The 52,891-nt window shown below is 66.8% G+C and carries 45 protein-coding genes and 1 other RNA gene (1 of these 46 cut by a window edge); 20 read left to right on the top strand and 26 right to left on the bottom strand.

What is annotated here, in order from left to right; genetic code table 11:
- Positions 1 to 184: 184 nt before the first annotated feature.
- Positions 185 to 1,981 (top strand): glycogen debranching protein GlgX, encoded by a 1,797-nt coding sequence (glgX, locus tag NZL82_RS06970; RefSeq protein ID WP_261269043.1) that lies wholly within the window; start codon positions 185 to 187, stop codon positions 1,979 to 1,981.
- On the opposite strand, the gene cyoD is transcribed toward glgX, so the two are convergent.
- From cyoD to NZL82_RS06945, 5 genes are read right to left on the bottom strand one after another with little or no spacing between them, the layout of a single operon-like run.
- On the bottom strand, positions 1,978 to 2,361 hold the full coding sequence (cyoD, locus tag NZL82_RS06965) for a cytochrome o ubiquinol oxidase subunit IV (RefSeq protein ID WP_261269042.1): 384 nt from the start codon (positions 2,359 to 2,361) through the stop codon (positions 1,978 to 1,980). The genes glgX and cyoD overlap by 4 nt on opposite strands.
- A complete protein-coding gene (locus NZL82_RS06960) occupies positions 2,358 to 2,993 on the bottom strand; it encodes a cytochrome (ubi)quinol oxidase subunit III (RefSeq protein ID WP_261269041.1) in 636 nt (211 codons plus the stop codon). Before NZL82_RS06960 ends, cyoD begins: the two co-directional genes overlap by 4 nt.
- 13 nt (positions 2,994 to 3,006) lie before the next feature.
- On the bottom strand, positions 3,007 to 5,019 hold the full coding sequence (gene cyoB, locus NZL82_RS06955; protein ID WP_261269040.1) for a cytochrome o ubiquinol oxidase subunit I: 2,013 nt from the start codon (positions 5,017 to 5,019) through the stop codon (positions 3,007 to 3,009).
- Complete coding sequence (gene cyoA / locus NZL82_RS06950; RefSeq protein WP_261269039.1) at positions 5,016 to 5,903, bottom strand: ubiquinol oxidase subunit II; 888 nt, start codon at positions 5,901 to 5,903, stop codon at positions 5,016 to 5,018. Before cyoA ends, cyoB begins: the two co-directional genes overlap by 4 nt.
- Before the next feature lie 52 nt (positions 5,904 to 5,955).
- Positions 5,956 to 6,375, bottom strand: coding sequence for a hypothetical protein (locus NZL82_RS06945; RefSeq protein ID WP_261269038.1), 420 nt, complete (start codon positions 6,373 to 6,375; stop codon positions 5,956 to 5,958).
- A 170-nt stretch (positions 6,376 to 6,545) separates the two neighbouring features.
- On the opposite strand from NZL82_RS06945, the gene NZL82_RS06940 reads away from it, so the two are divergent.
- Positions 6,546 to 7,388, top strand: coding sequence for a CoA ester lyase (locus tag NZL82_RS06940; RefSeq protein WP_261269037.1), 843 nt, complete (start codon positions 6,546 to 6,548; stop codon positions 7,386 to 7,388).
- 104 nt (positions 7,389 to 7,492) lie between these two features.
- Here NZL82_RS06940 and NZL82_RS06935 read toward each other — a convergent pair whose 3' ends face one another.
- The 10 genes from NZL82_RS06935 to NZL82_RS06890 all read right to left on the bottom strand — a co-directional run bounded on the left by NZL82_RS06935 (position 7,493) and on the right by NZL82_RS06890 (position 19,252).
- On the bottom strand, positions 7,493 to 9,490 hold the full coding sequence (locus tag NZL82_RS06935; RefSeq protein ID WP_261269036.1) for an acetyl/propionyl/methylcrotonyl-CoA carboxylase subunit alpha: 1,998 nt from the start codon (positions 9,488 to 9,490) through the stop codon (positions 7,493 to 7,495).
- 183 nt (positions 9,491 to 9,673) lie between these two features.
- Positions 9,674 to 10,702 (bottom strand): biotin synthase BioB, encoded by a 1,029-nt coding sequence (bioB, locus tag NZL82_RS06930; protein ID WP_261269035.1) that lies wholly within the window; start codon positions 10,700 to 10,702, stop codon positions 9,674 to 9,676.
- 14 nt (positions 10,703 to 10,716) lie between these two features.
- Positions 10,717 to 12,870 (bottom strand): methylmalonyl-CoA mutase, encoded by a 2,154-nt coding sequence (scpA, locus tag NZL82_RS06925; protein WP_261269034.1) that lies wholly within the window; start codon positions 12,868 to 12,870, stop codon positions 10,717 to 10,719.
- A 72-nt stretch (positions 12,871 to 12,942) separates the two neighbouring features.
- Positions 12,943 to 13,701, bottom strand: a complete 759-nt coding sequence (locus NZL82_RS06920) for an enoyl-CoA hydratase-related protein (protein WP_261269055.1) — start codon at positions 13,699 to 13,701, stop codon at positions 12,943 to 12,945.
- A gap of 8 nt (positions 13,702 to 13,709) precedes the next feature.
- Positions 13,710 to 14,129, bottom strand: a complete 420-nt coding sequence (gene mce / locus NZL82_RS06915) for a methylmalonyl-CoA epimerase (protein WP_261269033.1) — start codon at positions 14,127 to 14,129, stop codon at positions 13,710 to 13,712.
- Positions 14,126 to 14,530 carry a hypothetical protein gene (locus NZL82_RS06910; protein WP_261269032.1) on the bottom strand — a complete coding sequence of 135 codons (405 nt, stop codon included), beginning with the start codon at positions 14,528 to 14,530 and terminating at the stop codon, positions 14,126 to 14,128. The genes mce and NZL82_RS06910 overlap by 4 nt, the downstream gene beginning before the upstream one ends.
- 10 nt (positions 14,531 to 14,540) lie before the next feature.
- The gene (locus tag NZL82_RS06905; protein WP_261269031.1) at positions 14,541 to 16,067 is read right to left on the bottom strand and encodes an acyl-CoA carboxylase subunit beta; all 1,527 of its coding nucleotides are present in this window, start codon (positions 16,065 to 16,067) and stop codon (positions 14,541 to 14,543) included.
- A gap of 51 nt (positions 16,068 to 16,118) precedes the next feature.
- A complete protein-coding gene (locus NZL82_RS06900; protein ID WP_261269030.1) occupies positions 16,119 to 17,051 on the bottom strand; it encodes a 50S ribosomal protein L11 methyltransferase in 933 nt (310 codons plus the stop codon).
- A complete protein-coding gene (locus NZL82_RS06895; protein ID WP_261269029.1) occupies positions 17,041 to 17,736 on the bottom strand; it encodes an SDR family NAD(P)-dependent oxidoreductase in 696 nt (231 codons plus the stop codon). Before NZL82_RS06895 ends, NZL82_RS06900 begins: the two co-directional genes overlap by 11 nt.
- A gap of 157 nt (positions 17,737 to 17,893) precedes the next feature.
- Positions 17,894 to 19,252: a methyl-accepting chemotaxis protein gene (locus NZL82_RS06890; RefSeq protein ID WP_261269028.1), complete on the bottom strand. Its 1,359-nt coding sequence runs from the start codon at positions 19,250 to 19,252 to the stop codon at positions 17,894 to 17,896.
- 269 nt (positions 19,253 to 19,521) lie between these two features.
- Between NZL82_RS06890 and sdhC the strand changes: the two genes are divergently transcribed.
- The 6 genes from sdhC to NZL82_RS06860 all read left to right on the top strand — a co-directional run bounded on the left by sdhC (position 19,522) and on the right by NZL82_RS06860 (position 26,349).
- Positions 19,522 to 19,932: a succinate dehydrogenase, cytochrome b556 subunit gene (sdhC, locus tag NZL82_RS06885; RefSeq protein WP_261269027.1), complete on the top strand. Its 411-nt coding sequence runs from the start codon at positions 19,522 to 19,524 to the stop codon at positions 19,930 to 19,932.
- Complete coding sequence (sdhD, locus tag NZL82_RS06880) at positions 19,932 to 20,315, top strand: succinate dehydrogenase, hydrophobic membrane anchor protein (RefSeq protein WP_261269026.1); 384 nt, start codon at positions 19,932 to 19,934, stop codon at positions 20,313 to 20,315. The genes sdhC and sdhD overlap by 1 nt, the downstream gene beginning before the upstream one ends.
- The gene (sdhA, locus tag NZL82_RS06875; protein ID WP_261269025.1) at positions 20,315 to 22,123 is read left to right on the top strand and encodes a succinate dehydrogenase flavoprotein subunit; all 1,809 of its coding nucleotides are present in this window, start codon (positions 20,315 to 20,317) and stop codon (positions 22,121 to 22,123) included. The genes sdhD and sdhA overlap by 1 nt, the downstream gene beginning before the upstream one ends.
- A gap of 262 nt (positions 22,124 to 22,385) precedes the next feature.
- Positions 22,386 to 23,159, top strand: a complete 774-nt coding sequence (gene otsB, locus NZL82_RS06870) for a trehalose-phosphatase (protein ID WP_261269024.1) — start codon at positions 22,386 to 22,388, stop codon at positions 23,157 to 23,159.
- An 11-nt stretch (positions 23,160 to 23,170) separates the two neighbouring features.
- Positions 23,171 to 24,937 (top strand): glycoside hydrolase family 15 protein, encoded by a 1,767-nt coding sequence (locus NZL82_RS06865; RefSeq protein WP_405051349.1) that lies wholly within the window; start codon positions 23,171 to 23,173, stop codon positions 24,935 to 24,937.
- Positions 24,934 to 26,349: a trehalose-6-phosphate synthase gene (locus tag NZL82_RS06860; protein WP_261269022.1), complete on the top strand. Its 1,416-nt coding sequence runs from the start codon at positions 24,934 to 24,936 to the stop codon at positions 26,347 to 26,349. Before NZL82_RS06865 ends, NZL82_RS06860 begins: the two co-directional genes overlap by 4 nt.
- Positions 26,350 to 26,405: 56 nt before the next feature.
- On the opposite strand, the gene NZL82_RS06855 is transcribed toward NZL82_RS06860, so the two are convergent.
- Positions 26,406 to 27,539, bottom strand: coding sequence for a mechanosensitive ion channel family protein (locus tag NZL82_RS06855; protein ID WP_261269021.1), 1,134 nt, complete (start codon positions 27,537 to 27,539; stop codon positions 26,406 to 26,408).
- 208 nt (positions 27,540 to 27,747) lie between these two features.
- Positions 27,748 to 28,431, bottom strand: a complete 684-nt coding sequence (locus tag NZL82_RS06850) for a hypothetical protein (RefSeq protein ID WP_261269020.1) — start codon at positions 28,429 to 28,431, stop codon at positions 27,748 to 27,750.
- Between the two features lie 133 nt (positions 28,432 to 28,564).
- Between NZL82_RS06850 and NZL82_RS06845 the strand changes: the two genes are divergently transcribed.
- The 4 genes from NZL82_RS06845 to NZL82_RS06830 are packed head-to-tail and all read left to right on the top strand — an operon-like array spanning position 28,565 to position 33,537.
- Entirely contained in the window at positions 28,565 to 29,233 is a 669-nt protein-coding gene (locus tag NZL82_RS06845; protein WP_261269019.1) for a response regulator transcription factor, read from the top strand.
- A gap of 38 nt (positions 29,234 to 29,271) precedes the next feature.
- Positions 29,272 to 30,606 carry an ATP-binding protein gene (locus tag NZL82_RS06840; protein WP_261269018.1) on the top strand — a complete coding sequence of 445 codons (1,335 nt, stop codon included), beginning with the start codon at positions 29,272 to 29,274 and terminating at the stop codon, positions 30,604 to 30,606.
- Between the two features lie 11 nt (positions 30,607 to 30,617).
- Positions 30,618 to 32,213, top strand: coding sequence for an alpha,alpha-trehalase TreF (gene treF, locus NZL82_RS06835; protein ID WP_261269017.1), 1,596 nt, complete (start codon positions 30,618 to 30,620; stop codon positions 32,211 to 32,213).
- A gap of 40 nt (positions 32,214 to 32,253) precedes the next feature.
- Positions 32,254 to 33,537, top strand: coding sequence for an Hsp70 family protein (locus NZL82_RS06830; protein WP_261269016.1), 1,284 nt, complete (start codon positions 32,254 to 32,256; stop codon positions 33,535 to 33,537).
- Between the two features lie 53 nt (positions 33,538 to 33,590).
- On the opposite strand, the gene NZL82_RS06825 is transcribed toward NZL82_RS06830, so the two are convergent.
- Together NZL82_RS06825 and NZL82_RS06820 are read right to left on the bottom strand one after the other, a co-directional pair.
- Positions 33,591 to 35,981 carry a TonB-dependent receptor gene (locus NZL82_RS06825; RefSeq protein WP_261269015.1) on the bottom strand — a complete coding sequence of 797 codons (2,391 nt, stop codon included), beginning with the start codon at positions 35,979 to 35,981 and terminating at the stop codon, positions 33,591 to 33,593.
- Between the two features lie 328 nt (positions 35,982 to 36,309).
- Positions 36,310 to 38,568: an NADP-dependent malic enzyme gene (locus NZL82_RS06820; protein ID WP_261269014.1), complete on the bottom strand. Its 2,259-nt coding sequence runs from the start codon at positions 38,566 to 38,568 to the stop codon at positions 36,310 to 36,312.
- A 333-nt stretch (positions 38,569 to 38,901) separates the two neighbouring features.
- Here NZL82_RS06820 and mutS point away from each other — a divergent pair, with 333 nt between their 5' ends.
- On the top strand, positions 38,902 to 41,472 hold the full coding sequence (gene mutS, locus NZL82_RS06815; protein WP_261269054.1) for a DNA mismatch repair protein MutS: 2,571 nt from the start codon (positions 38,902 to 38,904) through the stop codon (positions 41,470 to 41,472).
- A 292-nt stretch (positions 41,473 to 41,764) separates the two neighbouring features.
- On the opposite strand, the gene ssrA is transcribed toward mutS, so the two are convergent.
- Positions 41,765 to 42,152, bottom strand: a transfer-messenger RNA (tmRNA) gene (gene ssrA / locus NZL82_RS06810).
- A 36-nt stretch (positions 42,153 to 42,188) separates the two neighbouring features.
- Here ssrA and NZL82_RS06805 point away from each other — a divergent pair.
- The gene (locus tag NZL82_RS06805; RefSeq protein ID WP_261269013.1) at positions 42,189 to 42,620 is read left to right on the top strand and encodes an Rrf2 family transcriptional regulator; all 432 of its coding nucleotides are present in this window, start codon (positions 42,189 to 42,191) and stop codon (positions 42,618 to 42,620) included.
- A gap of 175 nt (positions 42,621 to 42,795) precedes the next feature.
- On the opposite strand, the gene mscL is transcribed toward NZL82_RS06805, so the two are convergent.
- Complete coding sequence (gene mscL / locus NZL82_RS06800; protein ID WP_261269012.1) at positions 42,796 to 43,248, bottom strand: large conductance mechanosensitive channel protein MscL; 453 nt, start codon at positions 43,246 to 43,248, stop codon at positions 42,796 to 42,798.
- Positions 43,249 to 43,355: 107 nt separating this feature from the next.
- On the opposite strand from mscL, the gene NZL82_RS06795 reads away from it, so the two are divergent.
- The 4 genes from NZL82_RS06795 to NZL82_RS06780 are packed head-to-tail and all read left to right on the top strand — an operon-like array spanning position 43,356 to position 46,053.
- Positions 43,356 to 43,949, top strand: coding sequence for a LemA family protein (locus NZL82_RS06795; protein ID WP_261269011.1), 594 nt, complete (start codon positions 43,356 to 43,358; stop codon positions 43,947 to 43,949).
- A gap of 10 nt (positions 43,950 to 43,959) precedes the next feature.
- Positions 43,960 to 44,856: a YgcG family protein gene (locus NZL82_RS06790; protein ID WP_261269010.1), complete on the top strand. Its 897-nt coding sequence runs from the start codon at positions 43,960 to 43,962 to the stop codon at positions 44,854 to 44,856.
- Entirely contained in the window at positions 44,795 to 45,523 is a 729-nt protein-coding gene (locus NZL82_RS06785; protein ID WP_261269009.1) for a TPM domain-containing protein, read from the top strand. Before NZL82_RS06790 ends, NZL82_RS06785 begins: the two co-directional genes overlap by 62 nt.
- Positions 45,520 to 46,053 (top strand): NUDIX hydrolase, encoded by a 534-nt coding sequence (locus NZL82_RS06780; RefSeq protein ID WP_405051348.1) that lies wholly within the window; start codon positions 45,520 to 45,522, stop codon positions 46,051 to 46,053. The genes NZL82_RS06785 and NZL82_RS06780 overlap by 4 nt, the downstream gene beginning before the upstream one ends.
- 449 nt (positions 46,054 to 46,502) lie before the next feature.
- Here NZL82_RS06780 and NZL82_RS06775 read toward each other — a convergent pair whose 3' ends face one another.
- The 3 genes from NZL82_RS06775 to NZL82_RS06765 form a co-directional block, all read right to left on the bottom strand.
- Positions 46,503 to 46,784: an ETC complex I subunit gene (locus tag NZL82_RS06775; RefSeq protein ID WP_261269007.1), complete on the bottom strand. Its 282-nt coding sequence runs from the start codon at positions 46,782 to 46,784 to the stop codon at positions 46,503 to 46,505.
- A 12-nt stretch (positions 46,785 to 46,796) separates the two neighbouring features.
- Positions 46,797 to 49,247: an ATP-dependent helicase HrpB gene (gene hrpB, locus NZL82_RS06770; protein ID WP_261269006.1), complete on the bottom strand. Its 2,451-nt coding sequence runs from the start codon at positions 49,245 to 49,247 to the stop codon at positions 46,797 to 46,799.
- 305 nt (positions 49,248 to 49,552) lie between these two features.
- Positions 49,553 to 50,563: a polyprenyl synthetase family protein gene (locus NZL82_RS06765; protein WP_261269005.1), complete on the bottom strand. Its 1,011-nt coding sequence runs from the start codon at positions 50,561 to 50,563 to the stop codon at positions 49,553 to 49,555.
- Positions 50,564 to 50,672: 109 nt separating this feature from the next.
- Between NZL82_RS06765 and NZL82_RS06760 the strand changes: the two genes are divergently transcribed.
- Complete coding sequence (locus NZL82_RS06760) at positions 50,673 to 50,951, top strand: chorismate mutase (RefSeq protein WP_261269004.1); 279 nt, start codon at positions 50,673 to 50,675, stop codon at positions 50,949 to 50,951.
- The gene (locus NZL82_RS06755; RefSeq protein ID WP_261269003.1) at positions 50,951 to 51,622 is read left to right on the top strand and encodes a thymidylate kinase; all 672 of its coding nucleotides are present in this window, start codon (positions 50,951 to 50,953) and stop codon (positions 51,620 to 51,622) included. Before NZL82_RS06760 ends, NZL82_RS06755 begins: the two co-directional genes overlap by 1 nt.
- 242 nt (positions 51,623 to 51,864) lie before the next feature.
- On the opposite strand, the gene NZL82_RS06750 is transcribed toward NZL82_RS06755, so the two are convergent.
- Both NZL82_RS06750 and NZL82_RS06745 read right to left on the bottom strand, forming a co-directional pair.
- Positions 51,865 to 52,458 (bottom strand): NADPH-dependent FMN reductase, encoded by a 594-nt coding sequence (locus NZL82_RS06750; RefSeq protein ID WP_261269002.1) that lies wholly within the window; start codon positions 52,456 to 52,458, stop codon positions 51,865 to 51,867.
- Between the two features lie 115 nt (positions 52,459 to 52,573).
- Positions 52,574 to 52,891 carry the end of a DUF4253 domain-containing protein gene (locus NZL82_RS06745; RefSeq protein ID WP_261269001.1) on the bottom strand. 627 nt of this gene lie beyond the right edge of the window, so only the last 318 of its 945 coding nucleotides appear in the window; its start codon lies off the right edge, out of view — the gene reads right to left on this strand; its stop codon occupies positions 52,574 to 52,576.

Here is a 52,891-nt window from a genome sequence, read left to right as displayed (position 1 = left end):
GGTGGGGTGACCGGCGCTGTTTGGGGGGGCGCGCGCCCCCCCCCCCCCCCCCCCCCCCCCCCCCCCGGCGAACGGCGAAGGCCGGGGCCCAGATGCCACCAAGCTGGTGGAAATCCCGATAGGTCGGCCCAACTGGACCCCGGCCTTCGCCGGGGTGGTCCGGTCGAGTTAGGGTGATCGCGCTATGACGAATCAGCCCACCCCGCTCCTTGGTGCGACGCCGGTCCCCGGCAGCACCCGCTTCGCCGTCCGCTCAACCGCCGAGCGGGTGGAACTATGCCTGTTCGACGGCGCGCAGGAAGGCCGCGTCGCCATGACCCGCGACGGCGATGTCTGGAGCGTTATCGTCCCCGGCGCCGACCACCTCTACGGCTACCGCACACACGGCGAGTACGACCCGGCGCGCAATCTATGGTTAGACCCCGCCAAGCTGCTGGTCGATCCTTATGCGCTCGAACTCGACCGTCCCTTTGCGCAATCCCCCCGCCTCACCCAGTTTGGCGAGGACACCGCCGACATCGTGCCGCGTGCCCGTGTCGTCGCCTCGCTGACCGCCACCCCCGCCCCGCCGCTGTTCCAGCCGGGCGGGCTGATCTACGAAGTCAATGTGCGCGGCTTCACGATGCGCCATCCCGCCATTCCGCCCGAACAACGCGGCACCTTGGCGGCGCTCGCGCATCCGGCGGTGCTCGACCATTTGCGCAAACTGGGAGTGGCGGCGGTCGAATTGATGCCGATCACCGCCGCGATCGACGAGCGCCATTTGCCGCCTCTGGGGCTGCGCAATGCCTGGGGCTATAATCCGGTCGTGCCGATGGCGCTTTGTCCGGAGCGGGTGCCGGGCGGCGTCACCGAGCTGGTCGCCACCATCGCGGCGCTGCGCGAAGCGGGGATCGGCGTCATCCTCGACCTCGTCTTCAACCATATGGGCGAAAGCGACGTTCACGGAGGCACCCTGTCCTTCCGGGGGCTCGATCCGGATGCCTATGCGCGGGCGGCGGACGGCACGCTCATCAACGATGCGGGGACTGGCAACACGCTCGACGCCAGCCGCCCGAACATCCGCGCGATGATCATCGACACGCTTCGTCATTTCGCACGCGCTGGAGTCGACGGCTTCCGCTTCGACCTGGCGCCAGTGCTGGCGCGCGGGCCAGGGTTCGATCCGCAAGCACCGATCTTTGCGGAAATCGCCGCCGATCCCATCCTATCGACCCGTGTGATGATCGCAGAGCCCTGGGACATCGGCCCCGGCGGCTATCAGCTTGGGAATTTCCCCGAGCATTGGCTGGAATGGAACGACCGCTATCGCGACCAGGTGCGGCACTTTTGGCGCGGCGACGGGCGTAGCGGCGATCTGGCGACGCGCGTGGCGGGATCGGCGGATGTGTTCACCGGATCGTCGAGCCGTTCGGTCAATTTCGTCGCGGCACATGACGGCTTCACCCTGGCCGATCTCGTCGCCTATGCCGGGCGGCACAACCAGGCCAATGGCGAGGATAATCGCGACGGGCATGGCGACGAGGTGTCGTGGAACCATGGTGTCGAGGGGCCAAGCGACGATCCCGCCATCCGCGAGGCGCGGGCGCGATCGGTCCGGTCGATGCTCGCCACGTTGTTCCTGTCGCGCGGCACCCCCATGCTGACCGCCGGGGACGAGTTCGGGCGCAGCCAGTTGGGGAACAACAACGGCTATGCGCAGGATAACGAGACGACCTGGCTCGACTGGGAGAACCGCGACGGAGCGCTGGAGGATTTCGTCGCGGCGCTGAGCGCCTTTCGTCGCGACACGCCGCTCGACTGGACGGGCTGGCTGGCGGATGCGCAGTGGCGCACCTTGTCTGGCGATCCGATGACGCCGGGGGATTGGAACGGCGACGGCTTCCTGCTGCATCTGGCCATTGGCGGGCAGAGCCTGATCCTCCGCTTCGACGCCAGGCGCGGCGTCACCGCCGTCCGGGGCGCCGCCATCGCAAGCTAGGGCGTCGCCATCGGCCCCATCAGATTGTGGTTCAGATGCCCCATGATCCAGATCGAGCCCAACAGCACCAGCGCGACGATCAGCACCCCGAACAGCAACGCCAGCACATTGTTGGTATTGTCCGGCCCGGTCGTGATGTGGAGGAAGAAGACGAGGTGAACCCCCATCTGTCCGATCGCCAGCGCGACCAGCGCGGCGGGCACGGCGGGCGCCCAGACGATGTCCATCTGCACCAGCGCGAAGGACGCCGCCGTCAGGATCGCCGCCGCGACCAGGCCCACGACATAGCTGCGGACGCCGCCGACGATCGAATCCCGTTCGGTCTGTTCGCCCGGCGCGGTTTCGTCGCGCGCCATTTCCTCGTCGGGCCGCTCGCTCATCCGCGCACTCCCATCAGATAGACCATGGTGAACAGCGCCACCCAGATGATGTCGAGCGCATGCCAGAACAGGCTGAAGCACAGGATACGGCGCAGCACGTCCTCACGAAATCCCTTGGCATAAGCCTGCGCCATCATCGTCGTCAGCCAGAGCAGGCCAAGCGTCACGTGAAGGCCATGCCACCCGACCAGGGCAAAAAAGGCCGAGAGAAAGCCGCTGCGCGCCGGTCCATGGCCTTCGCCGATCAGGTGGAGGAACTCATAGGCCTCCAGCGCCAGGAACCCCGCGCCGAGCAATCCCGTCGCCGCCATGGCGATCTGGAACCAGCGCATGTCGCGCGCCAGCGTCGCGATTCCCGCCATCCCGCACGCGAAACTGGACAGGAGGAGGAGCAACGTCTCCGTCTCGACCAGCTTCAGCTCGAATATGTCCTTGCCCGAAGGACCACCCGCCGTCGCGTCGACCAGCACCGCATAGGCGGCGAAGAAACAGGCGAACAGGATGAAGTCCGACAGCAGGAAGATCCAAAAACCATAGGAAACCACGACCCGCTTGGGCGCGGGTCCGTCCGGATTGGGCTCGCTTCCCCGACCCCATTTGTTGGGGTCATGCGTTTGCGCCGTCTGGCTCATGCCACCCCCTTGCTCATGACAGCGCCTCTTCCGGCAGATCGAGCAGGGTCGCCTTGCTGCGGCGGCGGGTCTGGTCCAGCCGTTCGACCTCCTCGACCGGGATCTCATACTCGGCCTTGTCGCGCCAGGCGAAGATGACGAACGTCCCCCAGGCGCCGAAGAAGCCCAGGATCACCAGCCACCAGATATGCCAGATCAGCGCGAAACCCATGACGGTGGCGAAGAAGGCGGTGACGATCCCGGTCGGCGAGTTGCGCGGCATCTCGATCGGCTCATAATCGGGGCGGTCGGACAGGCGGCGATTCTCGCGCGCCTTGGCCTTGATCCCCCAATAGGCCTCCTCGCCCTTCACATCGGGCAGAACCGCGAAGTTGAAGGCGGGCGGCGGCGAGGTGGTGATCCACTCCAGCGTGCGCCCGTCCCACGGGTCGCCGCTCTCATCGACCCGGTCTTTCCGGGTCTTGATCGAGACATAGAGCATCATGACCTGGCAGGCGATACCGCCCAGGATCAGCAGCGCCCCGACGCCCGCCGCGATCAGCCAGGGATGCCAGCCGGGCACGTCATAATGCTGCATCCGCCGCGTCATGCCCATCAGGCCGAGGACATAGAGCGGCATGAAGGCGAGGTAGAAACCGCTCAGCCACAACCAGAAGGCGCGTTTCCCCCAAGTCTCGTCCAGCGTGAAACCGAACATCTTGGGAAACCAGAAGGTGAAGCCCGCAAAGGCCCCGAACAGCACGCCGCCGATGATGACATTGTGGAAATGCGCGACCAGGAACAGCGAGTTGTGCAGCACGAAATCGGCGGGCGGCACCGCCAGCATCACCCCCGTCATGCCGCCGATCACGAAGGTCACGATGAACCCGATCGACCACAGCATCATCGACGTATAGCGGATGCGTCCGCCATACATGGTGAACAGCCAGTTGAAGACCTTCACCCCCGTCGGTACCGCGATGATCATCGTGGTGATGCCGAAAAAGCCGTTCACATCGGCCCCGGCTCCCATGGTGAAGAAATGGTGCAGCCACACCATGAAGGACAGGATGCAGATGACCATGGTCGCGATGACCATCGATCGGTAACCGAACAGCGGCTTGGACGAGAAGGTCGAGATCACTTCGGAAAAGATGCCGAAGGCGGGCAGGATCAGGATATAAACCTCCGGGTGCCCCCAGGCCCAGATGAGGTTGACGAACATCATCTGGTTGCCGCCCGCTTCCGGCGTGAAGAAGTGGAAGCCCAGATAGCGGTCGAGGATCAGCATGCCGAGGCAGGCGGTCAGCACCGGAAAGGCTGCAACGATCAGCAGGTTGGACGCCAGCGACGTCCAGGTGAACATCGGCATCCGGCTATAGCCCATGCCCGGCGCGCGCATCTTCAGGATGGTGGTGACCATGTTGACGCCCGCCAGTAGCGTCCCCATTCCCGATATTTGCAGCGCCCAGAGATAATAATCGACGCCGACGCCGGGCGAAAAGCGCAGTTCCGATAGCGGCGGATAGACCAGCCAGCCTGTCTTGGCGAACTCGCCGATGACCAGGCTCATATTGATGAGCAGCGCGCCGCTGCACGTCAGCCAGAAGCTCACCGAATTGAGCGTCGGGAACGCCACGTCGCGCACGCCGAGTTGCAGCGGGACGACGAAATTCATCAGCCCGATCATGAATGGCATCGCCACGAAGAAGATCATGATCGTGCCATGCGCCGAGAAGATCTGGTCGTAATGGTCGGGCGGCAGATAGCCCTCATTGCCATAGGCGAGCGCCTGTTGCGACCGCATCAGCAGCGCGTCGGAAAAGCCGCGCAACAGCATCACGCCCGCCAGCAGGCAATACATCACGCCGATCCGCTTATGGTCGACGCTGGTGATCCACTCGCTCCACAGATAGGGGATATGGCCACGCCGCCATACCCAGAAGAGGACGCCCAGCAGGACCGCACCGATCACCCCCGCCGACACCAGCGGCAGCGGTTCGTGGAACGGGATCGAGTCCCAGCCGAGCTTGCCAGTGAAGCTCATTGCTCGCGCCCGTCCTTGGCTTGTTCGCCCTCTGGCGCGCCGTTGCGCATCACGATCTGGTCGTAGAGGCCGGGCTGGAGCCGGGGATAGCTGGCGGGGCGGACATTGCGGCTGGGATGCGCCATGGCGACGAACTCGGGCCAGTCGAGCGTCTTGCCCTTCCCGGCTTTGGCGGTCGCCACGAAGCGGTCGAAATCGCCCTGCGGCACCGCATCGACGAAGAAGTCCATATCGGCAAAGCCCTCCCCGCTATAATGCGCCGACAGCCCGCGATAGCGGCCCGCCTTGTCCGCGCGCAGATGGAGTGTCGAGTCCATCCCCGACATGGCATAGATCTGGCTGCCCAATTGCGGCACGAAGAAGCTGTTCATCACGCCCGCCGAGGTGATGCGGAACTTCACCGGCGTACCGACCGGCACGACCAGCCGATTGATGGTCGCGATCCCCTGCTCGGGATAGAGGAACAGCCATTTCCAGTCGGTCGCGACGACCTCCACGGTCATTGCCTTGGCCTTTGACGCGATGGGTTTCGGCGGGTCGAGATCATGGCTGCCGATCCAGGCGATGCCACCCAGGAACATGATGGCAAGTGCGGGCACCGACCAGACCAGCAGTTCCAGCCGCCCCGAATAGGCCCATTCGGGCAGATGCTTGGCCCGCGTGTTGCTGGCGCGGAACCACCAGCCGAACACGAAGGCCAGCACGATCACCGGCACCACGATTGCCAGCATCACCGCCAGCGCATTGAAGAATATGCTTCGCTCGCCCGCCGCGATCGGCCCGGCTGGGTTCAGGATGCCGGGCTCGCACGCCGACAGAAGAGTGCATAGCGCAACGCACGCGAAACGCGCGGGAAAATGGGCTAGGCGCGGCTCACATGGCATTCAGCCGGTGAACGGCGGGGCCCCGCTTTCGTTCCGCACCGGAAACGGGAGGTCAGGCGGCGAGGCGTCGCCCATCGCTGTCGCCGGAGTCATTGGCCGGGCGGTGCGACCCGACGGCACGCCGCGCGGAACGCCGCACGATCAGGCGCTGCACCATTGGCCAACGCGCCAGCATCGAGGAGGACAGGACCGCCGCCATGGCCAGTTCGGCCACACCGCCCCATTCGATCGCAGAGGCGAGCATCACCAGATCGCCCATCGGCCCGGCCGCCGCGGCGAGCATGCGAATCTCGTCCATCTCGAACCAGACTGCAAACCCGAGCAGCGCCACCCCTAGCGCCATTATCGCCCAATGCCCCAGCCGAATGCGATTCAGCAGCCGCGCCGGTGCCTCGACCAGACACTCCGCCAGCCAGCGGCTCACCGGCAAGGTCGGACAATAGCGGAGCAGTATCGTCAGACCCAGAAGCATCATCGCAGCCGCCATTGCGATCCCCCCGTTTTGATGCCCATGCCTCCCCGCCGGATCCCGGCCATTCGCCGGAACGGAGGAGTCGGCTTGCGATCCTTACACTATGGGTACGAAACGCCCATGCCACCAGAGGCGTGACGGGGGCACTCCCTCGCGTCTATGGTCCTGCCATGACCATGCGCAGCGCCCTGTTCCTCCCAGCCTCCAACTCCCGCGCCCTCGCCAAGGCCCGCACGCTGCCCACCGATGCGGTCATTCTAGACCTGGAGGATGCGGTCGCCCCCGACGCCAAGTCGGGCGCGCGCGAGGCGGCAGTGGCGGCGGTGCGCGAAGGCGGCTTTGGTGAGCGGGTGCTGGTCGTACGGACGAACGGCCTCGACACTCCCCATGCGACGGACGATTTGGCCGCGCTGGCCAAGGCGCGTCCGGCGGCGGTGCTGATTCCGAAGGTCGACGACGTCGCAACGCTGGCCGCCGCACGGGCGGCGCTGGGGGCGGACGTGCCGCTATGGGCGATGATCGAAACATGTCGCGGTATCCTGTCGCTGGGCACGATTGCGCAGGCAGCGAAGGAGTTGGGGCTGACCGCCCTGATTGCGGGGACGAACGATCTGGCGAAGGAGATGCGCCTGCCCTCCCCCCCCGCGCCCGAGGCTTTGCTGCCCTTGCGTGTCCAGATCGTCGTCGCCGCCCGGAGCACCGGGCTGATCGTGCTGGACGGCGTCTGCAATGCCCTCGACGCACCCGATCGGCTGGCGGCGGAATGTGCCGAAGGGCGGCGTCTGGGCTTCGACGGCAAGACGCTGATCCATCCCAACCAGATTGCCGCGGCGAATGCGGGCTTCGGCCCGGACGCGGCCGAGATCGCCTGGGCGCGGAGGGTGGTGGAGGCCTTCGCCGATCCCGAGCAAGCGGTGCTGGGCGCGATCCGGCTGGATGGGCAAATGGTCGAACGCCTGCACTTGGCCGAAGCCGAGCGAATCTTAGCGCTTGTCCAGCGATCGGCCGAATAATCTGCCCTCACCCTTCCCACCCGCTATCGCGGGCGGGCCCCTTCCCTCTCCCGCCGGGGGAGGGAGGGAGGCGCAAAGCGCCGGAAGGGTGAGGGTGTGTCGGCTTATTCCAGCTCCAAGATCACCGCATCGACGGCGAGGCTGTCGCCGGTTTTGGCGGTGATGGTCTTGACGATGCCGGTCTTGGCGGCGCGCAGGATGTTTTCCATCTTCATGGCCTCGACGACGGCGAGCGGCTGTCCCGCCTCGACCTTGTCGCCCTCGGCCACGTCGAGGCGGACGAGCAGGCCCGGCATCGGCGCGATCAGGAACTTCGACAGGTCGGGCGGGACCTTCTCGATCAAATGCTGCGCATAAGCCGCGGCGCGGGCGGGCAGGACGCGGATGGTGTGGCTGGCCCCGCGGGTGGTCAGGCGGAAGCCGGTGCGGGTCTTGGCGATGCGGACGTGAAGGGTTTCGCCCGCTTCGTCCTCGACCGCGATCATCCGGTCGCCGGGCGAATAGGCGATGGCGAGGTCGAGCTCCGCGCCGTCGACGCTGAGACTCTCGGTCGAGACGTGGACCGCATGGTCCTTGCCCCCGATCCGCACCGTCCAGTCGGCCGGCGGTTGCAGCCGGTGGCCGAGCTGGCCGTCGATCCGCCGGGCCCGGTCCGCCTCGGCGGTGGCGGCGAAGGCGGCGACGGCGGCGAGCATCCGGGTCAGGTCCGCGCTTGCGGGTGCGCCGTGGAAGCCTTCGGGATATTCCTCGGCGATGAAGCCGGTGGTGAGCGCGCCCGCACGGAAGCGCGGATGCTGCATCAGTGCGGAAACGAAGTCGATGTTCGTCCCCGGTCCGACGATCTCGAACGCGTCGAGGGCTGCGATCTGCGCGTCGATCGCGGCCTCGCGGGTCGGTGCCCAGGTGACGAGCTTGGCGATCATGGGATCGTAGAACATGCTGACCTCGCCGCCCTCGGCGACGCCGTCGTCGACGCGCACGCGGACGTCGTCATCGGCATGTTCGGCGGGCGGATTGTAGCGCACCAACCGCCCGGTCGAGGGCAGGAAGCCGCGATACGGGTCCTCGGCATAGACGCGGTTCTCGATCGCCCAGCCGGTCAGCGTCACATCGTCCTGGCCGAACGCCAGCGGCTCGCCTGCCGCGACGCGGATCATCTGCTCGACCAGATCGAGCCCGGTGATCTCTTCGGTGACGGGATGCTCGACCTGGAGCCGGGTGTTCATTTCGAGGAAGTAGAAGCTCTCGCCCGTCGGGTCCGCACCCGAGACGATCAGCTCGACGGTCCCGGCCGAATAATAGCCGACCGCGCGCGCCAGCGCGACCGCCTGCTCGCCCATGGCGCGGCGCATTGCGGGGGTGACGAAGGGCGAGGGCGCTTCCTCGACCACCTTCTGGTGGCGGCGCTGGACCGAGCATTCGCGCTCGCCGAGATAGACGATATTGCCATGCTGGTCGCCCAGCACCTGGATCTCGATATGGCGGGGGCTCTCGATGAACTTCTCGATGAAGACGCGGTCGTCGCCGAAGCTGGCGAGGCCTTCGCGCTTGGTCGCCTCGAAGCCTTCGCGCACGTCCGCTTCCGACCAGGCGAGCCGCATGCCCTTGCCGCCGCCACCGGCACTCGCCTTCATCATCACCGGAAAGCCGATGTCGGTCGCGATCCGCACCGCTTCCTCGGTATCGGCGATCTCGCCCAGATAGCCGGGAACGACATTGACCCCGGCCGCCTTGGCGAGCTTCTTCGACTCGATCTTGTCGCCCATCGCGGCGATGGCGTTCGGCGGCGGGCCGATAAAGGCGACACCCGCCTCGGCACAGGCGCGCGCGAAGCTCTCCCGCTCGGACAGGAAGCCGTAACCGGGGTGGATGGCATCCGCGCCGGTCGCGTGCGCGGCGGCGAGGATCAGTTCGGCTTTGAGATAGCTTTCGGCGGCGGGCGCTGGCCCCAGACGCACCGATTCATCGGCCAGCCGGACATGGGGTGCACCCGCATCGGCATCCGAATAGACCGCGACCGTGGCGATGCCCAGGCTGCGGGCGGTACGGATCACCCGGCACGCGATTTCCCCGCGATTGGCGATCAGGATTTTCTGGAACACGGGGATACCTCTCCTTTTATGTCGTTGGTCCGTGTCGCCTGTTCCCCGGCAAAGGCCGGGGTCCAGTTTCCGAGACGCTGATGACGCGCCGTGCCGCCTCGGGGGGAGGCCTCTGCCACGCGCCATCGATGGTTCACCGCCACTGGGCCCCGGCCTTCGCCGGGGAACAGGGCGGTGGAAGCCTCACTCCGCCGCTTCCAGTTCCACCTTGCACTCCGCCGCCATGGGGGTGAGCCCGAGCCGGGCGAAGAGTGCGGCATCCTTGTCGTCGCCCGCATTGCCCGCGGTCAGCAGCTTGTCGCCGGTGAAGATCGAATTGGCCCCCGCCAGGAAGCACAAAGCCTGGGTCGCATCCGACATGCTCTCGCGCCCCGCCGACAGGCGGACCATCGAATGCGGCATGGTGATGCGCGCGACCGCCACGGTGCGAACGAATTCGATATCGTCGATCTTGGCGAGCGGCGTGTCGGCCAGCATATCGCCCAGCACCGTGCCCTTGACCGGCACCAGCGCGTTCACCGGCACGCTGCCCGGATGCACCGGCAGGGTGGCGAGCGCATGGATGAAGCCGACCCGGTCGCCGCGCGTCTCGCCCATGCCGACGATGCCGCCGCAGCACACGTTGATGCCGGCATCGCGGACATGCTCCAGCGTCTCCAACCGCTCGCCGAAGCTGCGCGTGGTGATGACGTCGCCGTAACGCTCGGGCGAGGTGTCAATATTATGGTTGTAATAGTCGAGCCCCGCCTCGGCCAGCGTCTGCGCCTGTGCATCGGTGAGCATGCCCAGCGTCATGCAGGTTTCCATGCCCATGGCGCGCACGCCCTTCACCATCTCGACGATGGCGGGCATGTCGCGGTCCTTGGGGTTACGCCAGGCCGCGCCCATGCAAAAGCGCGTCGAGCCGTGATCCTTGGCCTGCGCCGCCGCCTGCAGCACCGCGCGCGGGTCCATCAGCTTGGTCGCCTTCAGCCCGGTATCAGCATGCGCCGACTGGCTGCAATAGCCGCAATCCTCGGGGCAGCCGCCGGTCTTGATCGACAGCAGCGTCGACAACTGAACCTGATCGGCGGCATGATGCGCGCGGTGCACCTCGGCGGCGCGGAACAGCAGCTCGGTGAAAGGCAGGTCGAACAGCGCGGCGATCTCGGCGCGGGTCCAGTCGGTGCGCGGGGTTGCCGTCTCGGCGCTCAGCGCGGTGGTCGTCGTCATCACGTGTCGTCCTGTCATTCGCCCGTTTCCGGCGGCATGTTATGGCCCAGCAGCCTCAGCACATCCTCGGCCGCTTTCACAAGATTGGTGCCGGGGCCGAAAATAGCCTGCACCCCGGCATCGTATAGCGCCTGATAATCCTGTGCCGGAATAACGCCACCCGCGATAACCTTGATATCGGCGCGACCCGCGTCGCGAATATGGCCGATCAGTTCGGGGATCAGCGTCTTGTGGCCCGCCGCAAGGCTGGACGCGCCAACCACATCGACATCGTGGGTGAGCGCGACCTGGGCGGCTTCCTCCGGCGTCTGGAAGAGCGCGCCCGGCACCACCTCGAACCCCAGGTCACCGAACATGGACGACACGAGATTGGCACCCCGGTCATGCCCATCCTGACCCATCTTGGCGACGAACAGCCGGGGCTTGCGCCCCAGACGCCGTTCGACCGCCTCGACCCCGCGCAGCAGGCGGGCCCAGCGTTCGTCCTCGCCATACGCGCCGCCGTACACGCCGGAGACCGGGGTCGGCTGCGTGCCATAGCGGCCGAACACATCCTCCAGCGCGGCGGAGATTTCGCCCAGCGTGGCCCGCGCCCGTGCCGCCTCGACGGCCAGCGCGAGGAGGTTCGACCCCATTCCTCCCCCGGCGGGGGAGGTGGCAGCGGCGTCGCGCAGTGCATCCAGCGCCGAGCGGCACGCCGCCTCGTCGCGCGCGGCCTTGACCGCCGCGATCCGCGCGACCTGGGCCCCGCGCACCGCATGATTGTCGATATCGAGGATCTCCACCGGCGCTTCGTCGGCCAGCCGGTACTTGTTCACCCCGACGATCACATCCTCGCCCCGGTCGACCTTGGCGGCGCGGGCGGCGGATGCCTCCTCGATCATCGCCTTGGGCCAGCCCGCCGCAACCGCCTTGGCCATGCCGCCTTCCGCCTCGATCCGCTCGATCAGCGCCCAGGCGCCGTCGACCAGCGACTGGGTCAGGCTCTCGACATAATAGCTGCCGCCGAGCGGATCGACGACGCGTGTCATCCCCGTCTCTTCCTGCAGCACGATCTGCGTGTTGCGCGCGATCCGGGCGGAGAAGTCGGTGGGCAGCGCGATCGCCTCGTCCAGCGCGTTGGTGTGGAGCGACTGGGTGCCGCCGAGCATCGCCGCCATGGCCTCGATCGTGGTGCGGATGACGTTGTTATACGGGTCCTGCTCGGTCAGCGACACGCCCGACGTCTGGCAGTGCGTCCGCAGCATCTTGGAGCGTTCGTCCTTCGCGCCCAGTTGCGTCATCGCCCGGTGCCACAGCACCCGCGCGGCGCGCAGCTTGGCGACCTCCATGAAGAAGTTCATGCCGATCGCAAAGAAGAAGGACAGGCGCCCGGCGAACTTATCGATGTCGAGGCCCGAGGCCACGCCATATTTCACATATTCCATGCCGTCGGCGATGGTGAAGGCCAGCTCCTGGAGCTGCGTCGCCCCGGCCTCCTGCATGTGATAGCCGCTGATCGAGATACTGTTGAACTTGGGCATCTCGGCGGATGTGTAGGCGAAGATGTCCGAGATGATCCGCATCGAGGGTTCGGGCGGGTAGATATAGGTGTTGCGGACCATGAACTCCTTGAGGATGTCGTTCTGGATGGTCCCTTCCAGTTTCGACCGGTGAACCCCCTGTTCCTCGGCCGCGACGATGAAGAAGGCCAGCACCGGGATCACCGCGCCGTTCATCGTCATGCTCACCGACATGGCATCCAAGGGAATGCCGTCGAACAGGATCTTCATATCCTCGACCGTGTCGATCGCGACCCCCGCCTTGCCGACATCGCCGGTCACGCGGGGATGGTCGCTGTCATAGCCCCGGTGGGTGGCCAGATCGAAGGCGACCGACAGCCCCTTCTGCCCCGCCGCCAGATTACGCCGGTAAAAGGCGTTGGACTCCTCAGCGGTCGAGAAGCCCGCATATTGCCGGATCGTCCAAGGGCGACCCGCATACATGCTCGCCCGCACCCCACGCGTGAACGGCGCGAAGCCCGGGAGGCCGGGGTCGGCCTTCACATCATCCGCGGTGTAGAGCGGCTTGACCGTGATCCCCTCCGGCGTCTCCCATGACAGGTCGCGGCCCTTCACCTCCTTGGCGGCAAGCGCTTCCCAGTCGGACCTGTCAGGGCGTTCGGCCATCGGCCACTCCTCATTTGCTCTTATTTTGTTTCACTAGAGCGAAATCATCGTGCGCGCGCAAGAGGTGGTGCCCTATCGCCCCAGGAAGCGCGGCGGACGCCTTTCGAAAAAGGCCCGGCCGCCTTCTTCGCCATCATGCGTGGCGCGGGCGCTGCGCTGGTCCTCGGCCTCACGGGTCAGCGCGGTGGCATAGTCGCTGTCAAATCCGGCATGAAGCGCGCGACGCATCAGACCCAAGGCAACGCTCGGCCCCGCCGCCAGCCGCTCGGCCAATGCGAAGGCTTCCGAATCGAGCGCATCGTCCGCGACGACTCTGTGGATCATCCCCCAGTCGAGCGCCTTGTCCGCCGGCACCCGCTCGCCCAGCATCATCATTTCGGCGGCTCGCGCCCGCCCGATCAGGCGCGGCAGCATCCAACTCGCTCCGCCATCGGGGACCATGCCGATATTGACGAAGGCGTGGAGGAAATAGGCGCTCTCGCTCGCGACGCAGAAATCGGCGGCCAGCGCCAGGCTGCATCCGATCCCTGCCGCCGCCCCGCGCACCGCGCTGACCAGCGGAATGGGCAGTTCGGCGAGCGTCAGGAACAGCGGATTGAAATGATCGACCAGTGCGCGGTGCACCGTCTCCGGGCCGATAGCGCCGCCCGAAATATCCGCTCCCGAGCAGAAAGCCTTGCCCGATCCCGTCAGCAGAACGGCGCGGGCATCGCCCCGCTCCGCCAATGCCTCGCCGATCCGATCGAACAGTTCGGGGGGTGCGGCATTGAGGCGGTCGGGACGATTGAGCGTCAGGACTAAGACGCCGCCCCGACGCTCGGCCAGCAGCATGGGCTCGGTCAATGCCCTTCCCCCGGCGTTTCCATAAATTCGACCAGCACCCCGCCCATGTCGCGCGGATGCAGGAACACGACCGGGGTGCCGTGCGCGCCGATGCGCGGCTGACCCAATAGGGTCGCACCCTTGGCCTGAAGATCGGCGACGGCGACGGCCATGTCAGCAACCTCGAAGCAGATATGATGCTGTCCCCCCGCCGGGTTCTTCCTGAGGAAGTTGGCGATGGGGGAGCTTTCGTCCAGCGGCTGGATCAGCTCGATCTGCGTGTTGGGCGCATCGATGAAGCACACCCGCACGCCCTGCGCTGGCAGGTCGAACGGCGCGCCGATCGCCTCCGCGCCGAGCAGGTCGCGATAGGTTTCAACTGTCTTCTCGATGGAAGGCGTGGCGATGCCGATATGGTTGAGGTAGCCGAGTGTCATCCTGCTCCAAAACTCCCGTCGGCGAGTTGCTTGAAAAACTCGATCCGCCCATCAAGCGCACCTTCATAACAGTCTAGCTCGCGATCACTAATTGACGAATTAGACCCGCCACCGAACGATGCGCGCAACTTACAGTCATTTAAAACGAATTTCTTCCAAGCATCTTGCGACCGCTGGAAATATATGGGGTCACTCCGGTTATCCTGGCGTCCAAATTTCATATAATTGCGCCGTACCGATGCCAAAGCTTTGGGATAAAGAGCGGTAAGTTGGAGTTCCTTTTTCTTCACACGCCTGTCAACGTACGTGCGCGCCATATCAGGATCAACATTGCTGCACGAAAGCCGGTTTGGTGTCGATGACACTGCTCCCGCCATTGGAACAACAGCAAAAAACGTCAAGATGAGCAGCTCACAGCGGCAGGTTGTCATGCTTCTTCCACGGATTGGCGAGGTCCTTGTTGCGCAGCTTGCGCAGGCCCAGCGCGATCCGCCTGCGGGTAGAATGTGGCTGGATCACCTCGTCGACAAAGCCCTTGGACGCCGCCACGAACGGGTTGGCGAAGCGCGCCTCATATTCGGCGGTGCGTTCGGCGATTTCTTCCGGCGTCTTGCCCCGGAAGATGATCTCGACCGCGCCCTTGGCCCCCATCACTGCGATCTCGGCGGTCGGCCAGGCATAGTTGAGGTCGCCGCGTAAGTGCTTGGACGCCATCACGTCGTATGCGCCGCCATAGGCCTTGCGCGTGATGACCGTGATCTTCGGCACCGTCGCCTCGGCATAGGCGAAGAGCAGCTTCGCGCCATGCTTGATGATGCCGTTATGCTCTTGGCTCGTACCGGGCAGGAAGCCGGGTACGTCGACAAAGGTCACGATCGGAATCTCAAACGCATCGCAGAAGCGCACGAAGCGCGCCGCCTTGCGGCTGGCATTGATGTCGAGCACCCCCGCCAGCACCATCGGCTGGTTGGCGACGAAGCCGACCGTCCGCCCCTCGATCCGGCCGAAGCCGGTGATGATGTTGGCGCCGTGGGCCGGCTGCACCTCGAAGAAATCGCCTTCGTCCACGACCTTGGCGATCAGCTCGTGCATGTCATAGGGCTGGTTGGCCGAAGCGGGGATCAGCGTGTCGAGGCTTTCCTCGATGCGGTCCCACGCATCCGCCGTCGGCCGCTCTGGCACGCCCTCGCGATTGTTGGCGGGCAGGAAGTCGATGAAGTCGCGCGCCGCCAGCAGCGCCTCGATATCGTCCTCGAACGCCACATCCGCGACGCCGGTCTTGGTCGTGTGGGTCACCGCACCGCCCAGCGCTTCCTGCGTCACCACCTCGTTGGTCACCGTCTTCACCACATCGGGGCCGGTGACGAACATGTAGCTCGAGTCCTTCACCATGAAGATGAAGTCGGTCATCGCCGGGCTATAGACCGCGCCGCCCGCGCACGGCCCCATGATGAGCGAAAGCTGCGGCACCACGCCGCTGGCCAGCACATTGCGCTGGAACACCTCGGCATAGCCCCCCAGCGACGCCACGCCCTCCTGGATGCGCGCGCCGCCCGAATCGTTCAGGCCGATGACCGGCGCGCCGACCTTCATCGCCATATCCATGATCTTGCAGATTTTCTGCGCATGGCGTTCGGACAGCGAGCCGCCGAACACGGTGAAGTCCTGGCTGAAGACGAACACCAGCCGCCCGTTGATCGTGCCCGAACCCGTCACCACGCCGTCGCCGGGGACGATCTGTTCGGTCATGCCGAAGTCGGTGCAGTTATGCTCGACGAACATGTCGAGCTCCTCGAAGCTCCCTTCGTCCAGCAGCACGTCGAGCCGCTCGCGCGCGGTCAGCTTGCCCTTGGCGTGCTGCGCGGCGACGCGCTTCTCGCCACCACCGGCCCGCGCGGCCGCGCGGCGGCGTTCCAGTTCGACCATCGTCGATGCCATGACCTCTCCTTGTGTCTTTGGGCGGGTTATGCCCGAGAGGCGGGACGACGGTCAAATATCGAGCGCCCAGCCGTCGCGCCCCTTGGGATCGAACGGAGCGTTGGGCACGAACCGCTCTTTGGCTGCCCGCAACCGCAACACACTCCAGTCGCCGCGCCGATCGACCGTCTCCAGCGCGCAACCGCATGCCTCATAGGCCGCAACCACATCGGCGCGCTGCGTCTCCAGCAGTCCGGCGAGCACCAGGGTCGCCCCGGGGCCGGCGATCGCCGCCAGTTCCGGCGCCATCGAGATCAACGGCCCGGCCAGGATATTGGCGATGACAAGGTCATAGGGCGATGCGGCCATGATCGGGTCGGCCAGCGCGCCGTCCGCGACGATCAGTTCCACCCCATCGACGCCGTTGATCGCGGCATTCTCGGCCGTCACGTCGATCGCGATGGGATCGATATCGGTCGCCACCACCTTCGCACTCGGCCAGAGATGCCGCACGGCGAAGGCGAGCAACCCGGTGCCGGTGCCGACATCGATCGCATTCGCCACCGGTTCCCCGGCCATGGCATCAAGCATGGCGAGGCAGCCGCTGGTCGTCTCGTGATGCCCGGTGCCGAAGGCGCGGCCCGCCGGGATGTGGAACCCGCGCTTCCCCTGGGGCACGGCCTCGTCACCGGTATGGACGAAGAAGCGCCCGACCGACAAAGGCTCCAGCCCCGCCTGGCTCATCGTGACCCAGTCCTGCGCCGCCAAATGCTCGACGGTGGCGGGATGGTCGCCCGCGCTGGGCACCAGGGCGCGAATCGCGTCGATGGTCGCCGAATCGGGTTCCGCCTCGAAATAGGCGTCGAGCCGCCAATGCTCGCGGTCGTCCTCCACCTCCTCGGTGGTCATGATGACGGCATCGATCGCCAGATCGTCGGCCGCGTCGATCGCCTCCGCCTCGTCGCGGGTGCAGGGCAGGGTCAGCTTCCAGCTGTCAGCGGACATAGCTGGCTCCATTGATGTCGAGGACCGCGCCGGTCATCGATGGCGGTGCATCGGTGCACAGGAAACGGACGGCGGCGGCGACCTCTTCTGGCGATGCCACCCGGCCGAGCGGAATATCGGCGAGCAGCTTGTCGCCGCCCCGGCTGGCCAGATAATCGTCGGCCATGCCCGTCATGGTGAAACCCGGGCATACGGCAAAGGCGAGAATCCCCTGCGCCGCATAGCCCCGCGCGATGGTCTTGGTCATCGCAACCATGCCGCCCTTGGACGCGGCATAATGCCAGTGCGACGGGGAATCGCCACGATAGGCGGCGCGGCTGGCAATGTTGACGATGCGTCCCCCGACGCCGCGTTCCTGCCAGTGGAGCACCGCCAGGCGGCAAAGCTCCGCCGACGCGGTCAGATTGACCTGCATGGTGCGGGCCCAGCTTTCGGACCAGTCGTCCGCGTCGAGCGGACTTGCCTCGAAGATACCGGCATTGTTGACCAATATGTCGATCGCCCCGCCCGCCTGCTGCAGCGCCGCCGCCCATAGCCTGGCGGGCGCGTCCGGTTGGGACAGGTCCTCGGCGATGCCGCTGCGCGTGCCATGGCCCAGCACGCGGACGCCGGGCAGTTCGCCCAGCGCCGTGGCGATCGCCGCGCCGATGCCGCGGCTGCTCCCCGTTACCAATATCGTCGTCATACCCCGCCCGTGCCGGGCGCGGGCGGATGCGTCAACCGGCATCCCGACTTCCTCACCCTGCGAGGGGAGATGTCAGGGCAACGCTCCAACGGAGGCATGTCGCGCTATCGCAAGCCCCCCAGCTCCCCCCCCACTTCGCGCCGGGAGAAAAGCGGAATTACGCGGCGACGCGGGCCACGAACTGGGTCGCGCTGGTCTTCAACTCGCCCAGTTGCGTGTCGAGATTGTCGAAGCCGCGCCCGACCCGGTCAATCTCCTGTGCGACATGCTCGGTATCCTGACGGATCGCGGCGATGGTGTGCGACATCGAGTCGGCGGCCAGCGCGGTTTCGTCGACGGCGGCGGTGATCGCGGTCACCGTCTGCGCCTGTGCCTCCATCGCATGGCGGATCCGCTCGGCAGAAGCCTGTACCTCATTGACCGTCGCCTTGATCGACGCATTGGTCTCGACCGTCGAGCGGGTCGCGGCCTGGATCGCGGCAATCTTGGTGGCGATGTCGTCGGTGGCGCGCGCGGTCTGGCTGGCGAGGCTCTTCACCTCCTGCGCGACCACGGCGAAGCCCCGGCCCGCATCGCCGGCGCGCGCGGCCTCGATCGTGGCGTTGAGCGCCAGCAAATTGGTCTGTCCGGCAATATCGCGGATCAGGCCCAGGATCGATTCGATCGACTTGGCGTGGTCGGACAGCATCTCGGACATGCCGACCGCCTGCCCCGCCTGGTCGGCGGCGCGGTTGGCGACATCGGCGGCCTGATCGACCTCGGTCCGCGCATCCTCGATCGCGCGGATCAGCCCGGCGGCAGTCTGCGCCGCTTCGCGCATCGCGACGGCGGACTGTTCGGCGGCGGCGGCCACCTCGCTCGACTTGCCCAGCATACCGCGGGTCGACAGCGAGGCGTCCTGCGCCTGGCGCCGCAAATCCTGTCCGCCGACCGACGCGGTTTCCACCACCGCGGCGATGCCGTTGCGGAAGTCGCCCGCCAGCCGCTCGCGCTGACGCTCGGCGCACCAGCTTGCAAAGCCCGCGAACAGCTCGACCGTCAGTTCGGTCTCCATGCCGTAAACCCGCAGCAGCGTATCGATCGCGATCAATCGACGTGGATCATCCTCGCCCATTTCCTCCAGCACGATCTTCAGCACCGCGCGGTCGCTGGCGCAGGACATGGCCAGCACCTCCATCGGCGCCACCCCGCCGGCATAGGCGGAGGCGATGGCCCGGCCCAGCGACTCGACCCATTCCCGCCCGGCGACATCGCAGAAGCGGTTGCGAAGATAGGCGCGGCCCGCGACCAGCTGGCGCTCGCGATCGAGCGGTGTCCATTCCGGGCGGCCCGGATTGGTCAGGCGCCAGTGATTCCAATAGGCGTCGGTCACCTCGTCGGCGCGCGGCTCGATCACCGGCCAGAGCTCGGCGGCGAGGCGAACGAGCGAGCGGTCGCCGCCGTCAAAGGCACGGACCCGCGCGTCGAGGTCGATATTCGCCGTGATGACCGTGGGCGGTGGCAGGTCGAAGTCCAAGACGTGGTTCCCCCATTCGAAATGCTTCGAATCTTTCCCGTCTATCCTGCGCGAAAAGGGTTAAGGGGGTGTTATCCGGTCGGATTGCTTCCTCGTCGCCACCAAAATGCGTTCGGAAGCGATTTCGAAGCCCGGGGAACGCCATTGTCGCCCAAAACTCGCTTACCGCGAATTTCCAAACGGAGTCTCACGGCTTGCATCCTGGCGGCGTCTTCACCATAGGCATATCCGCAAACCAGCCCGACTTTTGATTGTTCGAGGATCTGCCCTTGGCCGCCCGCAACACCGCACGCCCGCTTTCCCCGCATCTCCAGATCTGGAAATGGGGTCCCAACATGCTGGTCTCCATCCTGCACCGTGCCACCGGCACGGGCATGGCGACCGTGGGCACCCTGTTGCTTGTCTGGTTCCTGGCCGCCGTCGCCGCCGGGCCGGAAAGCTATGCGACCTTCCGCGACGTCTTCACCGTCGAGTCGGGCGGGCTCAACATCATCGGCTATGTCGTCGGCATCGGCCTGACCGCCTGCCTGTTCCAGCACATGGCCAACGGCATCCGCCACCTGTTCATGGATGTCGGCGCGGGCTTCGAACTGAAGTCGAACAAGCGTCAGGCGCAAGCCACCATCGTCTTCGCCGTCGTGATGACGGTGGCCTTCTGGCTCTATCTGGGGATCAAGTGATGCGTTCCGGAACCGCGATCGGCCGCGTGCGCGGCCTGGGCTCGGCCAAGTCGGGCACCCATCACTGGTTGAACCAGCGCCTGACGGCGGGCTCGAACTTCCTGCTGGTCGTCTGGCTGCTGATCTCGATCCTGCGCCAGCCCTCCTATGACTATGCCGCGATGCGGCTGTGGCTGGCCAATCCTTGGGCCGCCATTCCGATGGCGATGCTGGTCGCCTCGGTCTTCTATCACATGCGCCTCGGACTGCAGGTCGTGATCGAGGATTACGAGCAGGACCAGAACCGGGTCGCCATGCTCGTCGTCATGAACCTGTTCGTCTTCACGACCGCCGCCGTCGCCATCTTCTCGATCCTCAAGATCGCCTTCGGAGCCGCTGCATAATGTCCGCTGCCGCCTATAAGATCATCGACCATACCTATGACGCCGTCGTCGTGGGTGCGGGCGGCTCGGGCCTGCGCGCCACCATGGGCATCGCAGAAGCCGGTCTGAAGACCGCCTGCATCACCAAGGTGTTCCCGACTCGCAGCCACACCGTCGCCGCCCAGGGCGGCATCGCCGCTTCGCTCGGTAACATGGGTCCGGACCACTGGACCTGGCACATGTACGACACCGTCAAGGGATCGGACTGGTTGGGCGACCAGGACGCGATCGAATATCTGTGCCGCGAGGCGCCCGCCGCCGTGTACGAGCTGGAGCACGCCGGCGTGCCGTTCAGCCGTACCGAAGAAGGCAAGATCTATCAGCGCCCCTTCGGCGGCATGATGCAGAATATGGGCGAAGGTCCCCCTGCGCAGCGCACCTGCGCCGCCGCCGACCGGACCGGCCACGCCATGCTGCACGCGCTGTACCAGCAGTCGCTGAAGTATGACGCGGACTTCTTCATCGAATATTTCGCGCTCGACCTGATCATGGACGAGCAGGGCAATTGCCGCGGCGTGATCGCGCTGTGCATGGAAGACGGCTCGATCCACCGTTTCCGCGCGCACAATGTCGTGCTGGCGACCGGCGGCTATGGCCGCTGCTATTTCTCGGCCACCTCGGCACACACCTGCACGGGTGACGGCGGCGGCATGGTGCTGCGTGCGGGCCTGCCGCTCCAGGACATGGAGTTCGTGCAGTTCCACCCGACCGGCATCTACGGCGCGGGCGTCCTCATCACCGAGGGCGCGCGCGGTGAAGGCGGCTACCTCACCAACTCCGAGGGCGAGCGCTTCATGGAGCGCTATGCTCCGTCGGCCAAGGATCTCGCCAGCCGCGACGTCGTGTCGCGTTCGATGGCGATGGAAATCCGCGAAGGGCGCGGCGTCGGCAAGGAGGGGGATCATATCTACCTCCACCTCGACCATATCGACCCGAAGGTGCTGGCCGAGCGCCTGCCCGGCATTACCGAGACCGGCAAGATCTTCGCCGGTGTCGACCTGACCCGCCAGCCGCTGCCCGTTACGCCGACCGTCCACTATAACATGGGCGGCATTCCGACCAACTATCACGGCGAAGTCGTCCGTCTGAAAGACGGCAACCCGGATTCGGTCGTCCCCGGCCTGTTCGCGGTTGGCGAAGCGGCCTGCGTGTCGGTGCACGGCGCGAACCGCCTGGGCTCCAACTCGCTGATCGACCTTGTCGTGTTCGGCCGTGCGACCGGCCTGCGCATCAAGGACACGCTGAAGCCCGGCACGCCGCATGCGCCGCTGCCCAAGGGTTCGGAAGAGTTGGCGCTGGGTCGCCTGGATCACTTCCGCAACGCCGCTGGCGGCTCGACCACCGCGTCGGTACGCAGCGAGATGCAGAAGACGATGCAGCGCCACTGCGCCGTGTTCCGCACCGACGAGCTGCTGACCGAAGGCCGCCAGATGATCCGCGCGACCTATGACCGGATGAAGGACATCGGGATCAAGGATCGCTCGCTGATCTGGAACACCGATCTGGTCGAGACGCTGGAGCTGGACAACCTCATCAGCCAGGCGGTCGTGACGATGGAGTCGGCGCTGAACCGCAAGGAAAGCCGCGGCGCCCACGTGAACGAGGACTTCCCCGATCGCGACGACGCCAACTGGATGAAGCACACCGTCGCGACGTTCGACGGCTGGGGCGGCAAGGGCGGCGATGTCGCAATCGACTATCGCCCGGTCCATGATTACACGCTGACCGATGATATCGAGTATATCAAGCCGAAGAAGCGGGTCTACTAAGGCCCGGTTGTACGGTTCGAAAATGAGGGGCTGGCGAGCGATCGCCGGCCCTTTTTCTTGTTCCTCCCCTGCAAGGAGAGGGGACCAGCGAAGCTGGTGGAGGGGTATCCCCACTGATGACCGCGTCCCTCCTCGCAACCGGTGACACCCCTCCGTCAGGCCTGCGGCCTGCCACCTCCCCTTGCAGGGGAGGAAGGGACATCAACTGTAATCATTTCGCATGCGCAGCGGAACGTGAGCGGCGGGGATGGGTTCACTTGGCATGTCCGCATCCGCTATGCTCTCGCCCATGCTGGCCGACCTCGCCCCGCCCCCGCCCCGCCTGTCCGCCGAGGACAGCCTTTTCCTCGATTTCGACGGCACGCTCGTCGACCTCGCCGACAATCCCGAGGGGGTGCATGTCAGCACCGCGCTCGCCGATCGGCTGGACGCGCTGGCCGCGCATATGCCCGGCCGCCTCGCCATCGTCAGCGGCCGCTCGATCGCGCAACTCGATGCGCTGTTCGGCCCGCAGGCGCAGCATTTCACGCTGGCGGGCAGCCACGGCGCCGAGCGCCGCAGCCCCGAGCACGGCCATAGCCAACCCAAAAAGCCTGACCATCTCGCCACCGCGACCGAGGAGATGCGCGCGGTGGCCGAAGCGAACGACCTGTATTTCGAAACCAAGAGCTTCGGCGCTGGGCTGCATTACCGCCGCAACCCGGGCGCAGAGCCCCTCGCCCTGCGCGAAGCCACCGCGATCGCCGAACGCCATGGCCTGACCCTGCAACCCGGCAAGATGATGGTCGAGATCCGCCTGCCCGGCGACAAGGGCCAGGCGATCGAGACGCTGATGGAAAGTCCCACCATGCGCGGCACCATCCCCATCTTCTTCGGTGACGACGTGACCGACGAGGACGGCTTCGCCGCCGCCGCCGCGCTGGGCGGTGCCGGCGTGCTGGTCGGCCCGATGCGTCAGACCGCCGCCCGCTACCGCCTGCCCGATGTCGCCGCCGTCCACTCATGGCTCGCCCAAGCGCTGGAGAATGCCGAATAATGCAACAGGACATGAACCTCTGGCCGATCGGCAATTGCCAGGTCTCGGCGCTGATCGACGCGACCGGGCGTTTCGTCTGGGGCTGCGTGCCGCGGGTCGATGGCGACCCGGCTTTTTGCGCGCTGCTGGGCGATGGCGATCCGGAGACGGGCTATTGGTCGATCGAGCTGGAGGACCGGGTCTCGACCACGCAAGGCTATCTGCGCAACACCCCGATCCTGGTCACCACCCATATGGACGACAGGGGCAACGGCATCGAGATCACCGATTTCTGCCCGCGTTTCTCGCGCGAGGGCCGCGTCTATCGCCCGACCAGCTATGTGCGGATCGTGCGCCCCATCGGCTCGCCCCGCATCCGCATCGCGCTTCGCGTCGCGACCGACTGGGGTACCCCGACCGAGCGGACGCAGGGGTCCAACCATATCCGCTATCTGATGACGCAGCAGACGCTGCGCCTGACCACCGACGCGCCGGTCGGCCATATCGCCGCCGAACAATGGTTCCGGCTGGAACGCCCCATCCACATGTTCCTGGGCCCGGACGAGAGCTTCGCGGGTGTGCTGAGCGAGGCGAGCCGTGCCATGTTGGAGCGCACGACGCATGAATGGCATCACTGGGTGCGCGGGCTTGCGACCCCGGTCGAGTGGCAGGCCGTCGTCATCCGCGCGGCGATCACGCTGAAGCTGTGCCAGCATGAGGAAACCGGCGCGATCGTCGCCGCGCTAACCACCTCTTTGCCCGAACATGCCGATTCGGGGCGTAACTGGGATTATCGCTACTGCTGGATTCGTGACGCCTATTACACCGTGCAAGCGCTCAACCGGCTCGGCGCGCTCGACGTGCTGGAGGGGTATCTCGAATATCTCCGCAACATCGTAGACGCCGCACGCGGCGGGCATATCCAGCCGCTCTACGGCGTCGGCGGCGAGGCGACCCTGGTCGAGCGGATCGAGACCAAGCTCCCCGGCTACCGTGCCATGGGTCCGGTGCGGGTCGGCAACCAGGCCTATGAGCAGATTCAGCACGATGCTTACGGCCAGATCGTGCTGTCCGATGTGCAGGCCTTCTTCGACACGCGGCTGTTCCGCATGTCGGGGGTCGAGGATTTCCACTCGCTGGAACGCGTCGGCGAGCGCGCCTGGGCCAAGTACGACCAGCCCGATGCGGGGCTGTGGGAGTTGCGCACCAAGAGCCATGTCCACACCTATTCCGCCGCCATGTGCTGGGCCGCGTGCGACCGGTTGGCCAATGCCGCACAGGCGCTGGGGCTGGAGGAGCGGCGTGCCTTTTGGCAGGAGCGCGCCGACCTGATGCGCGAGACGATCGAGCAGGCGGCGTGGCGCCCCGAAACGCAGCGCATGTCGGCGACCTTCGGCGGCGACGATCTGGACGCCAGCATCATCCAGCTGCTCGACCTGCGCTTCCTGTCGCCCGACGATCCCCGTTTCCGCTCGACGCTCGACGCGGTGGAAAAGGGGCTGCGGCGGGGCAGCCATATGCTGCGCTATGCGACCGAGGATGATTTCGGCCTGCCCCATACCGCGTTCAACGTTTGCACCTTCTGGCTGATTGAAGCGTTATATGTGACCGGGCGTCATGCCGATGCCCGCGCGCTGTTCGAGGAGATGGTGGCGCGCTGCACCCCCGCCGGGCTTCTGTCCGAGGATATCGACCCGAATACGGGCGAGCTGTGGGGGAATTATCCGCAAACCTATTCGCTGGTCGGCCTGATCAACTGCGCCGTCCTGCTGAGTAAACCATGGAGTGCCGTGCGATGAGTCGCCTGATCGTCATCTCGAACCGGGTCCAGCCGCCCACCACCGGGCCGGGCGGAAATCAGGGCGGGCTGGCGGTCGCACTTCTTGCCGCCCTGCGCGAACAGGGCGGCATCTGGTTCGGCTGGTCGGGGGAGACCACCGAGGAATTCAGCGGCCATATCAACTTCCAGCAGGGCGGCGGCGTCACCACCGCGACCATCGACCTGGAAGAGCAGGATATCGACGAATATTATAACGGCTATGCCAACCGGACGCTGTGGCCGCTCTTCCATTATCGCATCGACCTGACCGAGTTCGAGCGCGACTTCGACTCCGGCTATGCGCGCGTCAACGAGCGTTTCGCCGATACGGTGCAGCCGCTGATCGAGCCCGACGATCTGGTCTGGGTGCATGACTATCACCTGATCCCGCTGGGCCGTGACCTGCGCAAGCGGGGGTTCAAGAACCGGATCGGCTTCTTCCTCCACATCCCCTGGCCGCCGGTGCGGCTGCTGATGTCGCTCCCCAGCCATCGCAAGCTGGTGGAATCGCTCTTCGCCTATGACGTGGTGGGTTTCCATACCGAGGACTGGCTGGACAGCTTCCGCGACTATGTGACCAAGGAGTTGGGCGGTACGCTGGGCGAGAATGGCGCGGTGACGTGGAACGGCCGCACCATCCAGGCGATCCGCGCGCCGATCGGCATCGAAACCAAGGAGTTCGAGGAAGCCGCCAGCGGCCACGACGCCCGTTTCGCGCGCGAACGCATGTATATGTCGGCGACCGGCCGCAGCCTGATCGTCGGGGTTGACCGGCTCGACTATTCCAAGGGGCTGGCCGAGCGCTTCCTGGGTTACGAACGCTTTCTCGCGCAGAATCCGGAACGGCGCGCGCTGGTCTATATGCTCCAGATCGCACCGCCCAGCCGCGAGAAGGTGAACACCTATCAGGAGATCCGCGCCAATCTCGATGCGCTGTCGGGGCGGATCAACGGCGAATATGCCGATATCGACTGGGTGCCGATCCGTTACGTCAACAAGGGGTTTCCGCGGCCGGTGCTGGCGGGCATCTATCGCGCGGCGCGGATCGGGCTGGTGACGCCGTTGCGCGACGGGATGAACTTGGTCGCCAAGGAATATGTCGCGGCGCAGGACCCCGAGGATCCCGGCGTGCTGATCCTGTCACGCTTTGCGGGCGCGGCCGAGCAGTTGAAGGACGCGGTCCTCATCAACCCCTATAGCGCCGAGGAAATGTCCGATGCGATCGTCCAGGCTCTGGCCATGCCGCGCGACGAACGCATCCGTCGCTGGGAAAGCCTGATCGACAATGTCCGGCGCGAAGACGTGTTCTGGTGGTGCGAACTGTTCCTGGCCGCGCTGCGCGGGGACGGGGCGAAGGACGAAGCCAAGGCGATCGAGGCGGCGGCGTCCTGATCCTCCCCGGGGGGGGGGGGCCCCGCCGGGGGGGGGGGGGGGGGGGCCATGGCCGTTTAGGACGTACCTAGAGGCACGCCCCCTCCACCAGCCTGCGGCTGGTCCCCCTCCCCGTGCCGGGGAGGAATATTGGATTGATGCTCCAACCGCCGCCGGGGCAGTGCCTCCGGCATTTCGCGCCGAATATATTCCAGCAGCCCCTCGCGAATCTCGCAGCGCAGATCGAACGCGATCGCCGCATCGCGCGCGGTCATCAGCCCGCGCACCTCGATCGAATCGGGCTTCACGTCGGTCACCTGCATGTTGAAGAAACGCCGGTCCCAGCGCGTGCTCGCCTCGACCAGTTCGCCCATCTTCTCACGCAACCGGGGAATGTCCGCCGACGGGTCGAGATACCAGAAGACCGATCCCAGCAACTGGCTGGTCTCGCGCGTCCAGTTCTGGAAGCTGTTCTCCAGGAACTTGGCGACCGGCACGACCAGCCGCCGCTCGTCCCAGATGCGCACCACGACGAAGGTCAGGTGAATCTGTTCGATCCGTCCCCATTCGTTATCGATGATGACCACGTCGTCGAGGCGGATCGGCTCGGTAAAAGCCATTTGCACGCCCGCGATCAGGTTCTTGAGCGCGGGCTGTGCCGCGGCACCGACGACCAGGCCCGCAATACCCGCCGAGGCCATCAGCGTGACGCCGATGGTGCGGATGCCCGGCACGCTCAACAGCATCAGGCAGACGGTCAGGAACACGATCAGGAAGATGCCGATCCGCCCCAATATCTGCGCGCGCGTCCGCTTTCGCCGGGCGCGCAGATTGTCCTCGACGCTGATGTCGGCGCGCAGGTAGACGACGCCCTGAAGCGCGCGCAGCCCCGCCACCGCCAGCCAGCCGAGAAGCGCCGGCACAGAGAAGCCCAGCACCTGCCGCCATATCTCCCGCCCGTCGCTGGACATGGGGACGAGGCGCATCGCGAAACTGACCGCTATGGCGATCGCCACCCAGCGCAAGGGCTGGCGGATATGGGCGAGGACGAGATCGTCGCTCTGGCTGGCGGTCCGCCGCGCGGCGTGCCCCGCGATCCGCATCGCGACGCTGTGGACCAGCACCGCGATCAGGATCGCGACCGCAATGATCGTCACGTGTTGAAGCCACAGCCATTCGGCCGGAATGTCGAGCGATCGAAGCCAGCGCATGGGGTGCTAAAGGGTCAAAGGGGCGAAGGTTCCTTTTGAGCCCCGGATTCCCTTGGCCTCCGACTTCGCTCAGGCTGAACGGAGCAAGTGCAGGGTCCAACTCCCAACCTCCGTTCTGCCTGAGCGAAGTCGAAGGCCACGCCCCACCCTCGCCCCAAACGAAAACGCCCCCCGACCAAGGCCGGAGGGCGTCTTCGTCAAACCCCGATCACCGCGCCGGGCGGACCGCGCCTGTGGGAGCAGGAGCCGGAGCCCCGGCGGGCGGCGGAGGCGGCGGTACGGGGGCGCCCTGCGGGGCCTGACCGTTCACCGGGGGCGGCGGCGGGGGCACCGCACCCGGTGCGCAACCACCCGGCGGCGGGGGCAGAGGAGCGCCGGGGCCACCCGGTGCGCCCGGACCACCGGGACCACCCGGACCACCGGGGGGCGGCGGCGGCGGGCCGTCACCACGCGGGCCACCGGGGCCGCCGGGACCGCGCGGACCACCCGGCGGGGGCGGCGGGGGGCCAACCGGGGTCACCGTCCCTTGCGGGTTGACCAGATACTGGGCGTGCATCACGCCGTCGTCATAGCGGCCCTGCACCATCACGTTGCTGCCGACGGCGGGCATCGCGTCACGGTTGCTGGCGACCATCGCGCGGCCGGTGGCGTCCTGCACCACGAAGCGGTCGCCAAAGACTTCGGCCACCCGCCCCTTGGCGGTGACAACGCCGCTGGTCGAGGCCAGCTTGGCGATCGGCGTCGGGTTGGACGGCGCCATGGTGACGGTCGGCCGGGTCATCGAGACGGCGGCAGCGCCACCGCCCGCGCCCAGTGCGATCAGCACGGCGGCCGCCGCAGCCAGCGGAGCCTTGCCCTGCAAACGGGGGGTCGGGATATGGAAACGAGACATTGTTCGATCTCCTTGGTTGATGCCCCCTTCTAGGTGATTCGGCCCGATGCCCGCTGAACCACGCGGTTCAGATTGGGTTTAAGCTGTGCGAGGATAGCGGCACGCGGGGCCATGAGGGGAAGACGAAAACGTCATGCGAATTCTGCTGGTCGAGGATGATCCCGCGCTGGGGCCCGCCATCGCGCGGGCGCTGCGCGCCGAACAATGCGCGGTCGATCTGTTCACCAGCGGCGTCGATGCGGGCCATGCGGGCGATACCGAACTCTATGACGCCGCCGTGCTCGACCTCGGCCTTCCCGACGGCGATGGCATGAGCGTGCTCAAGGCCTGGCGCGAGGCGGGGCGGGCGCTGCCGGTGCTGATCCTGACCGCGCGCGACGGCTGGTCGGACAAAGTGGCGGGGTTCAAGGCGGGCGCCGACGATTATCTGACCAAGCCCTTCCGCGTCGAGGAACTGGTCATGCGCCTGCGTGCGCTGGTTCGCCGCGCGGCGGGCCATGCCCAGCCGCGCCTGACCTGCGGCCCCCTCTCCTTCGACAGTCAGACCGGGCAGTTCGAGCTGGACGGCCTGCCACTGAAACTCACCGCCTTCGAATGGCGGGTGCTGTCGGCGCTGATGCTGCGCAAGGAGGCGGTGATTCCCCGGCTGGAACTGCTGGAGCGTGTCTATGAAGGCGACGCCGATGTCGATTCCAACAGCCTGGAAGTGATCGTCGGTCGGCTGCGCAAGAAGATTGGCGCGGACCTGATCGAAACGGTGCGCGGCATGGGCTATCGCCTGACCGCCGGGGATGCGGTGTGAGCGTCGCCCGGTTGATCCCCAAATCGATCCATGCCCGGATGGTCCTGATTTCCGGAGCCGCGATCCTCGTCGCGCTCCTGATCGCCGGATGGGGACTGGCGAGCGCGCTGGAAGGGATCGTCACGCGCGGGCTCGATCAGCGGCTCGATTCGGAAATCGCGGTTCTCGCCTCGGCGGTCGATGGCAGGGGGGCGGTCGACCGGGGCCGTATTGCCCAGCGGCGCGGGCTGCTGGAACCCGAACCCGGCTGGCGCTGGCGGATTGCGGGGCCAGACGGCATGATCGGATCGGGCGACTTTCCCCCGCTCCTCCCACCGCATCCACCGGGGCCGGATGGCGGACCACCCCCCGCCCTGCCACCGGGCCCCGCCCCGGTTCCCTCCCCCGTCGATCAACCCCATCCCGCCGATGGGCACACCGAACAGGGCGTGCGCGTTCATGCCCGTCAGATCACGATTCCCTCATTGCGTGGGCCGGTGACGATCACCGCCGCGGCCCCACGCGCCGTCGTCGCGCGACCGATCCGGGCGGCGCTGGTGCCGCTGCTCGCGATGCTGGCGGGGCTGGGCGCACTGCTTGCGGCGGCGAGCCTGATCCAGCTTCGCCTGGGCCTGCGCCCGCTGCGCCGTTTGCGCGAGGAGGTCGCCGCGATCCGCACCGGCGAACGCGCCCGCGTCGATGAAGATCAGCCCGCCGAACTCCGCCCGCTCGCCACCGAATTGAACGCACTGACTGCCGACAGCGAACGCGCGCTGGCGGCGGCGCGCGCCTCGGCGGCCAATCTGGCCCATGCGCTCAAGACCCCGGTGGCGACACTGGCGCTCGATCTGGCGGGCGATCCGCCCCGCGCCGAGCAGGTGGCGCGGATCGACGCCACCATCCGTCACCACCTCGCCCGCGCACGGGTGCAGCTTGGCGCGAGCAGGTCGTCCACCGCGCTCCGTCCCGCGATGGACGACCTGGCTCATGCGATTGCGCGCATCCATGCCGACCGGGGAATCACGATCTCCGCCGAGGCTGCCGAGGATGTCAGCGTCGCGATGGACGCGCATGATCTGGACGAGGTGGCGGGTAATCTGGTCGACAATGCCGCGCGCCACGCCCGGTCGAAGGTATCGATCGCGGCAACCGCCGAGGGACGACAGGTCCGCCTCTGCATCACCGATGACGGCCCCGGCATTCCGGAGGCCGACCGTATCCGCGCGACCCAGGCGGGCGCACGGCTGGACGAGCGCGGCGACGGGCACGGCTTCGGCCTGGCGATCGCGCGCGAACTGGCCGAACTGCACGGCGGCGAACTGATTCTGGACGAAGCGCCAGGCGGGGGGCTGGTCGCCTGCGTGCTGCTCCCCCGCGCCGCCGCAAAAGAATAGACAGGAGAGATATGATCGCCACCCGCTTCCGCCCGCTGGTCCTGATGCCCACCCTCGCCCTGCTGCTTCAGGGGCAGGCCATGCCCCCCTCGCCCGCCGATATTTACGGCCCGCTCTTCGGTGCGGTGCAGGAGGCGCAGGTGTTCCCCGACGGCAAGACCTTTGCCGACGCGGTTCCGCGCGAAAAGCCGGAGGCGATCCTTGCCGCCTATGCCCGCGAAAAGCCGCAGGGCAAGGCGGCGCTGACCGCGTTCGTCCGCCGTCATTTCTCGGTGCGCGGCGACGATCAGGCCCGGCCACCACTGCGCGACCGCATCCGCGAGCTTTGGCCCATTCTCGGTCGGGCGCCCTTCGCACCGGTACCGGGATCGTCCGCGCTGGGGCTGGATCATGGCTATGTCGTGCCGGGCGACCGGTTCCAGGAGATTTACTACTGGGACAGCTACTTCACCATGCTGGGGTTGAAGGCCGATGGCCAGACCCCGCTGATCGAGGCGATGCTTGCCGACTTCGTCGATCTGGTCGAGCGCTACGGCCATATCCCGAACGGCACGCGCAGCTATTATCTCAGCCGGTCGCAACCGCCCTTCCTTGCGATGATGCTGGACCTGTCGGACGATCGCGACCCCATACTGGCCGGGCGGCGGCTGAACGCGCTGATCCGCGAGCATGACTATTGGATGGCGGGCAGCCGCTGTCTGGATGCCAGCGGGGCGTGCGAACATGTGGTGAGGATGCCCGACGGCAGTCTGCTCAACCGCTATTGGGATGCGCGCGACACCCCGCGCGACGAAAGCTGGCGCGAAGACCGCGAAACGGCGCTCAAGGCCAAACCGCGCCCAGCCAGCGTGGTGCAACGCGATCTGCGCGCCGCGGCCGAATCGGGTTGGGACTTCAGCTCGCGCTGGCTGGCCGATCCGATGCGGCTGGAGACGATCCATACGACCGACATCGTGCCGGTCGATCTCAACAGCCTGTTATGTCTCAGCGAAACCCGGATCGCCGAGCGCGCCCAGGCGGCGGGGCGCGGCGAGATCGCGCAGCGCTTCCGGCGGCTGGCGGCGGCGCGCAAGGCGGCGATCGACCGTTATCTCTGGGTGGCGGCCGAGCGGCGCTTCGCCGACTGGGACCGGATCGCCCGGCGGCCCACCCCGGCGCGGACGGCGGTATCGCTCTTTCCGCTTTTCGTCGGCCATGCCAGCCCAGACCAGGCCAAGGCGGTCGCCGCCACGACCCGCGCGACCTTGCTTGGCGAGGGCGGCCTGCGCACCACCGGCATTCGCACCGGCCAGCAATGGGATTTGCCCAATGGCTGGGCCCCGCTGCAATGGGTCGCGGTCGAGGGGCTCGGTCGCTACGGCGAACAGGGACTGGCCAGGGACATCGCCCGCCGCTGGACCGCCACGGTCGCGCGCACCTATGCCGAAACGGGCAAGCTGTTGGAGAAATACGACGTCGAGGAGCGGCGGCCCGGCGGCGGCGGGGAATATCCGACGCAGGACGGGTTCGGCTGGACCAACGGCGTGACCGCGGCGATGCTCGACCGCTGGCCGGATTTGAAACCGGGGGAGGCAGGAGCGCAAAAAGACCCATCGGCCAAGCCATAAAAATCTCGCCTCCGTCCCTACATCGTGTAGCGGACGCGGCATGACCGACACTTCGCGCCCCGTCCTCGGTATCGACTTCGGCACCACCAACTCGGTCGTCGCACGGGCCGATGGAGGCGAGTCGCATCTGGTGCCGCTGAAAGGCCCCCAAGCCACCGACCCCGTCTTCCGCTCGGCGCTATGCTTCTGGGAGGATGACGGCATCGAGGTCGAGGCGGGGCCCTGGGCGATCGCCGAATATCTCGACTTTCCGGGTGGCAGCCGCTTCATCCAGTCGTTCAAGTCGGTCGCCGCCTCGCCCGTGTTCGAGCATGCCACCGTCTTCGACAAACGCTATCGGTTCGAGGAGCTGGGCCGCGTCTTTCTCGACCGTATGGCGGTGCGCAGCGGCGGGACGCTCGATGGGAAGGCGGCGCGGATCGTCGTCGGGCGGCCGGTCGAATATGCCGGGCACCGCCCCGACGAAGCGCTCGCCCGCCAGCGTTACGATGCGATGTTCGCGCGGCTGGGGGCGGAGATTCATTATGTCTACGAACCGCTGGGCGCGGCGTTCAGCTATGCCTCACGGATCACCGAGCCCGCGACCGTGCTGGTCGCCGATTTCGGTGGCGGTACCAGCGACTTTTCCGTTGTCCGCATCGCCGCCCCCGGCGCCGCGCGGCGTTGCGAGCCGCTGGGCCATGCCGGTGTCGGCATTGCCGGCGACCGGTTCGACCAGAGGCTGATCGATCACCTCGTCCTGCCGCTGCTGGGTGCGGGCGGCCGATATCGGTCGTTCGACAAGGTGCTGGAAATCCCGCGCGGCTATTTCGCCGATTTCGGCGACTGGTCGCGCCTTGCGCTGATGCGCAACCGCAAGACGCTGGCCGAACTGGAGAAGCTGCGCCGTTCCGCGCTCGACCCGGAGGCGATCGGACGGATGATCGCGATCATCGAGGAGGAACAGGGGTACCGGCTTTACGACGCGGTCGGACAGGTGAAGCGCGACCTGTCGGCGACGGAGGAGGCAAGGTTCCGGTTCGAAGGCGGCGGCCTGTCGATCGAGGCGGGTGTGAGCCGGAAGGATTTCGAAAGCTGGATTGCCCCCGATCTCGTGCGGATCGAACAGGCGGTCGACCGGGCGCTGACGGCAGCGGCGACCGGGCCGGAGCAGATCGATCAGGTGTTCCTGACCGGTGGCACCTCGTTGATGCCCGCGATCCGGCGGATGTTCGAGGCGCGCTTTGGGGGCGAAAAGATCGCGACCGGCGGCGAACTGACCTCGATCGCCCATGGCCTCGCGCTGATCGGCGAGCAGCCGGACATTACGGCCTGGGCGGTGTAAAAGCCTCAACAGGCCCCTCCGCTCGGTGGGAGGGGCCTGCCTGACGGCTGGGTTCAGAACCCCTTCTTCAGCGTCACGAACCACTGGCGCGGCGCGCCCGTGAGCAGCGTCTGGTTGTCGCCGCTGGCGGTGTAGCCACCGCTACCGACGGTTGCGATGTACCGCTTGTCGGTCAGATTGGTCACGCTGCCCTCGATCGAGAAGCCGCCCCATTCCGCCGGGAAACGATAGCCGATGCTGGCATCGACCAGCACGCGCCCATCGACCGACTGGTCGTTCAGATAGGTGAAGTAGCGCTTCGACATGTAATCCGCGCCGACACGGCCGAAGAAGCGGCTGTCGTCATAGACCAGCTCGCCCTTGATCATGTTCTGCGGCGTGTCGACGACATAGCGGCCCTTTTCGGCCAACAGATTGCCCGAACCGTCGCGGACCGTCTGCTGATAGGTCGCGTGGTTGTAGGAATAGCTGGCCAGTGCCGAGAAGGCCGAGGTCAGGCGGTAAAAGGCCGAGACCTCCGCGCCATAGCTTTCGACGCCGCCGACATTGTTCAGCGTCGGCGGAATGCCCTGGATCGCGGTGCCGATCGAATAGGTCAGCAGACGGTCGGAGAAGTCGATATAATAGCCCACCGCCGACAGCTGCAGGCCGCCGGTGCGATAGCGGACGCCGCCTTCGGCGGTCTTGGACTTTTCGGGGCGCACGGTGTTGGCGACCGCGTTGAACGCTGCCTGGCTGATCGAGAAGGGCGGCGCGGTCGCGGCGGCGATGAAGGCGCGCATATTCTCGGTATAGCTGGCGAAGACCTCCGCCTGGTTGCCTAGGTGCAGCACCGCGCCGATCTGCGGCAGGAACCAGTCTTGGCTCTTGATCCGGCCGCGCGCCAGCGTGCCCGCCAGCACATTGGCCTGGTTGCGCACGCGCATCCCCTTCCAACCGCCATTGATGGTCAGCTGGCCGATGTCGAGCGTGTCGCCGACCGAATATTGCAGCGTCTCGGTATCGTATTTGCCGTTCCACGTGGTCGACATCGGGTTACGCTGGTAATCCAGCGCATTGCGGTTCGGCGTCGCGGTGTCGGTCATGCCATAGAGGCGACGCGCCTGATGCAGCGTGTTGCTCTCATACCAGCCGGTCAGCTCCAGCTTGTTGGCGCCGGTGGTCAGCGCCAGCTTGGCGATCGTGCCGGCGCGGTCGAGGCTATACTCGGTCGTGCGGAACGACAGTGGCGCGGGGTTGGTGATCGGCGTGCCGTCCACATTGGGCGCACCCAGCTGGGTCGGGCTATAGGGCGTGATCCACGAACCCTGGCCCTTATTGTGATGGTAATAGCTGGTCGAGGTCAGCGACAGCGCCTCGGTCAGCTTGGCATCGAAGGTCACGCCACCCAGATAGTCGCGCCGCAGGCCCGCCGCGTCATAATAGCCGTCGTCTAGACCGATCCCGCTCGGCAGTCCGATGGCCACGCCCGCATAAGGCGCCGTGAATCCGGCCAGCGAACCGTTATTGGCCGCCGCATAGCGTGCCGCCGCCGCGCCGTTGGTCGCCTGCTTGGCATAGAGGATCGCAAGCGGATAATTGTTGGTGATGTTGTCGTTATAATAACCGCGACGCTTGATGATATCGAGGCTTAGGTCCTGATAGTCGTTCTCGCGACGGTCAGAGAAGTTGAAGAAGCCAGTGATCGAGCCGCGCGTGTCGAAATCCTTGACGATCTTGGCATTGGCCTGATGCTGACGCTGGCTGCCATAGCCCTTCCACTTGTCGGTGGTCAGATATGCGTAGCTCAGATAGCCCTTGAGCCCACCGCCCAGATCGCCGCTATCCGCACGGACAAAGGCGCGGACGGTGTCGTTGCTGCCATAGGTGCCCGATGCGGCGATCCCGGCGGTGTCCGACGGCGCGCGGCTGGTGAACTGGATGGTGCCGCCGAGGTTGCTGGTCGAGGCGGTGCCCAGCGCGCCCGCGCCCTGCGCGACGCTGGTCGAGGCGATGTTTTCCGAGATGATCGCGCGGCTGATGTGCAGGCCGTTGGTCGGGCCATAGCTCATATCGCCCAGCGGCACGCCGTCGAGGGTGAAGCCGAGCTGATTCTGGTTGAACCCGCGCAAGCTGATGCGGGTCGACCATTCATAAGCGCCGAACGGATCGGCGGACTGGAAATTGACGCCCGGCAGCTTCGAAATCGCCTTGAGCGGCGAGGTGCCCGGCGTCAGCCGGTCGAGATCGGCGGCGGTGATCGTCTGCACCTGACGACTCTGGCCGAAGCCGAGCACGACGACGTCACCCGACGCGCCCGCTTGATCGGCGTCGGTCGTGATGGGGTCGGCGACCACCGGGTCGCTCGCCGTGCCGGTAACAGCGGCCTGCGCGGGCAACCCCTGCGCCGCGACGCCGGGTGCGATCAGCGCGACCGTCGCGACACCGACCAGATACTTCACCATGATGTTTCGCCCCCAAATGGCTCGTTAACCCAATGAGGCGGGCGCATGGGGCCGGTGCGTGACATCATGGCGACAGCGTAATGACCGGTTTGTGACGGCCTACCGTTGTGGCTTCGCGGTCACGTACTTTTCCTCCCCTGCAAGGGGAGGGGGAGCAGCGAAGCTGGTGGAGGGGTGTCACCACTCGCGAGGATGGCGGAACCTCGCACAGTGGGACACCCCTCCGTCAGGGCTTCGCCCTGCCACCTCCCCTTGCAGGGGAGGAAAAAAAGGGGGCCGGACAGCCTATGCCGTCCAGCCCCCCTTTTGCTATCCTAAATGCCGAGGATCAGCGCGCGATGCCGCCCGCCGCCAGCACCGCCAGCGTGACCAGGTCACCGGCGGTCGAAGTCATCGGCGCGATCTGCACCGGCTTTTCCATACCGATCAGCATCGGGCCGATCATGCTGTCGCCGCCGAGTTCGCGCAGCAGCTTGGCCGAGATATTGGCCGACTGGAGACCCGGCATGATGAGGACGTTCGCCGGACCCGACAGGCGCGAGAAGGGGAAGTTCGCCATCTGCTTGGGGTTCAGCGCGACGTCGGGGGCCATGTCGCCTTCATATTCGAAACCGACCTGCCGCTTGTCGAGCACCGCCACGCCGTCGCGGATATTGTCGATCCACTGGCCCTCGGGATTGCCGAAGGTCGAATAGGACAGGAAGGCCACGCGCGGCTCATGCCCCATGCGGCGCGCCACCGCCGCGGTGCGCTCGGCGATGTCGGCCAGTTCCTCGGCGGAGGGGCGTTCGTTGACCGTGGTGTCGGCGATGAAGACGGTGTGGCTCTGCCCGACGAGCAGGTGGATGCCGAACGGCACCTTGCCGTCGACCGGATCGATGACCCGGCGAATCTCGCGGAAGCTCTGCGCATAGGTGCGGGTGATGCCGGTGATCATCGCATCCGCCATTCCCAGTTGCAGCATGACCGAACCGAAGATGTTGCGGTCCTGGTTGATCAGCCGCTCGGCATCGCGCTTCAGGTAACCGCGCCGCTGGAGCCGCTCATAGAGGAAGTCGACCATCTGCGGCACCATCTCCGAGGTGCGGCTGTTATGGACTTCATATTCCTTGGGGTTGGTGACGCCCAGCGCGGCCAGACGGTCATAAACGTCGTCGCGCCCGACCAGCACCGGAATGCCATAGCCACCCTCCTTGAAGGCGATGGCGGCGCGCAGCACCACCTCTTCCTCACCCTCGGCGAACAGCACACGCTTCGGGTGCGCCTTGGCGCCCTCATAGGCCAGCGTCAGGACCGAGGTGGTCGGGTTGAGACGCGCACGCAGCTTCTGGCGATAGGCGTCCATGTCGAGGATCGGCCGCGTCGCCACGCCCGAATCCATCGCCGCCTTCGCCACTGCCGAGGGGACCAGCTCCATCAGGCGCGGATCGAACGGCGCGGGGATGATATATTCGGGGCCGAAGCTGTGCTGCGTGCCATAGGCCAGCGCCACTTCCTCCGGCACCCGCTGCCGCGCCAGTTCGGCGATCGCGTTGGCGGCGGCGATCTTCATCTCGTCATTGATGCCGGTCGCGCGCACGTCGAGCGCACCGCGGAAGATGAAGGGGAAGCCGATGACGTTGTTGACCTGGTTCGGATAGTCCGACCGCCCGGTCGCGACGATCGCGTCGGGGCGCGCCGCCTTGGCGAGTTCGGGGCGGATTTCCGGTTCCGGGTTCGCCATCGCGAAGATGATCGGCGAGGGCGCCATGTCCTTGACCATTTCGGGCTTGAGCGCGCCCGCCGCCGAAAGCCCTAAGAACACGTCGGCGCCGTGCAGCGCTTCGGTCAGGGTGCGGCGGTCGGTGACGGCGGCGTGCGCCGACTGCCATTGGTTGATGTCGTCGCGGCCCTGATAGATGACGCCGGTGCGGTCGCACATGATGACATTGTCGTGGCGCACGCCCATCGCCTTCATCAGCTCGGTACAGGCGATCGCCGCTGCGCCCGCGCCGTTGACGACGACCTTGATCTCGTCCAGCCGCCGCTTGGTCAGCAGACAGGCGTTGATGAGACCCGCCGCGCAGATGATCGCGGTGCCGTGCTGGTCGTCATGGAAGACCGGGATGTTCATCCGCTCGCGCAGCGTCTGCTCGATGATGAAGCATTCGGGGGCCTTGATGTCTTCCAGGTTGATGCCGCCGAAGCTCGGCTCCATCAGCTCGATCGCGTCGATGATCCGGTCGACATCCTCGGTCTTCAGCTCGATATCGATCGAGTCGACATCGGCGAAGCGCTTGAAGAGCACCGCCTTGCCCTCCATCACCGGCTTGGAAGCGAGCGCGCCCAGATTGCCCAGCCCCAGGATCGCGGTGCCGTTCGAGATGACGGCGACCAGATTGCCCTTGGCCGTATAGTCATAGGCGGTGGCGGGATCGTCGGCGATCGCCTGAACCGGAACCGCGACGCCAGGCGAATAGGCCAGCGCCAGGTCGCGCTGCGTCGCCATCGGCTTGGACGCGATGATCTCGATCTTGCCGGGCCGTCCCTCGGAATGGAACAGCAGGGCCTCGCGCTCGGAGAACTGATCGGTGGGTTCGTCGGTCATGCGCGCGGCCTTCGATGCTGTGAATAGTGATGACGTTACGGCTCTTGAAGCTTTCGGACACGGCTGACAACCCTGTCACGTGCCACTTTTGCAGCCGAAGCCATCGGGTTTGCCGAAGCTAGAAGTTAAGCTGTTGCAGGTGCTTGCAATGCCGCACTGCACCATCGACGACAGGAAATACCGGCCAGGCCCGGGGGCCCCTCGCCAGCCCTTGGCCGCCCCGCTATAGCCCGACATCCATTCCACCAGTTCGGGTCGCCGCGATCGGCCTGGCCCTCTCGATCCTGCCGTTTTGATTCTGGAACAGACGCCTCGATGACCACCCCGACCCCGATGATGGCGCAATATCTGACGCTGAAGGCCGAGGCCGAGGATTGCCTGCTCTTCTATCGCATGGGCGATTTTTTCGAGCTGTTCTTCGACGATGCGCGGATCGCCTCGGGCGTGCTCGACATCGCGCTGACCTCGCGCGGGGAGCATGGGGGTGAGAAGATCCCGATGTGCGGCGTGCCGGTCCATGCCGCGACCGCCTATCTGCAACGGCTGATCAAGGCGGGTCACCGCGTCGCCATCGCCGAGCAGACCGAGACGCCCGCCGAGGCCAAGGCGCGCGGCGGGTCCAAGGCGCTGGTCGCGCGCGGCATCGTGCGCGTTGTGACCGCAGGCACGCTGACCGAGGAAGCGCTGCTCGACGCCAAGTGCGACAATTGGTGCGTCGCGATCGGCGAGGCGGGCGGCGCGGTGGCGCTGGCCGCCGCCGACATCTCGACCGGGCGGTTCGTGGTGATCGACGTGAAGGCGGATGCGCTGGGGGCCGAACTCGCGCGCCTGTCCGCCGCCGAAGTCGTCGCCGCCGAAAATGCCGCACACGCTGATGCCGCGACGAGCCTGCGCCCGTCCATGACCTTCGACAGCGGTCAAGGCGAGGATCGGCTCAAGCGGCTCTACGGCGTCGCGACACTGGACGGGTTCGGACAGTTCAGCCGAGCCGGACTGGCGGCAACGGGCGGTCTGGTCGCCTATCTCGACCATACGGCCAAGGGCGCCCTGCCCTTCCTGCGCCCACCGGTATTGATGCAGGCGGCTGGAGCCATGGCGATCGATGCGGCGACGCGCGAGAGCCTGGAGCTGACCCAGACCGCGAACGGCCAGCGCAAGGGCTCGTTGCTCGACGCGGTGGACCGGACGGTGACGGGCGCAGGCGCGCGCGCGCTGGCCGGTGATATCGGCGCGCCGTTGATGGACCGCGACGCGATCGAGGCCCGGCTCGACCTCGTGCAGCATTTCCATGACGATACCGCGCTTCGCGAGCGGCTTTGCGCGGCGCTGCGGGCGCTGCCCGATATCGGCCGGGCGATCGGGCGCATCGCAGCGGGGCGCGGCTCTCCCCGCGATCTGGGGCAGTTGCGCGACGGGCTCGACGGGGCCTGGGCATTGTCCGAACAGTTGAACGACGGTCCTCCCCTGTTGCGCGAGACGACGCCCCGCCTGCGCGGGCATGGCGAATTGATCGACCTGCTGCGCCGCGCGCTGGTCCCCTCCCCGCCGATCGAGGCAAGCGAGGGCGGCTATATCGCGGCGGGCTATGACGTCGCGCTCGACGATCTGCGCGACGCGGGCGCAGGCGGCCGCCGCGCCATCGCCGCGCTGGAGGCGGAGTTCCGCCAGAAGACCGGCATCACCGCGCTCAAGATCCGCCACAACGGCGTGCTCGGCTATCATGTCGAAGTGCCCGCACGCTCGGCCGATGCGCTGATGAAGCCGGACTCGGGCTTCACTCATCGCCAGACGCTGGCGGGCGTGGTTCGCTTCAACACGCCCGAGCTGCACGAGGTCGCCAGCAAGGTCGCACAGGCCGGTGCCCATGCGCTCGCCGCCGAGGCCGCGCATCTGGAGGAACTGACCGCCGCCGCGCTGGCCTCGCGCGAAGCCATCGCCGCGACGGCGGACGCGCTCGCCCGGCTCGACGTGGCGAGCGGCCTGGCCGAACGCGCGGTCGAGGGCGGCTGGGTGCGGCCCGAGTTGGTCGACCATAGCTGTTTCGAGGTGACGGGCGGCCGCCATCCGGTGGTCGAGGCGGCGGTGGCGCGCTCGGGCGAGCGGTTCGTCGCCAATGACTGTTCGCTGTCGGAGGCTTCGCGGCTCTGGCTGGTCACCGGCCCGAACATGGGCGGCAAGTCGACCTTCCTGCGCCAAAACGCATTGATCGCGGTGTTGGCGCAGGCCGGCTCCTATGTCCCGGCCACCCAGGCGAAGATCGGGCTGGTCGACCGGCTGTTCAGCCGGGTCGGCGCGTCGGACAATCTCGCGCGCGGGCGCTCCACCTTCATGGTCGAGATGGTCGAGACCGCCGCGATCCTGGCACAGGCGACCCCGCGCAGCTTCGTCATCCTGGACGAAGTGGGGCGCGGCACCTCCACCTATGACGGCCTCGCCATCGCCTGGGCGGTGGTCGAGGCGATCCACGAGGATAATCGCTGCCGCTGCCTGTTCGCGACCCATTATCACGAACTGACCCGGCTGGCGGAACGCTGCGAGGCGCTGTCGCTCCACCATGTCCGCGCGCGCGAGTGGAAGGGCGAGCTGGTCCTGCTGCACGAGGTGTCCGAAGGCCCGGCGGATCGCTCCTATGGCCTGGCCGTCGCACGCCTTGCGGGCATGCCGCCGATGACGGTCGCGCGTGCGAAGGCAGTGCTCGCCAAGCTGGAGGCGGGCCGGGCCAAGACCGGCGGGCTGGCGGCGGGGCTGGACGACCTCCCCCTCTTCGCCGCCGCCGCGCAGGCCGAGGAGGAACAGTGCGACGCGATCCGGGCCGAGGTGGAGAAGCTGGATGTCGACAGCCTGTCGCCGCGCGAGGCGCTGGATGCGCTGTACAAGTTGAAAGCACTGGCGCGGGAGGGGTAACCCGCTCCCGTCTTCCACCCCGGCGGAGGCCGGGGTCCAGTTGCGATGGACAATCGGGGTCGAAGCTTGCCTCCCCCGCACCGAATAGTGCGCCACCGGCCTAGTGAAGCCTGGGCCCCGGCCTTCGCCGGGGTCGAAGAAGATTGAGGAGCACACTCACTCACCGCCGTTCAGCCTGAGCGAAGTCGAAGGCCACGCCCCATCGCCTCGCCGCGAGCGTCGCCCGTGCCCTTCGACTTCGCTCCGTACGAACGGCCGTCAAGGCACCCCAAACATCACAAAATCTCAGGAAAGTGGGGAGCTTCTGTTGCCCGGTGCTCCCCGTACCGCTGGAATCCGATTCTGTTGCCCGGTTCGGTCCAACCGCGCTATTTTGGAGTAACTTCAGGCCGTGAGGCCCTCAATTACGCCGCAATCGCGAGTGCTTCGTTATCGTTGGCACTTGTGTGTATGGGCCGTTGCGGTGGTCCCATTCCGAACGAAAACAGCGCTTTTCAACACACGTCGATCCTGGTTCGGCCCCGTCAGAAACGGTGTCCAGATACACCACCTTTTATGGTGGAGCCGCCGGGTACTGCCCCCGGGTCCGCTGCGTCTATTACTCGCCGCAGTTTATCGTCATAGCCGGGTGAAACCCGGCAAGGAGCGATATAGGAAGCCGAACAAGATTACGCAAATGCCTTTCGCTCGCCGCATTTTAGGTCCATGGGGGACCCATGTTGACCCAGCGGTCCCGTTATGCGCTCCGCGCGATGCTGTTCCTGGCGGAAATGCCGCCCGCCGGTCCGCCGACCTCGATGACGCGCATCGCGACCGAGGCGAATGTGCCGCGCAAATTCCTGGAACTGATCCTCGCCGATCTGAAGGGCGCGCAGTTGCTCGACAGCCAGCGGGGCAAGATGGGCGGATACCGTCTGGCACGGCCCGCCCACTTGATCTCGCTGGGCGACATCATCCGCACGATCGAGGGACCGCTCGCGCTGGTCCCCTGTGTCAGCCGCACCGCATATCGTCCTTGCAACGACTGCAAGAGCGAGGCGGACTGCGCCATTCGCCACGCGATGATGCGGGTGCGGGACGAGACGGCGCGGATTCTCGACGGCACCAGCCTCGCGGATGCGACCGCCAAGAAGCTGGCGGCGGCGTAAACGTCTTCACCTCACCCAACCCCGCGCCACCCCGGCGAAGGCCGGGGTCCAGCTGGAATGAAGTGGCGGCAGCGGGACAAGTTCGCCTCCCACGCAAGGTTGTCACGTCCCACAGCCTTGATGGCAACTGGGCCCCGGCCTTCGCCGGGGAACACCAATCTTCTGATTTGAACGCTCAGGAACGCCGTGCGCGCAGTTCGTCGCGAATTTCACGAAGCAGCGCGATGTCGGTCGGCTCCGCCTTGGGCTCTGCGGCGGCCTGTGCCTTTTCCTTCTCGAAGAGCGCCGTCGCGCGATTCACCGTGCGGACCAGCAGGAAGATGATGAAGGCGACGATGACGAAATTGACCGCCTGAGTCACGAACGCGCCGTAACCCAGCAGCGGCACCCCCGCCTTCTTCAGCGCGGCATAGTCGCTCAGCGAGCCGGTATAATTGGCCGGAATCGGGCCCATGCGCAGGAAATAGCTGGAGAAATCCAGCCCGCCAAAGACCTTGCCGATGATCGGCATCAGCACGTCATCGGTCAGCGAGGTCACGATCTTGCTGAATGCCGCGCCGATGATGACGGCCACGGCCAGGTCCAGCACATTGCCTCGCGCGATGAAGGCACGAAATTCCTTGAGCATCGCCAACTCCCTCTGTTCGATGAAGTTTACGCTATCGTCGCTTTTGCCCTTCGCCAAGAGACACGCGCGTCTTATATGACCGAGACAGTTGACGGAGGAATATTCGAATGCGTCGTCCCGTTCTTGCCCTGACCCCGGTCGTGATGGCCGTCGCCCTGTCCGGCTGCGGCATGAACAGCGTGCCCACGGCAGAGGAAAATGCGAAGGCGAAATGGGCCGACGTCCAGGCCGCCTATCAGCGCCGCGCCAACCTGATCCCCAATCTGGAGGCGACGGTGAAGGGCGCCGCCGCGTCCGAAAAGGCGATCCTGACCGATGTGGTCAACGCCCGCGCCAAGGCGACCTCGGTCCAGGTCAGCGCCGACGACCTGTCGGACCCCGCCAAGATGCAGCAGTTCGCGGCGGCCCAGGGCCAGCTCAGCGGTTCGCTCGGCCGGCTGCTCGCCAATGTCGAGGCCTATCCGAACCTGAAGAGCCAGGACAATTTCCAGACCTTCATGAGCCAGCTCGAGGGGACCGAGAACCGCATCAACATCGCGATCCGCGACTATAACGGCGCGGTTCAGGAATATAACACCCGCATCCGCACCTTCCCCGACGCGATCGGGGCGAAGGTCTTCTACGGCGCCAAGCCGATCACCCCCTATCAGGCGACGACGCCGGGGGCCGAGAATGCGCCCAAGGTGAATTTCGGCAGCTGATCACGCACTCATGACCCGGTTCACCCGGTTGCTTCGCCCGGTCCTCGGGCTCTGGCTGATCCTCTGCGCCGTCCCCGTGATGGCGCAGAGCTTTCCCAAGTTCGACGGCCTGGTCGTCGATGCGGCGAACAAGATCGACCCCGCCACCAAGGCGCAGCTCGAACAGAAGCTGGAAGCGCTGCAAAAGGATACCGGCCGCCAGCTGGTGGTCGCAACCATCCCCGATCTTCAGGGTTATCCGATCGAGGATTATGGCTATCGGCTGGGTCGGGCCTGGGGTGTCGGCCTGAAGGATGCGGATAATGGCGCGATCCTGTTCGTCGCGCCCAATGAGGGCAAGGGCCAGCGCGGCCCCCGGCTGGAGGTCGGACGCGGGCTGGAGCCGATCCTGACCGACGCCTGGTCGTCCCAGATGATCCGCACCCTGATGATCCCGCGCCTGCGTGAGTCGAGCGATATATCGGGCGCGCTGAATGCCGGCGCGGACGCGGTGATCGCGCAGCTCCGCGCCTCGCCCGAGGAAGCCCAGGCCAAGGTGGCCGAGGCGGCGAAGCAATTTGACCGGCAACACCGGCGCGGCGGCGGCGATTCCAACGGTTTTCTGATCCTGATCGTCCTGGTCATCTTCATCGGCGGCTTCGTCCTGCTGTCCATCCTGCGCCGCAAGCAGGGCCAGCGTTTCCACGATGACGACGATGACGATCGCGGCGGTGGCGGGCGACGCGGTGGAGGCGGCTGGCCGATCATTCTCTGGGGGCCCGGCTGGGGCAGCGGTGGCGGATCGGGCGGCGGCTGGAGTTCGGGTGGATCGTCGGGCGGCGGCAGCGACGGATCGTGGTTCGGCGGTGGCTTTACCGGCGGCGGCGGCGGGGATTTCGGCGGCGGCGGCGCTTCGGGGGATTGGTGAGATGTTGAGCGAAGCCGATAGCGATCTGGTCACCGCCGCCGTGGCGCGCGCCGAGGCCGCGACCGATGCCGAGATCGTGACCATTGTCGCCCCCCGATCGGACGACTATCGCGACGTGGCGCTGTGGTTCGCTGCCGCCGCGATGCTGCTGGTGCCGCTGTTCGCCGCGCTGTTTCCGGGCCTGGGCCTGAAGCTGCTCGCGCTGGTGCATGACGGATGGAGCGAAGCGGGCGAGGATCTGGTCCTGGGCGTGCTGATGATCGCGCAGATCGTGATTTTCGCGGTCGTCGTCGCGGCGCTGGGGCCGGTGAAGCGCCGGATCGCGCTGGTCCCCAAAAGCGTCCGCCATGCCCGCGTCCGCGCGCGCGCCGTCCTGCTCTTCCGCGTCTCGGCCGAGCGGCGGACCGACAGCCGCTACGGCGTGCTGCTCTATCTTTCCGAGGACGAGCATATGGCGGAGATCGTCGCCGACTCCGGCCTGACCGGCAAGGTCGGACCGGAAACCTGGGGCCGCGCCATGGCGGTGATGCTGCCCCATGTCGCGAAGGGCCGCGTCGGTGAGGGGTTGAACGCGGCGGTCGAGCGGATCGGGCTTGTGCTCGCCGAGCATTTCCCCAAGACGGCGGCCGATACCAACGAATTGCCGGACAGACCCATTTCGCTATGACCGATCCCCGTATGGACGCCCCCCTCGAAACCATGGCCGAGGGACGGTTCCTGGCGCTGCGCAAGCGCGGCACATGGGAATATGCCGACCGCCCCCGCGACATCCGCGCCGCCGTCATCCTCGCGATCGACGGCGACCATATCCTGCTGGTCGAACAATTCCGCGTCCCCCTGGGCGCGCCGTGCCTGGAAATGCCCGCCGGGCTGATCGGTGACGAGACCGCGGGCGAGGCCGTACTGGACGGCGCGGCGCGCGAGTTAGAAGAGGAAACTGGCTATCGCCCTTCGCGGATCGAGCCGCTGGGCGAATTCTGCTCCTCGCCCGGCATGACGTCGGAACGCTTCACCCTAGTCCGCGCGACCGGCTTGGTGAGGGTCGGCGAGGGCGGCGGCGATTCGGATGAGCAGATTAGCGTGCACCGGGTGAAGCTGTCGGAGGTTCAGGCCTTCATGGCCGAACGACGTGCGGCGGGCGTGGTGATGGATGCCAAGCTGCTCTTGCTGCTGGGGGGCGGCATCCTGGGCTTTTGATTTCACGCGAAGCCGCGAAGGCGCGAAGAGAAGAAGGTTGGTTCGCGCGGAGACGCGGAGACGCGGGGATGTCGTATTCGCGACAGCGAAATATCTCTTCAACCAGCTGTTTGTGGTGCGCATCCGATGCCGCCGGACACGTCACCTCCGCGCTCTCTGCGCCTCTGCGCGAACCCATTCCGACAATCTTCGCGTCATCGCGGCTTCGCGAAAACTCATCGCGACACGCCGCAACGGACGGGAAGGCGCCAGGAAACTTTGTTCGCGCAGAGGCGCGGAGGGCGCAGAGAGGGATTGCTCGCGGAGGCGACACGCCGCTCCAATGGATCGGTTGTGATGCGATCCCGATGCCGCCGGGCGCGACACCTCCGCGTCTCCGCGCGAGCCAACCTTCTCAAGCGCTACGCGCGAAAGAAAAGCGCCCCGGCCTTGACCGGAGCGCTCGAACCTCAACGAAAATTGTCGGCGTAGCTTTGCAGCTTGAGCGTCTTTTGCGGCGTCGGCACGACATGATGGTCGAGCCCCTCGCGCTGGCAATAGGCGATCGCCTCTTCCAGCGTCGCGAAGGTCAGGCGAACCTGCTCCCGCGTATCGCCGCTGCCGGCCCAGCCGGTCAGGGGATCGGGCTTTTTCGCCTCGGTGGATTCGAATTCGAGTTGCCAGCGATCGGTCCGGTACTTGCCGGATTGCATCGCGTTCTTGGGGCGCTGGAAGATGCGAGCAGTGGCCATAATCCACGTCCCTTATCGCGAACCGGCGGCTCTTGCATCCGCCTTTTTCGTGCGCAGCGTCGCGGAGGCCGCGGCGGGGTCGTCGGGCCAGGGATGGCGGGGGTAGCGGCCGCGCATTTCCTTGGCCACCGCGCTCCAGCTTCCCGCCCAGAAACCGGGCAGGTCGCGCGTCGTCTGGATCGGGCGACCGGCTGGCGAGGTCAGGCTGAGGACCAGCGGCACCCGCTCGGTGCCGATCACCGGATGCTCGGCCAGGCCGAACAGCGCCTGGACGCGCAGCTCCACCCTGGGGCCACCTTCCGCCGCATAATCAATCACATGGCTGCTGCCCGCCGGGCTGGTGAACTGGGCCGGCGCCATCGAATCGATTCGCCGTTGGTCGTTCCAGTCGATCAGGTTGCGGATCGCCTCGGTCAGCGCGCCGGGGGCGATCGCATCCAGCCGCCTCTTGCCCGCCACCAGCGCGGGCAGCCAGTCGTCCAGCCGCGCGATCAGGGTCGCATCGTCCAGCGCCACCCCGGCATAGGTCGCCCGCGCGCGATAGGCCCCCGCCCCGTCGCTCCATGGCAACAGCGACAGGCCATGCGTCCGCACCCCCTCGACCAGCGCCTCCGCGATCGCCTCGGGGGAAGCGCCCGAATCGGGTCCGCTCGACAGGCGCAGCCCGCCCAGCCGCCGTTCGCGCAACGCCTCGACGCCGCCGGTCACGGGGTTGAAGGTGACGGTGCGCCGCGTCTCGATCCGATCGGCGAACAGCGCCTCGACGGTGGCGAGGTCGAGCGGCGCGGCGGACAGGATGCGCGCGCCCGAGGCCGCGCCTTGAGTCTCGCCGACCGCCAGCCATTCCGAACTCGCCAGCCCCGAGGCGGGGTCGAGCCGGAAGCCCCTGCCCCCGACGCTCGCCCAATTTTCGCCGGTCGCGTCGCGCCGCCGCGCGACCCGGTCGGGATAGGCCAGCGCCAGGCAGACGCCCGCCGGATGGTCCCACGCCTCGCGCTCGACCGGCCTGGGGGCCAGGCTGGTCCAGCGTTTCGCCATCTGGCGCGCCGCCTCCGCCTTGGGACCGCGCTCGGTCCGCCAGCGTCGCAGGCGTTGTTCGACATCGACATCCTGCCCCCCGATGCCACGCTCGCCCAGCAGCACCGCGACCTCGGCGGCGGTGGCGGCCAGGCCCCGCTCCCCGCTACGAATCAGCATATGCGCCAGACGCGGCGGCATCGGCAGTTTCGCGATCGCCTTGCCGTGCGCGGTCGGGCGGCCGGTGTCGTCCAGCGCCTCCAGCACGGTCAGCCGCGCACGCGCCTCGGCGACGGCCGCCTCGGGCGGCGGGTCGAGCCAGGGGAGTGCGCGTGGATCACCCACCCCCCAGAGCGCGGTGCCGAGCAGCAGCGCCGACAGGTCCGCCTCCAATATTTCGGGCGGATCGAAGCGCGGCAGCCCCGCCGTGGCGGCCTCCTCCCACAGGCGATAGGCGACGCCGGGCGACTGGCGCGCGGCGCGGCCCGCACGCTGGGTGACGGCGGCCTGGCTGGCGCGCTCGGTGACCAGCCGGGTCATCCCCGCCGCGCGGTCGTAGCGCGGGCGGCGCGCCAGCCCCGAATCGACCACGATCCGCACCCCGTCGAGCGTCAGGCTGGTCTCCGCGATCGAGGTGGCGAGGACGATGCGCCGCCGCCCCTCTGGATCGCGCCGGATCGCCGCGCGCTGCGCCGCCGGGTCCAGCGAGCCGTGGAGTTCATGGACCGCGATTCCGGCGGGCAGGCTCGCCAGCCGCTCGGCGGTGCGCGCGATCTCGGCGGTGCCGGGCAGGAAGGCCAGGATGTCGCCCTCCGCCTCATCGGCCAGCGCGCGGCGGATGGCGGCGGCGACCGAATCCTCGATCCGCGCCTCCGCCGCCCGGCCGAGATGGCGAAGCGTCAGCGGATGGCTTCGTCCTTCACTCTCGATGACGGGCGCGTCGCCCATCAGGCTGGAGAAGCGGCGACCGTCGAGCGTCGCGGACATCGCGACCAGCCGCAGGTCGGGACGCAGGCCCGCTTGCGCATCCAGCGCCAGCGCGAGGCCGAAATCGCCGTCGAGGCTGCGTTCGTGCACCTCGTCGAACAGCACCGCCGAGACGCCCGCCAACTCGGGATCGGCCTGAATGCGCGCGACGAAGATGCCCTCGGTCACCACGGTCACGCGGGTCGCGGCGCTGACCCTAGTATCCATGCGGGTGGCATAGCCGAAGGTGCGGCCGACCGGCTCCCCGGCCAGCGCGGCCATGCGTTCGGCGGCGGCGCGGGCGGCAAGGCGGCGGGGGGAAAGGAGCAGGACCTCCCCGGTGCACCAGGGCTGGTCGAGGAGAGCGGGCGCGACGGCGGTGGTCTTGCCCGCGCCCGGCGGCGCGACGAGGACGGCGTTGGGAGCGGCCGCGAGCGCGGTCAGCAGGTCGGGCAGGACGGCGGTGACGGGTAAGGTCATCGGCTTGCGATAGGGGGTTTGCCGGGCGGGGTGAAGGACCTCGCCCCAATTCCCCACCCCCGTTCAGGCTGAGCGAAGTCGAAGCCCATGCCTGGGCATTTGCCCAGTGGACAGGCTTTCCCTTGGCCTTCGACCACGCTCAGGCTGAACGGGGGGATGCCTTATCCGCAAAGCCGTTCCCGGCGAAGGCCGGGGCCCAGGCTCCACCAAGCCAGAGGCGCGCCACGCAACGCGGGGGAGGCAAACCGCCTCGCGCCTTCGATAATCCACCGCAACTGGGCCCCGGCCTTCGCCGGGGAACGACCTCAATACGCCCGCGCGACCGCGAACTCGACCGCTTCGATCATCGCCGCCTTGGCGGGGCTATCGGCAAAGCCCTTGATCGCCTCGATCGCCAGCCCGCCATAATGGCGCGCGCGCGCCATCGTGTCGTCGACCGCACGGCTCTTGCGGACCAGCGCGATGGCATGGGCGAAGTCCTCGTCTGAGGTGCGCCGTCCCTCGACCGCGTCCTTCCAGAACTGGCGTTCCTCGTCATTCGCGCGCGCATAGGCCAGGATCACCGGCAGGGTCATCTTGCCCTCGCGGAAATCATCGCCCGCATCCTTGCCCATGGTTCCGGCGTCGGAGACATAATCGATCGCATCGTCGATCAGCTGGAACGCGATGCCCAGGTTGCGGCCATAGGCCTCCAGCGCCAGCTCCTCCGCCTCAGGCCGCTCGGCGACGACCGCCGCGATGCGGCAGGCGGCGGCGAACAGCGCGGCGGTCTTGGCGTCGATGATCGAGAGGTAACGCTCTTCGGGCAGGCCCACCTGCCGCACCGCGGTCAGCTGGTTCACCTCGCCCTCGGCGATCACCGCCGAGGCGCCCGACAGGATGTTCAGCACCTTCAGGCTGCCCGCATCGACCATCAACTGGAAGGAGCGGCTGAACAGGAAGTCGCCGACCAGCACGCTCGCCGGATTGCCCCAGATGATGTTGGCCGTCCGCCGCCCGCGCCGCAGGTCGGAGCCGTCCACCACGTCGTCGTGCAGCAGCGTCGCGGTGTGGATGAACTCCACCGCCGCGGCCAGCACATGGTGGCTGCTCCCCTGATACCCCAGCAGCTGCGCGCTCGCGAGCGTCAGCATCGGGCGCATCCGCTTGCCGCCGCCCGAGATCAGGTGGCCGGCCAGTTGCGGGATCAGCGGAATCTCCGACCGCATCCGGTCGATGATGACCTGGTTCACGGCGTTCATGTCGTCCGCCACCAGCCGGATCATCGGGTCCAGCGAGGGCGCGGGCTTGGCGAGGCGGGTGGCGGTTACGGTCATGGGCAGGTAAGAGCCTCTGGCGACAACGCTTGCCGAACGCAAGCCTAAGCGCGAAAGGGCCAGCGCGAATTCATGTGCCGCGCGCATGCCAGAGGGAGATATGCCAACCATGTCCGACACCGTGCTGACCGGTTATCGCCAGTCGATCGACAATATCGACGCCGCGCTGGTCTTCATGCTGGCCGAGCGGTTCAAGGTTACCCAGGCGGTGGGTCGCTACAAGGCCGAGAACGAACTCCCCCCCGCCGACCCCGGCCGAGAGGACGCCCAGATCGCCCGTCTTCGCCAATTGGCGAGCGATGCGCAGCTCGATCCGGAGTTTTCCGAGAAATTCCTGCGCTTCATCATCGATGAGGTGATCCGCCACCATGAAAAGCTGCGTGGCTGATGGCCTTTCTTCTCGCGATCGAGGGTGCCGACGGCGCTGGGAAAGCCACGGCGACCGCCGCCGTCACCGAGCGGCTGAACGCCGCCGGGCTGTCGGCGGCCGCGCTGTCCTTCCCCCGCTATGCCGAGACGATCGGCGGCTGGGCGCTGGGCGAATATCTGGCGGGGCGCCTGCCCCATGCCGCTGCGCCCGAGACGGCGGCGACCCTCTATGCGCTCGACCGATTCGAATCGCGGCCGCATCTGATCGAACTCGCGGAAGCCCATGACGTCATCGTGTTCGATCGCTATATCGCATCCAACATGGCCTATCAGGCCGCGCAGGTGCCCCCCGAGCGGGCCGAGGCGCTGCTGCAATGGATCGAGCGGTTGGAAACGGTCCAGTTCTGCCTCCCCGCGCCGCATCTGTCGGTCTATCTCGACACCCCGCTGGACGTGGCGCGCGACCTGATCGCCCGCAAGCGCAAGCGGAGCTACACCGACGACACCTATGACGCCTATGAGGCCGATCTGGGGCTTCAGGCGCGGGTGCGGGCCAATTACGTGGCGATGGCGGACGGCGCGATGCTGGGCGAATGGACGACGGTGTCGACCGTGGCGCATGGGACTTTGCGCGATCCGGGGGAGATTGCCGACGAGATTACCGCGCTGGTGACGGGACGGCTGGGGTAAGCTTTTATTTCGCGCGAAGCCGCGAAGGCGCGAGGAGAAAGAGGAGGGTTCGCGCGGAGGCGCAGAGAACGCGGAGATGTCGTACGCTTCGGGTGACGCAGCCCTTCTTCCTCATATGAATATGACCGAAGAAAGGATTGCGCGCGGTCGCACGCGATCGATCTCTGCGTCCTCCGCGCCTCCGCGCGAAATCGGGATCTTTGCGGCTTTGCGCGAACAAAATTTGTGTGGGCTAGCGCCCCTCAATTCGACGCGCGAATCGTCCCTGCCAGCGGTGCGAAGCGGGCGACCTGCTGGCCGACCAACCGCAACTGCCCGTCCACCGAGGCATCGTTGATCCGGCCATCCTCATCGAACCGCGTCTGCTGCGAATTCACCGCCGCCGCGAAGGGCGTCGGCCAGCCGCGCAGCGCATGGACGATCGAGCGCAGCGCCGCGATGGTCGATCCCGTCGCCTGCCAGCCATAGGCGGTGGCGATCAGCCCGACCGGCAAATCCGCGAGATAGGGTCTATCGTCCTTCGCCGTCTCTTCGAGAAGATCGAGCGCGTTCTTCACCAGCCCCGAGATGCTGCCATGATAGCCCGGGCTGGCGATGATGATCGCCGAGGCCTGGCGCACCGTCTCGACAAAGACCTGCTCCGCCGCGGTTCGCTCGGCCGCGCGCGGATTGTAGAGCGGCAGGCGCGCCAGATCCTCGCCGCCGAAGACATGGGTGCGGAACCCCTCGTCGGCGGCGGCCGTCATCGCGATGCGAAGCGCGCGCTCGGTCGAGGAGACGCTGCCGATCGTGCCGCCGATACCGACGACGAGCGGAGAGGAGGAAGGACTGGCCATGTTCGCCTTTCACCCCGGACCGGGCGGCTGGGCAAGGGTTAAGTTTCGACAAGCCCGCCCGACGGCGCGATGATGGGCCCGCATCAGGGGAAAGCGTCGGCGGCGCGTTACGCGATCAGTCCCACCAGAAGAACCACCAGTTCGTCGTCATCAATCCGGCGGCGAGATTGGACAGCGTGCCCGCCCCCTGCTCGATGACGTCGGGGCAATATTCATACATTTCGCGCGCCAGCCGCAGGGCCTCCACCCGATCCCGTGGTCGGGTCCTGACCCGGATGTTCATCGTGTCGCCGTTGATCCCAACCAGTTCGGCACCATAGCGCCGATTCCAGTCGTGCAGCGCCGCGACATGATATTCCGATGGCGGACAGGCATTCCAATTGCCCCAGCGCAGATAGGCGGGCGCTTCCCATGCGTGCGAAGTCGGCAGCAT

The organism is Sphingomonas sp. LC-1 (genome assembly GCF_025371035.1).
Lineage (GTDB): Bacteria > Pseudomonadota > Alphaproteobacteria > Sphingomonadales > Sphingomonadaceae > Sphingomonas > Sphingomonas sanguinis_E.
Note: the sequence above shows the minus strand (reverse complement) of the source record. Positions and strands in the feature narration are given on the sequence as shown.

What these genes read in the sequence shown, in the direction of transcription:
- glgX (WP_261269043.1), top strand. Translation starts at nt 185, where the DNA reads ATGACGAATCAGCCCACCCCGCTCCTTGGTGCGACGCCGGTCCCCGGC.
- cyoD (WP_261269042.1), bottom strand. Translation starts at nt 2,361, where the DNA reads ATGAGCGAGCGGCCCGACGAGGAAATGGCGCGCGACGAAACCGCGCCG.
- NZL82_RS06960 (WP_261269041.1), bottom strand. Translation starts at nt 2,993, where the DNA reads ATGAGCCAGACGGCGCAAACGCATGACCCCAACAAATGGGGTCGGGGA.
- cyoB (WP_261269040.1), bottom strand. Translation starts at nt 5,019, where the DNA reads ATGAGCTTCACTGGCAAGCTCGGCTGGGACTCGATCCCGTTCCACGAA.
- cyoA (WP_261269039.1), bottom strand. Translation starts at nt 5,903, where the DNA reads ATGCCATGTGAGCCGCGCCTAGCCCATTTTCCCGCGCGTTTCGCGTGC.
- NZL82_RS06945 (WP_261269038.1), bottom strand. Translation starts at nt 6,375, where the DNA reads ATGCTTCTGGGTCTGACGATACTGCTCCGCTATTGTCCGACCTTGCCG.
- NZL82_RS06940 (WP_261269037.1), top strand. Translation starts at nt 6,546, where the DNA reads ATGACCATGCGCAGCGCCCTGTTCCTCCCAGCCTCCAACTCCCGCGCC.
- bioB (WP_261269035.1), bottom strand. Translation starts at nt 10,702, where the DNA reads ATGACGACGACCACCGCGCTGAGCGCCGAGACGGCAACCCCGCGCACC.
- scpA (WP_261269034.1), bottom strand. Translation starts at nt 12,870, where the DNA reads ATGGCCGAACGCCCTGACAGGTCCGACTGGGAAGCGCTTGCCGCCAAG.
- NZL82_RS06920 (WP_261269055.1), bottom strand. Translation starts at nt 13,701, where the DNA reads ATGCTGCTGGCCGAGCGTCGGGGCGGCGTCTTAGTCCTGACGCTCAAT.
- mce (WP_261269033.1), bottom strand. Translation starts at nt 14,129, where the DNA reads ATGACACTCGGCTACCTCAACCATATCGGCATCGCCACGCCTTCCATC.
- NZL82_RS06905 (WP_261269031.1), bottom strand. Translation starts at nt 16,067, where the DNA reads ATGGCATCGACGATGGTCGAACTGGAACGCCGCCGCGCGGCCGCGCGG.
- NZL82_RS06900 (WP_261269030.1), bottom strand. Translation starts at nt 17,051, where the DNA reads ATGTCCGCTGACAGCTGGAAGCTGACCCTGCCCTGCACCCGCGACGAG.
- NZL82_RS06895 (WP_261269029.1), bottom strand. Translation starts at nt 17,736, where the DNA reads ATGACGACGATATTGGTAACGGGGAGCAGCCGCGGCATCGGCGCGGCG.
- sdhD (WP_261269026.1), top strand. Translation starts at nt 19,932, where the DNA reads ATGCGTTCCGGAACCGCGATCGGCCGCGTGCGCGGCCTGGGCTCGGCC.
- sdhA (WP_261269025.1), top strand. Translation starts at nt 20,315, where the DNA reads ATGTCCGCTGCCGCCTATAAGATCATCGACCATACCTATGACGCCGTC.
- otsB (WP_261269024.1), top strand. Translation starts at nt 22,386, where the DNA reads ATGTCCGCATCCGCTATGCTCTCGCCCATGCTGGCCGACCTCGCCCCG.
- NZL82_RS06865 (WP_405051349.1), top strand. Translation starts at nt 23,171, where the DNA reads ATGAACCTCTGGCCGATCGGCAATTGCCAGGTCTCGGCGCTGATCGAC.
- NZL82_RS06860 (WP_261269022.1), top strand. Translation starts at nt 24,934, where the DNA reads ATGAGTCGCCTGATCGTCATCTCGAACCGGGTCCAGCCGCCCACCACC.
- NZL82_RS06855 (WP_261269021.1), bottom strand. Translation starts at nt 27,539, where the DNA reads ATGCGCTGGCTTCGATCGCTCGACATTCCGGCCGAATGGCTGTGGCTT.
- NZL82_RS06850 (WP_261269020.1), bottom strand. Translation starts at nt 28,431, where the DNA reads ATGTCTCGTTTCCATATCCCGACCCCCCGTTTGCAGGGCAAGGCTCCG.
- NZL82_RS06845 (WP_261269019.1), top strand. Translation starts at nt 28,565, where the DNA reads ATGCGAATTCTGCTGGTCGAGGATGATCCCGCGCTGGGGCCCGCCATC.
- NZL82_RS06840 (WP_261269018.1), top strand. Translation starts at nt 29,272, where the DNA reads ATGGTCCTGATTTCCGGAGCCGCGATCCTCGTCGCGCTCCTGATCGCC.
- treF (WP_261269017.1), top strand. Translation starts at nt 30,618, where the DNA reads ATGATCGCCACCCGCTTCCGCCCGCTGGTCCTGATGCCCACCCTCGCC.
- NZL82_RS06830 (WP_261269016.1), top strand. Translation starts at nt 32,254, where the DNA reads ATGACCGACACTTCGCGCCCCGTCCTCGGTATCGACTTCGGCACCACC.
- NZL82_RS06825 (WP_261269015.1), bottom strand. Translation starts at nt 35,981, where the DNA reads ATGGTGAAGTATCTGGTCGGTGTCGCGACGGTCGCGCTGATCGCACCC.
- NZL82_RS06820 (WP_261269014.1), bottom strand. Translation starts at nt 38,568, where the DNA reads ATGACCGACGAACCCACCGATCAGTTCTCCGAGCGCGAGGCCCTGCTG.
- mutS (WP_261269054.1), top strand. Translation starts at nt 38,902, where the DNA reads ATGATGGCGCAATATCTGACGCTGAAGGCCGAGGCCGAGGATTGCCTG.
- NZL82_RS06805 (WP_261269013.1), top strand. Translation starts at nt 42,189, where the DNA reads ATGTTGACCCAGCGGTCCCGTTATGCGCTCCGCGCGATGCTGTTCCTG.
- mscL (WP_261269012.1), bottom strand. Translation starts at nt 43,248, where the DNA reads ATGCTCAAGGAATTTCGTGCCTTCATCGCGCGAGGCAATGTGCTGGAC.
- NZL82_RS06795 (WP_261269011.1), top strand. Translation starts at nt 43,356, where the DNA reads ATGCGTCGTCCCGTTCTTGCCCTGACCCCGGTCGTGATGGCCGTCGCC.
- NZL82_RS06790 (WP_261269010.1), top strand. Translation starts at nt 43,960, where the DNA reads ATGACCCGGTTCACCCGGTTGCTTCGCCCGGTCCTCGGGCTCTGGCTG.
- NZL82_RS06780 (WP_405051348.1), top strand. Translation starts at nt 45,520, where the DNA reads ATGACCGATCCCCGTATGGACGCCCCCCTCGAAACCATGGCCGAGGGA.
- NZL82_RS06775 (WP_261269007.1), bottom strand. Translation starts at nt 46,784, where the DNA reads ATGGCCACTGCTCGCATCTTCCAGCGCCCCAAGAACGCGATGCAATCC.
- hrpB (WP_261269006.1), bottom strand. Translation starts at nt 49,247, where the DNA reads ATGACCTTACCCGTCACCGCCGTCCTGCCCGACCTGCTGACCGCGCTC.
- NZL82_RS06765 (WP_261269005.1), bottom strand. Translation starts at nt 50,563, where the DNA reads ATGACCGTAACCGCCACCCGCCTCGCCAAGCCCGCGCCCTCGCTGGAC.
- NZL82_RS06760 (WP_261269004.1), top strand. Translation starts at nt 50,673, where the DNA reads ATGTCCGACACCGTGCTGACCGGTTATCGCCAGTCGATCGACAATATC.
- NZL82_RS06755 (WP_261269003.1), top strand. Translation starts at nt 50,951, where the DNA reads ATGGCCTTTCTTCTCGCGATCGAGGGTGCCGACGGCGCTGGGAAAGCC.
- NZL82_RS06750 (WP_261269002.1), bottom strand. Translation starts at nt 52,458, where the DNA reads ATGGCCAGTCCTTCCTCCTCTCCGCTCGTCGTCGGTATCGGCGGCACG.